The organism is Enterococcus sp. LJL51 (genome assembly GCF_049894025.1).
GTDB lineage: Bacteria > Bacillota > Bacilli > Lactobacillales > Enterococcaceae > Enterococcus_L.
The window spans coordinates 1-57,671 of the sequence record NZ_JBNEQE010000020.1 but is presented as its reverse complement, the minus strand read 5'-3'; the positions used below and the strand labels follow the sequence as shown (position 1 = coordinate 57,671).

Here is a 57,671-nt window from a genome sequence, read left to right as displayed (position 1 = left end):
AGAGCTGCAACTTATGAGTTCAGGCTAAACCGCAGCCTTTTATTTAATCTGCGCTTAAATATTCATTGTAGATTGCCAAACCAAATTGGTTCATCGCCGGAAACTGTTCCCCTTCATTACCATCCTGCGATAGGATAACCAGTATATATGCCTTGCCATTCTTCTCAAAAATACAGGCATCGCTTTGTACACCATATTCGGAGTATTCACCGGTTTTGTTATAGACCGTTACCTCAGCACCGATTTGCGCCGGTAGTTTTGTCCGGTTTTGACCGCCTGCAAGTACCATAAGCATTTGCTGATCGTAGACAGGGGAAACCGCCTGCTTATGATAGATTGCCGTTAATAATCTTCCCACATCCCCAGCCGAAGTGTAATTATCTAAACCGCTAGCTAATGCTGCTGTATCTAAAAAGCGCCGTTCAAATCGAGTATTCAGATAGCCTTGCTGCTGAATGAATTGATTAACCGTCCCTGTACCACCTAATATGTCTAACAAGATATTACTGGCTGTATTATCGCTCACCGTAATCATATAATTAACTAGCTCTTCATACGTAAACAAGCTGCCTTCCGCCATTTGTTGAATCACTCCAGAGCCGCCAACCTTATCAGATGCTTTTAACGCATAGCTTGTATCTAGTTGAAGCAGCCCTGCCTGAACCTGATAATAAAACATATCCATCAGGAACAGCTTGATAATACTAGCTGCTCGAATCGGGCTGTCGCTATTTTCCAGATAGATATCCGCTACTTGATTGACATCTGCGACATAAATTCCTTTTTTGCCAGTTAAATGACTAACTGATTCATTGGCAATTTGACTGACCCTTGTATGGAATACTGCCTCCGGTTCCGCCTGATTACTGGAAGACTCCGTACTGCTTTCAATAGTTTCTGAAGAAGCTTCTATTGCTTTGGTTGTCGATACTTCCGTACTTTGCACGGACGACACTTGAGGCTCTCTGCTGCTTTCAGTTGTAGAAATCGTTGCGGTCTTGTCAGGCAGCTGAAGCCGCCAATACATCGCACCTGCCAATAGTATACCTAAACCCAACAGGCCCAATAGCAGACGCACCCCTTTTATTTTTTTCACTCGCTCAGCTCCCTTTTAGCTTTTCTATTTCTCTTTTTCTCTACTGCTAGTATACGAATTGGATTATGTATTTATCTATAAAAATGGTGAATAGATTTACTCGATACACACAAATTATCTTCCTCTCTACTTCTTACTACAGGCAGCAGTTACTTTTCGGAGGATTGCACAGTAAAATGCCCCTTCAATTCTCCTGCATTATTAGGAGATTCCCATTTGTACTGTCTCCTAAATTCACTAAAACAAGTGTTTTCCCAGCTCTCGTAGTCAGCATTTTCACATAACGAACATCCTCTGTTCCTGGAATTTCAATCTGTTCTTTGAGAACTTTCCCTTCCTCTTCACGAAGCCGAATCAAGCGTCGGTCGCCATCTTCCGGCGTAATCATAATAAAATTATCCGTCATCTTGACGACTTCTCGATTGTCCAAACTCAGATAAGCGACTCTCAGTCTCTCTTTCGTTCGATAATTATAGATATAGTATTGCCCTTGATACACAGACTCACTTTCTTCATCATCCGGGATTCCCGGTTCTCTTTCCAGCTTTTGTGGAATATATAGTAAGTATGAGTCTTTCCAAAGATATCCTTCAATCCGATCCCACTCTTCTTTATCTAATTCACTTATATCCATATATGAATTTCCCAGCTTTACTTCAAAAGAATTTTCGAAAATCTCATTTTCTTTTTCTTTCTCCAATTCAATTTGCGCCTGTTCTTCTTTACTAATAACTAGGTCCAAAGAAATATAGTCCATCTCATCTATGTACGCCTCCCCATAACGAATCCCTAAGATACCTTCTTTAATCTGAAATCCGATACTTCTAAAAAGCGGAGCCTCATGTAGAGTCGCAATCTCTCTGGTCTCAACATGCTTGGTTTTACTGTTAATAGTCATAAGTAAATAATTAAAAACACCATATCCTGTACTCGATTTTCTAATTTCCTTAGCAACAATCAAATACAAATAATCGCCAATACGTAAATCCGCTTGGATTTCATTTGAGGCCAAGGACAAATCAGTAATGTGTGTAAATTCTCTACTTGCTGTATTGTACTCGTAAATTTCATCGCGGTAGTTTTTAGTCAGCCGCAATATAAACGAATCGTCAGCCCATCCATAAGTCTTCCTGAAGGTCAGCCCTTCAAACTGGTAATTTGAAAATGTCTGATTACTGGTTTCCAATTCTTTATTTACGTCCTCTTCTCCTATAGTGAAGACTTCTGTATTTTTTATATTGATTGCTTTCACACGGTCTTCTGTACAACCGCTCAATAAAAGCAATACCAACAACCCGAGAATCGTTATTCTCCATTTCCTTTTGTGTTTCTCTCCCAACAGTCCTTCTCCTTTTTGTTCATTTTAAGAAAGTATAGCATGTAAGAAAGCCAGCTTCCAGATGATACTCAAGGAGGAATTTATCAAATCCTATATACAAATAACACTCAAAATGGGAAAAACGTCAAGCTAAATAGTAAGAAGCTAAGCTCTAAGAGGTATAGGAACATAGTAATGAATCTGGAACCTAACTAAATTCTCAAACTTTTAATATGTTTAAAACCGAATAAACAGTGAGACAGTCACACATACGGGCACTGAACTGCGACGAGTAACCGCAGGAGCACTCACAAAGCACTGAATTGCGACGAGTAACCGCAGGAGCAGCTGCTTCGGCAATACGTCAGAATTTAGCAAACATTTGTGGCGCACCAGGTAGGAAGCCGTCAACATCGAATGGTTTACCTTCATGTTGACTGTCATTTTCGTAATTTCCTGCTTATTGCTTTGAACCACTGTGATTACTTACTACGTAAGTAGAACAGATGCTGAAAAGTACCTACCTGGTGCTTTGAACCACTGTGATTACTTACTGCGTAAGTAGAACAGATGCTGAAAAGTACTTACCTGGTGCTTTGAACCACTGTGATTACTTACTGCGTAAGTAGAGCAGATGCTGAAAAGTACCTACCTGGTGCTTGAAGCTAACGATTTCTGTTGCAACCTCGTAATATATTTCAAAAAGAAAAGAGATATCCTTTAAGAAAGCAACAAAAAAGCTAGGCAAAAGTGAAGCAACCCCCAAAGGTTAGATTTTTGGTCTAACTTTTGAAGATTGCTACAAAGTGCCTAACTGTTTTTCATTTCTTATTGAAACAAAATCTGACAACTAACTTTTTTACTGCCAACACTAATCTGCAAAAACGTTGCCCCATTCTGCACGCTGGTCCAGAAATTCTTGCGCTAGTGCTTGGGCGCCTTCTAGCGTATGACTATCTGCCCAGCCGCATTGAACCGGATTACTTGCCGGAACTTCAGTTGCCTGTAGGACATCCTTCATCGTTTTTTCTAAAACCTCCATAACTTCATCAATGTTGTCATGGTTTAATACAGTTAAGTAAAAGCCGGTTTGACAGCCCATTGGCGACCAGTCCACAATATAATCTGCGTGATTGCGGATTAATTCTGCGGTTAAGTGTTCCAATGAATGCAGCGCCGCCATTTCCATGTGCTCTTTATTCGGCTGCTTCAGGCGAACATCATATTTTACAATCAAATCTCCATTAGCCCCTGTTTTTTTATCCGCTACACGGATATAAGGTGCCTTAACCTTCGTATGATCCAAGTTAAAGCTTTCAACATTCATTCTCATATTGTTCTTCCTCCGCTCATTTTTTTGCGATGACCAGCCAAACAAAGCGATTCATTTGCCGATACATCGTCCGAAAGCCGTTCCTAGTGAAGCTCTCTTCCAGGTCTGATAGTAACGGATAATACTCCCGCTCCAAATCTGCTGCAAGCTGGTGCTCCCCCAAGGCCTTTTTCTCTTCCAATATTTTAGCATAAGTGTCCTGAGATAGAAACATCGTATCACCGAATATGATTTTCCCATCATTCGGCAGCAGCTGACTGTAACGCTCAAGTGCCCTTGTTTTTTCAGCAGCAGTCAAATGATGAAACACTAAATTTGAAACAATCGTATCCACCGCTTCCGGTAGTTCAGGAAAGTTTTCCATATCCCCTGCTAAGAAATTCAACTTTTGAAGGCTTGCCTTTCTTTTAGCAAGCTTGCGCATTTCCACAGAAGGTTCTACTGGATACACAGTCTTTCCAGCAGCGACTAATTTTTCCGTCAAATTGCCAGTACCGCTTCCAAACTCTAGCACAACATCTCCAGCAGCTGCGGTGATTTCATCCAATATTTTCCAATAGTCGGCAAACACTTCCTGATACTCTGGATTACCGCCATTGACCTCATCATCATAATCTGCTGCCCACTCTTCAAAAATCGGCATAAACTCCAAACCCATACCTAAACACCAGCCTTTGCAAGTCCTAGTTTCAGATCAGTTAGCAAATCCTCTACATATTCAAGCCCTACCGATAAACGGATTAAACCATCCCTAATTCCTGCTGCTTCCCTTTTTTCTTTTGGAATAGACGCATGGGTCATAACAGATGGAACCTCTACCAGACTTTCCACACCGCCCAAGCTCTCGGCTAAAGTGAATAGCTGCAGGGCCTCTACAAATGGTACCGCAGCGCGCTCGTTCTTTAGTTCAAAAGAGACCATGCCGCTAAAACCACTCATTTGTTTTTCTGCCAATTCATGTCCTTTATGGCTGGTTAATCCAGGATAATAAACTTTAACGACAGCAGGATGGCTTTCCAAGAATTCCGCCACAGCTAATGCATTACGCTGATGTTCTTCCATCCGTACACCCAACGTTTTAATTCCCCGCTGCATCAGCCAACTATCCTGCGGACCTAGAACAGCTCCAATCGCATTCTGTAAAAAAGCAAGCTCTTGTGCAAGCTGAGAATCATTCGTTGTCACTAACCCAGAGACAACATCACTGTGTCCGCCAAGATATTTTGTTCCACTGTGAATCACAATGTCTGCCCCTAATGCCAAAGGCTGCTGGAAATAAGGAGTTGCAAAGGTATTATCCACCATGACTAATAAATTCTGCTTTTTAGCAAGAGCCGCAGCAGCCTTAATATCAGTAATCTTTAACAGCGGATTGCTTGGGGATTCCAAGTAGAGCCCCTTAGTGTTTGGCTGTATCTTCTCTTCAATAGCTGCTAAGTCACTGGTATCGATAATTGTATATTCTAACCCATTTTTAACGAACACTTTCTCAAAAATACGGAAAGTGCCGCCATAAACATCATCGCCCATAAGCAGATGATCTCCTGGAGAAAACAGGGACAAGACTGCATGGATTCCTGCTAAACCAGAGCTAAAAGCAAAGCCCTGCACACCACCCTCCAAATCTGCGATTAATTCCTCCAAGGCATGACGGGTTGGATTGCCCGAGCGGGAATACTCATATTCCTTCGGTTGTCCAACCCCATTTTGCTTGTAGGTGGAGGTCTGATAGATAGGTACGCTAACAGCTCCAGTCGTTTTATCTTCTGAAATTCCGCCATGAATCAGCTTCGTATTGATATGCATATTAATAATCCTCCCGTGAATAAATATTTTTAGATAAATAACGTTCGCCCCCATCAGGAAAAATCGTCACAACCTGACTACCGGCCGGCAGCTGTGCTACTTCTGCTAACGCTGCCTGCATTGCGGCTCCTGAAGAGCTTCCCACTAAAAGTCCGTGTTCTTTTGCTAGTCTTTTTGTCATAGCAAATCCTTCTGAATCACTGATAGTTGCATATTTGGTAATGGGCAGTCCTTCCAGAAAAGTCGGCATGAACTCTACGCCAATACCTTCAATTTCATGGCTATGACTAGATCCACCATTCAAAATAGAACCTTCTGGCTCTACACCAATTAAACGAACGGCTGTATTTCTTTCCAAAAGGTAACTGGCAACCCCGCTAAACGTCCCTCCGCTGCCGATTCCCGCTACAAAACTGGTGATTTCCGCTCCGACATCAGCGGTTATTTCTGGAGCAAGTGATTGATAATAGGCTTGAGGATTGGCAGGATTTTCAAACTGCAGCGGTAAATAGCTGTCTGGCAGTTCCTCCTGAAGCTCTCTTGCTTTGGCAATCGCACCTGTAATCCCTGCTTCAGTAGGTGTATGAATAATTTTGGCTCCCAAAGCCTGCATTAAGGCTTGTTTCTCTAGACTAAACTTCTCTGGTACGACAAAAATTGTTGGCAACCCAACAGCTAAAGCTGCCAAAGCAATTCCGATACCTGTGTTGCCGGCGGTAGGTTCGATAATCGTTGTCTCTCTAGTTATCCTGCCGCTGGTCAATCCTTCATTGATTAGATAAACACCTAACCGGTCTTTAATACTGCCGCCGGGATTCAAATATTCCAGCTTAGCATAAACCGCAGACCCTTCAGGGATTTCAGGAAAATCGTGATGTGTGAAGCGCAATAACGGCGTATGACCAATAGCCGCTTGGATAGAATTAATAATCATTGTAGGCTCCTTTGACAAATTTTTGAAAAACAAAAAAAGGCGCTGACTATTAATCAGCACCTTGAAATTCCGTTAGACTGACACCAGAAGAGGCTAAACTCCTACTCCGAGTATCAAAAATAAGCGAAAATTGGGCAGTTAACAGGCATGACAAAGCGGTATGCTGCTTTTTAGCACCATACAACAACAGCAAGATTTAACTGCAAAATTTTTGCTGAATGTCATGTCGATTCCCTCCAATTTTTTTGTTCTTATGATGTTGAACAGATTAACATGGGAAAATAACTCTGTCAATAAATAACCTCTGTTAAATATCTGAGGTTCTGGTAATCTCATTAAGCACTTAGACTATTCAGCACTAAAAAAAGCCTCGGTCCGTACTTCCTTCCACTTCATCATAGCTGGATAAAACCTGTTTACCTTTTTCTTGCCCTCTTTCTTGCCCTCCATTACTTAGCTTTCGTACATTGACGCCATCTCATGTATTCTGCGCTTGATTTCTTTGCGAATAGACACCGGCTCTAAACATTCGCATTTATTCCCTAAGCTAAGAAGGATACTGTAGTAGTAGTTATTTTCTATGAAAGGAAAGCGGACAAGATAATGCTCATCACCGTCTGGTAAAAACTGTTCATATGTACAATAATCAAGGACACTATCCATGATGGACTTATGGATTCGAATAGTGATTTCTGTCTGCATGGTCGCCAGAATATCTGTAAAATCCAACTGTGCACTTTGATATTCCCGCGGTGAGAAAATTGCTTCCTGCATGTTCAAGCTTGACATACGGGATAACCTGAATAAGCGAAAATCCTTTCTTTGATAGCAGTATCCCTGCCAATACCAATGACTATTTTTCAATACCAACTGATAGGGCTCAGCGGTTCGAGTCGTCTCATTTCCGTAGCGATCTGCATAGTCAAAAGAAAGCAGTCTGTTTTCTTTTAAAGCTGCTTTGATTATTTCTAAATATGACTGTATGTTCTTGTTGCCCATCCATGGGCTTAAATCTATAGATAACTGATTGGACTTTAACTCAATATCTTTTGCTTTATCAGCCGGGATAAAACTTTTGACCTTTGCAAGGGCATGTACCAGTTCATCCCCCCACATCATATTGGACAGACTGGAAAGCCCCATCATGAGAGCAGAAAGCTCATCCGTTGAAAAGACCTTTTTATCCAGCTTGTAATTCTCCATGATTTCAAAGCCGCCGCATACTCCCGATGTTGAACGAACAGGAACTCCTGCCATGTTGATGGAGTCTATATCACGGTAAATCGTACGGGTTGAAACCTCAAACCTGTCAGCCAGCTCTTTTGCACCTATACGCTTTTTATCTAGCAGTATCATAATAATACTAACGAGCCTGTCTACCTTCATTGGATGGCCGCCTTTCAAAATTTCTTTTTAGTCAGTATAGATTGTTGCCATACTGATGTCAACAATCTCCTCGTATAATAAAGGAGTAAACAAATCAAACATTATATACCCTACAAAATTTTATGTGGAAGTTATAGACAATTAGGAGGAGACATTATGAAAAACAAAGCATTAGTAATTATCGATATTCAAAATGATATAACAAAAAATTACAAGGATATCATCGATAACATTAATACAGCGATTGATTGGGCCGTTGACAGTAATATGCATGTCATCTATATCAGGCATGAAAATTTATCAGCAGGGACAAGAACCTTTAAAACCAATACTCAGGGTGCTGAATTAGCTCCAGACTTGAAAATTGTATCGGAAAATGTTTTTACCAAATATAAAGGCAACGCATTGACTAGCGAAGAATTTGCAGACTTTATTAATGCTAATGAAATCAACGAATTCTACCTGACAGGAGCAGATGCTGTCGCTTGTGTTAAATCGACCTGTTATAACCTGCGCAAAGCAGACTATGGCGTCACGATTTTGTCAGACTGCATTACCAGCTACGATAGAAGGAAAATTGACGAAATGATACGTTATTATGAAAGTAAAGGCAGTACTATTTCTTGCCTGGATGAGTTATTGGTTTGAGTAAATTCTATAGCAGCTGTATCATAAAGCGATGGCCGTCTCTCTGTTTGTTTATCGATAATTTTTTATAAAAAAAATCAGTTATTTTAGAGTAGCGTAACTCTAAAGTAACTGATCTTTTTGATTGGAAAACACAATTGATTCCAAACAATTCAATCTTTCATTTTTTGCTCCGTATAATTGCTAATACCAATCTAAAATGTTGTTAATTTTTCACTATTGCGTGTTAAGCTTTCCTTCGCTTGAGTTCCCCATGAACCTTTTAGCGAACTAGATAAATCACTCCCTACACCATCCAAACTTCCTTTAGTCACAGTCAAGGTATCTTTAGTACTTTGTTTTAACTTTTCTTTTTTCGTTTTCACTTTTGCATGTGCTGTACTTGCGATAGAAGATTGAATAATCATTTTTTCTATTTGCTTCATCATCTTTTTCGCCAGTGCTTCTATATCAACTGTTTCTTTTGTCATTTTTCCTCTCTTCCTATTTCCAATAATTGCTCTTCTAATTTCTCCCGTTTTCTCTGATATATTTGCTGATTTTTTTCAAAGTCGGATGCCATTTCATCTAACTCACTTGTCAAATTTCGTTTCACTTGTTCCTCTGTCATAAAATGCCCACTTGCTCAGCTAATTCTTTGTCCGTTGCTAATTGCTGTGCCACGCTTGATTTAATCTGATTCACTAATGAAACAAAGTCTGCACCAATTGCTGCAATTTCTGCAAAGGTACTTTCCAGCTCTGCAATTGGTTGAACAACCAGTGTCTCTTTTGTACATCCTCCTGACATTAAAGCAGAAAGAATTTCATTCTCTTCTAAATGTGCTCCTACGTCACGGGCAGCCGCAAGCGTCTCTTCCCATAGCTTTTCAATTTCTCCTATTTCTTTTTTGTACTCTACAGACAAATCTTGAATCGCTTGTTCCACTAACTGATAAACCCCATTCACAACTGCCAATACACGCTGACTGTCTAAATAAGCTTCTTCAGAGGCCGATAATCCACCGCCGCTTGTTTTTAATTTCTTTGCCAATATATCTAACGTATTCAGCTGACCTTGAATAAATATCTTGGTCTGAGCAGTCCTTATGCCGATCATTTTTCCTTGCGGCACACGTAGATTTCCATGGTCGTCATAATCATAACCACCCCACATATGACGGTCAACTAATCCCACATCTTCTTTGGAATCTACAGGGATAATGATTCCTATACCTTTGAGATCGTACCCGATAGGAACATAATCTTTCATATCGACATAATTAAAAATACGCTCCCTCAGCTTATCTGCCTGCTTTTTCTGTTTATCTGACAACAAGCCATAAATATTTGGTCCTTGGTACAGATAGGCACTACGAATACGTTCAGGATAATTACTTGCAGAAACTGCATATTGACCATTCATAGACCCTAATGAGTGTCCGTAAATATCAAAATAGGCATTCTTATACAAAGCCATTTGTTCATTCAGTGTTTCCGCAGCCGAAATCAATTGAGGTGTTGGACCTGTAAAATTATTCGTTGCGATTTGTTTAGCAATAGCGGCATCATTATCTAACCAATCCTTTCGGACATCTGAGAAATCATTATTCCAAGGATTCACAATATTGCCCGCAGAAGGAGCGGTAGATCCTCGATATAAGACTGTTACGTTACCCACACTCGCTAAATCTTCTGAGGTTGGATTTTTAGGTAGCTTCTTATCAGTAACAATATAGGCTTGTTCACCGGTTTCCTTGTTATTTACTACTTTTGAGACGTAGCCCATTTTGCCTTTGTCAGGTATATTGACAATTGCCCCTTCTTTATAATTCGAATACTGCTTCCAAGCGATATTATTTCTATCTTCATCAGTTAAATAATTATCATTCATCGGAATCACCACTTGTTAAATAATCATCTAATTCTTTAGAAAAATCTACTCCAGTAGATTCTAAGTCACTATACTCTTCATCTTCCGCTCTAATATACTTTCTAAAACCAGCAGAAAATGAGAGTTTTTCATTCCCATTAACGAACCCCTCAAACATAATTCCTCCCATTGGATTATGTTTTACGGTAGAATAATCAATGTCAATCGTCTCTATCTTTCTAAATGAATCATCTTTTTTTATTTCTTCTTCTACCAATGATTTATTCTCTCTTACAACCTTCATCATTTCATCATTAAACTTTTTTTCATCCATATATACTTTCACTCCAATTCCTACAATAATCACCAAAATTAGCCCGACAATTTTATAAAAAACACTCTTTCTTATCCTTTTTATTTCTGAGCTAACTGTATTGTTTTTTTCAGTTTTATTATGATTATCCATAGATATCATTTCTCCTAGTTTATTTCTACTTCTTTATAAAATAATTAATTATCACTTAGGTTCATAATGCTTAATAAATCGTCTAATTTTGAAGAAGCACCTCCTGAGCTGTTATCCAAACTGCCCTCATAATCTTTACTCAAAGTTACATGAATATAGAGATTCTCGTTATTATTAATAATTAGAATGAGCATAATCCCTCCCATCGGATTATGTTTGACAGAATTGTAGTCGATTTTATAACTTTGAATAACTCCATTAGGCGTAAAGGCACTAGGATCATTATTAATTATAGTTTCTTCATATATTTTCTTAGCTTCATCACTATTCACAACCTTCATCATCTCATCATTAAAATTCTTTTCATTCATATATACCTTCATTCCGATTCCTGCAATGATTACGACAATTAATCCAACAATTTTATAAACAACACTTTTCCTTATCCTTTTTATTTCTAAATCAGTTGTGTTTTCTTTTTCATTTTTCGTTTGATTAACCATAAATAGCCTTTCTCCTAATTAATCATTCATTTTTAACTATCTTGCTTAATAGCTCCTCTATAATATAGATATACAAAATTTTGTTGCTTTTCATTATTAATTTCATAAGATTAAATAACTTTTTCAAATATATGTTATTTTTTGTGAAAATTAATACTCACACAGAGTATCACGTAATCTGCTAACTTTCAACCTAAAGTGGTAGACCACATTCTCTGCCTATTAATGACAAAAAGACCAATCACCGATTCATGATGATTGATCTTCTTGGTTCTTAAGTAGACTGCGTTTTCTCAACTTTCTATACCTATCATGTTGCTAAACAGCTTACTTATTTATGCTAGGATTTACGATAACGTAAGCCTAAGCCTTTCAAAAAATTACGCGCATATTTATCTCCGCAAGGCTTAAAATTGCGATGCCCTTCTTTTCTCAAAATAGCACTCATTTCTCCTTTTGAAGGATAGACACCAGCTTCAGCTAAAATATCCAACAGGTCGTCGCTGGTCAAGGCTAAGGCAATCTTCACTTTTTTCAAAAGAATATTATTAATGTGGCGAATTTCATTGCTTTTTAATTGTGGGGTATCAGCTTTTCCATTCTTAGGCTCACCACGTTTTAAAGTAATAAATCCATTCAAAAACGTATCCAGTACTTGATTATTAATCGTTTTGACATAGATATTCTTTTCAAAATCATCGTGTTCTTCATGCTGCTGGCTGTTTTCTTTAGTCAGCATTTCTTTCACTTCTTCTTTAGAAACAACTAATCCACCTAGTTCAAAAGCTTTTACTATATCTGCATCCTTCATGTCCAATGCATATCTCAGACGCAGTAATCTATCATTATTATTCATTCGCTTCCTCCATCGTTTTCCAGATACACTTACTATATCATAAAAATAGCTGTTCGTTTCTTTGACAGTAGTAGTGACCCAATGGCTGATTACAGAATTCAATTCATTGACTCACAGTATTAATACCTTATGAATCGAATATAAAAAGGGATCTTAGCTACTCCAATTATTAATCGAAGTGACTAAGGTCCCTTTTTGACTTAAAAAAATTATATTGAAAACCGTTATAAAGTTTTTTCCTGCTTCATCTTCTAATTAATCAAGCGTAGAAAAATAGTCATGGCAAATATCTTTTGTTGCGTTATATACCATTTGATAGCGTGCATACACTTTTTTGTATGCTGCTGCTTGTTCTCTTTGAGGCTGAACTACTTCTTTATACGTGACAAATTGACTCGCACATTCATTCAAATCTGAATACCATTGACAGCCAACTGCTGCCAACATAGCCGCCCCTAAGCCAGGTCCCTGCTCTGTCGTTAAAGTAACGATGGGTGTATTAAAAATATCAGCCTGCATTTGCAGCCAATTCTCATTTTTTGCACCCCCGCCTACGGAGACGATTCTCTCCAGCCTTTCGGTAGTTACTTCCTCCATCATTTGCTGGGAGTCTTTTAGCGAAAACGTAATCCCCTCTAAAACACTTCGACTAAAGTGCTTCAGTTGGTGATGCGTATCCATACCAATAAAGCTTCCGCGAATTTGACTGTCACTATATGGGGTACGCTCTCCAACAATGTAAGGTGAAAAGAGCAGCCCGTCACTTCCAGCTGGTACCGTATCAATCTCTGCTAACAGCGTGTCAAAGGACTGATTCTGCGCAAACGTCTTCTTGAACCAATCCAAACTGTTTCCCGCTGCTAAAGTAACCCCCATTGAATAGGCAGCATCTTTTATCGCATGATGGAATACATGTAATTTCCCCTGATAATCCTTGTCTACTCCATCCTCATATTTAAGGAACACACCACTTGTACCGATGGAGCATAGACCAATTTTTTCATTGACAATACCAGCGCCTACCGCCGCACAAGCATTATCTGCTCCTCCAGCAATAATCTTGATGTCCTTAGTAAATCCATAACGTTCTTTTAAATCTTGTTTTAGAAGACCTACAACCTCTGCAGACTCAACAAGTGCTGGAAGAATCGAAATAGGAATGTTCCATTGCTCTAAGATCTCTGTATCCCACTGTTGACTTTCTTGATTCAATAATAATGTTCCAGCCGCATCAGAATAGTCCATATTGTAGTCACCTGTAAGCCAAAAACGCAAATAATCCTTGGGTAGCTGAATTTGTTTCGTCTGTGCCCAAATCTCCGGTTCATTTTCCTGCACCCACAAAATTTTAGGTAGAGTAAAGCCTTCCAAAGCAATATTTTTTGTATGGGCGAGGATAACATCTCCCATTGTTTCTGTAATTTCTTTGCATTGCTTTGTCGTGCGGACATCATTCCATAAAATTGCCGGACGCAACGGCTCATTTTCCTCATCAAGCAGCACTAAACTATGCATTTGTCCTGAAAAGCTAATCCCTTCTAATAAATCTTTCATGTCAGGAATTACTGTCAGCAGTTCTTTTATAACCTTATCAGCTGCTTCAGTCCAGTGAATAGGGTTTTGCTCGCTATATCCGATTTGCGGAGTAGCTAATGGATAAGACGCTGTTGCTTCAGCTACTACTCGTCCATGTTTATCAACTACTAATCCTTTAAGCGCACTTGTTCCTAAATCAAGCCCTAAAACATAAGCCATCTTTTCACCTCTTCTTAAGATAGCTGATGGGAGATAAGCAACTTGTTCATCCCCAAAAGCTAAGCTATAATTTTTTATTTTTCAGATTCATCGGTACTTTCTTTTGCTAAATCCTCTACTAAATCGGTTTTCACCTTACTTTTTCATTTACCTAACTCTGCAGGTCTACTGCCTGAACATATTTCACATCAATTGGAATGGTTGATCAAGTTTTTCTCCCATCAATCGATTTAACTAAATTTTAAATTACTTGATAACCAAATTGGTAGGCCTCTTAATCAACAATAGCAGTGATTCGACCATTATCAACGCCCTTTAGCCATGTATCGGTATAATCAAATCCATAATGAAGAATCTTTCCAGATTTTCCTTGCGACTCAATTACACTCATCACACCTACATCAGGACCTTCAGAGCCTAATGAAAAGACTGTTACGTCCTCTTTATTGGCAGCCCCCCCTGTGTTAATAGGATTTTGCATTTTCATCGGCAGCTCCATTCCTATCATTTTTAGTTACTTCACAAAAGAAAAACTCTCTACAATCCAAACAATTTAATATTCCTATCAAAAACTAACTCAAGCTCCCTTTATAACTTTGCAGCCAATTGTAGAGAACTTTTATCTTTTACACTAAATAATCATTCAGACAAGATTTCACGTACTCAATATGGCTTGATTCCAGTTTAATTTCCTTTAGTTTCAACGCATATTCCGTCAAGCTTTCTAAGTTTTCCTTATCAGCAACAATCGATGCCCCAATTCCTTCTTTAAAGGTCGCATATCGTTTTTCCTTCAAGTCATCAAAGAAACGATCTTCTTTTAATTTCGCTGCAGCCTTCAAGCCTCGTGCAAAAGTATCCATACCTGCAATATGAGCCAAGAATAAATCTTCCATTTCAAAACTTGAACGGCGTACTTTTGAATCAAAATTAATTCCGCCTGGAGCAATTCCGCCATTTTCCAAAACACCGTACATAGCTAATGTCACATCATACACATTTGTTGGAAATTCATCTGTATCCCAGCCTAGTAGAACATCTCCTTGGTTGGCATCTAGCGAACCTAACGCGTTGTTGGTTCGGGCAACTTCAATTTCATGCTCAAATGTATGACCAGCTAACGTTGCATGATTGGCTTCCAGATTTAGCTTGAATTCACCTTCCAATCCATACTTTTGGATGAATTGCAGGGCAGTTGCTGCATCAAAATCATATTGATGTTTGCTAGGCTCTTTTGGCTTTGGTTCAATTAAGAACTGCGGCTTATGCCCAATTTTTTCGCCATACGCAATGGCCATTTTGAATAAACGTGCAATATTGTCTTGCTCAAATGCCATATCTGTATTCAATAAGGTTTCATAGCCTTCACGTCCGCCCCAGAATACATAGTTCTCGCCATTTAGTTTTTTCGAAATATCCAGCCCTTTTTTCACTTGTGCAGCGGCATAAGCGAATACATCTGCATGGTTAGCTGATGCAGCTCCATTGACATACCTTGGATGACTGAACATATTTGCGGTGTTCCATAACAGTTTGATTCCTGTCCGATCCATTTGTTCCTTAATCAAATCCGTAATTTCATCTAAGTTCTTATAGAATTCTTCTAAGCTGTCTCCTTCTGGAGCAATATCAACATCATGAAAACAAAAATACTCTACACCCAATTTTTCTAAAATTTCAAAAAATGCAGTTACTCGATTTCGTGAAGTTTCCATTTCAGTAGAAGCAATCCATGTTCGCTGATTTGTTGGTAATCCAAAAGGATCACTGCCATCTTGTGTCATCGTATGCCAGTATGCAACAGCAAAACGTAAATGCTCTTTCATTGATTTACCAGCAACTATTTCCTCTGGATTGTAGTGACGAAAAGCAAATGGATTCGTTGTTTTGGGACCTTCATATTTAATTTTTTCTACGCGTGGAAAATAGCTCATTATTTCTTCCTCCTAAAAATAAAATGACATTCACGTTAGTTTGTTCTTTTTACAAACTAATTCAACGCCATCATGTTAACCGTTTATCCTATATTAGTCAAGTCTCTTTTTACATTTAAAAAAGATTTATTTAGTGAAATTATAGTTTTTATATTTTAATTCTCAATATAGTATGTTCATTTTACAAACAAACTAGGAAATACAAAAAAACTAGTAAGCTGCACGAATTATATGTATACTGTATTAAGTATATATAACAAACAAATTAATAGGAGGTGTTTTTTCGATGGAAAATTTACATTACACCCGACGTACACCTAATGAATCCTTGTGTCTCGAGCTTATTATGAACAACCGAAATCTTTCTCGAGCAGATTTAGCCACAATGACAGGCCTTACAAAGGCAACTGTTTCTGTCATTGTAAAAAAATTGATTGAGGATTATTTAGTGCTGGAAACAGGAATCGGTTCATCCAGCAACGCGGGAGGCCGTAAACCAATCATCTTGAAGTACAACGGTAAAGCTGGTCTGTCAATTTCGATTGATGTTGGCTATAATTATATTAATGCGCTACTAACCTATCTTGACGGAGAAGAAGTCAGCATTTTTCAAAAGAAACCAATTACCTTGGATGAAGAGACCATAAAAAAATATTTTGCGGAAATCTTCACTTCATTTAACGAAATATTACCCAAGACCAATTACGGGGTTATCGGCGTCGTCCTTGCCATTCACGGACCAGTTTACAATGGCGATATCATTTTTACCCCTCATCATAATTTAGAACAAATTTCTTTTCGGCAAATTGCGGAAGAGCTAAGTGATTATCCCGTTTATCTAGAAAACGAAGCGAATTTATCTGCTTTGGGCGAATACACCTTTACTTCCGATTCTTCCAGTCTAATCAGCATAAACATGCATAGTGGGATTGGTGCCGGGATTGTTCAAAACGGCGAACTACAAGTGGGCTCTCATGGGTTTGCCGGTGAAATAGGTCACCAAATTGTAGTTATGAATGGGGAGAAATGCCCTTGCGGAAATCATGGCTGTCTAGAAATGTATGCAGCCAATAAAGTTTGTTTTGAAAAATTTGCACAAATTAAATCAATGGACTACGTCAATTCCGTCATTCTTCGGGAATATTACCAGAATAACGACCCTGATGCTGTTCAGGTTGTTAAAGAAAACTGCCAGTATTTAAGCATAGGCATTAATAACTTAATTGCCCACTATGACCCTGAAGTTATCGTGCTGAACAGCTCCCTTTATCGTGAAATCCCTGATATGATTCAGCAATTAAAAGGCAGCTTGAAAAACCGTTTTTCAAATAAAGTCATTGTCAGAAATTCCTCTTTAAATGACAAAGCAACTCTTTTGGGCGGGCTTGTACTAAACTTGCAGCATTTTTTAGACGTAGAACGAGTGAAACTCATTGGTTAGTTTTTTTCAACTCATTAATTTTAATTTAGATGTACAGAAATAATTGAAGCACGCTTTTCAACAGTTGGCTTTTCTTCAAAATCTGATTAGTCAAATGGCGACAGGGGATAAGCAAAGATAAATAACAAAAAATCCTAACAGGAAAATTTCCTGCTAGGATTTTTTTGAAGACAACAAGCTTTTAGTTAAGCGCCCAGACACAAAAGAATAGCCTCCAGTAATGGTTCGTTCTAAATAGAGTCTTATTATTGGCCTAACTGCAAATAAAGCTCCGTTAGTTTCGTTGATTTCGTCAACATGTTTGTATAAATAGCCATCGCAGATGAGGAGGAAAAATCATCCCCTGCATTTGTTATTGTTTCTCCAAGTTTAGCATATTCCGCCATCAACTCTGTATAGTCTACTACAGTCAGCTTTTGTTTATCAGAAAAATGTTGGCGTTTACGTTTCATCAAGGCGGCTTTTCCTTGAACTTCAACCAATCTTATCCATCCTTTAATGGGTGTTGGTGAAGGAATCCCATATTTTTAAGTTAATTCTTCATAAGATAGTTTTTCTTTTTGGTATTCTGTTACGACTTCCAATTTGAATTCACTTGACTATTTTGACATAAAAATACCCCATAATCATTAGATTTTCTTGTCTAACATTTGTAGGGCACCTCAGTTTATGTCCCAGACTCTTTCCCTTTCATGTTGCCTTTTTGCATTTATTTTGAAGATTTCCCACGATTGAAGAAGCTCAGCTAAAACAATGGCTTAGTTCGATGATAAGCGTACCTACTGTCAAGTCTCAAGACAAAACCCTTCTGTTCCTGCGATTCCTCTTCCCATGGAGGAGCTCCGTCACACTCTCTTATGATATAGTATATTTAACGAATAAAAAAATGATTTCAGGTGATAAGTATGCAGATCAACAGGCTATTCGAAATAGTTTATATCCTTTTGGATAGGAAAAGTGTCTCAGCAAGAGAATTGACTGAATACTTCGGTGTTTCAAGACGAACTATTTGCCGTGACATAGACGCTTTGAGCACAGCAGGAATTCCTGTCTATACGAAAAGAGGAAAGGGAGGCGGTATCAGTCTTTTGCCTAATTTTGTACTGAACAAATCATTATTAAACGAAGGCGAGCAAACAGAGATTTTATCTGCATTATATGGTTTATCAAGTATTAAAACAGAAGATACTAACCAAGTACTGCAAAAATTATCTACACTATTCAACAAAACCATAACAAACTGGATGGAAGTGGATTTTTCAGGCTGGAGCCATGAAAATGATTTTTTCAATGACTTTAAAACAGCAATCGTCCAACGACGAATTATTGAATTTGATTACTACAATCAAGAAGGAAAGAAAACCTTTCGCCGTGTAGAGCCTATACAAGTTTGGTTTAAATCTAAAGCCTGGTATCTAAAGGGATTCTCTCTAACGAAGCAGGACATACGGTTATTCAAAATAGGCCGAATCAAAAACCTGGTTGTCACTGACCAAAGCTTTACTGCGCGGGATTCCCTGCTACTATCAACTAAAGCTGGTTCTCTCAACCAGAAAGAACCGAATCTGGTCAGAATCAAGCTTCGGATAGAACCAGAAAGAGCCTTCCGAGTGTTTGATGATTTTCATGAGAGCATGATTGAAAAACAGTCGGATGGCGGCTTCATTGTAACAGTCTTCTGGCCAGAGAATAACTGGCTGTATGGGTTTATTTTATCTTTTGGCCGTTATGCGGAAGTATTGGAGCCAGAGCATATTCGTGTCAGCATAAAAAATGAAGCAAAAATGATTTCACAAAAATATTTATAATGTGACACACTGCTGTCACATTTCCCTTGATATACTCAAATAGCAAAACAAAATAAAATTTAGAAATGAGGAATTTTACCATGTCTAAGGCTATTTGGTTTATCACGTACACGCTTAAAGAAAATGTATCAGTAGAAGATTTTCTACTTGCTTCAAAAAGCTGCAACGACGAAGTGTTGTCGAAGCAAAAAGGATTTATTTCCTGGAAAGTACTTCGAGATGAGGAAACTTGGGTTGATTTGGTTGAATGGGAAACTGCGGAAGATGCAAAAAATGGCGAAACTGCTGGTGGAAACAGCTCTGCTGCCCGCGAATTTTATTCTTTCATAAATATGAAAAGCTGTAAGCTGCAGCTATTTTCTGTTGAGGAAAGTCACTGATTTATTTCAGAAGGTTTCTTTATTAAATTGGTTGGTTCTCACGATTCTCAGTCAAACTAAAATCCGGTCGTTCCTGTTTATGAGGTAAGAGTGGCTTTGATATTGTTTTTGCCAATTATCCAGCCCGTTGTCCTGATAATTGACGAAATCCTCTCATACTACCAGAAAAGCTTGGAACAAAATCAGGATGCCTCTGATTTTGTTCCAAGCTTTACGACGTTATTTAGCTTTTATCCTAGCACCAGAATTTGACATAAAAACGCCTTTTTCCAGCTTCATTGCTTTTTTGGAAAATCAAGGTCTAAAATACAATCTATTTCTTAGCTGCAAATTGAGCCGATTGTGTTCCAGCTTGTCTACCAAAAACAATAATGTCAGCAACTGCGTTTCCACCAATACGGTTTTGTCCATGTATTCCGCCAGTAACCTCTCCAGCCGCATATAAGCCTGTAACTGCAGAACCATCTTTATCTAAAACCTCTGTTTTAGTATTGATTTTAACACCACCCATTGTATGATGGATACCTGGTGCAATTTTAATCGCATAGTATGGACCAGTTGTTAAGTCATAATCCATTGCGGTTGTACGTTTGAATGCTTCGTCTGATTGGTCTTTTACTGCTTTGTTCCATGTATCAACTGTTTCTTTTAATGTCTCAGGAGTCATATCGATTTCTTTAGCCAAATCTTCGATTGTCTCACCTTCAATGACAACACCTTGATCTTTGTAGAAATCTACTTGTTTAGCACGTTCAGCTAATGCACCATCAAAAATAAGGTAAGCATAGCTTTCTGGAAGAGCTGTAATGGCTTTAGATACATTGTCGCGAGTTTCCAACTCATTATAGAAACGTTCACCTTGTTGATTAACCAAGATTCCGCCTTCACCACGGACAGTTTCACTAATCAACATACCAGAATCCTGTACAACTGTCGGATGCACTTGAATCTGTTTCATGTCAACCACTGCACCGCCGACTTCTTCGACCATGCGTATACCGTCACCTGTACTACCTTCCGATGTTGTGCTTACATAATCTTTCAGCTCAGGACGATATTCCTCAATCATTTCCTTATTGGAACCAAATCCACCAGTCGTAATAACAACCGCATCTCCAGAAATAGTCTTGGTTTCTCCATCTATTTTTACCTCTACCCCTGTTACCTGCTCCTTATCTTTAATAATTTTGGTAACTTCTGTATTAACAAACAAAGGAATGTCTTTTTCGTAGATATTTCTTACAAGCCCATCTACCAGATAAGCGCCAACTGCAGACCCATCATTCGGACGATGAATTCTTTTCACACTTGCTCCACCACTATAACTGATATTATCCAGTGTAATATCCATTGAATCCAGCCAATCAATCGCAGGTGAAGAATTATCCACTAAATAGCGCAGTAATTCTTTATCGTTCGTCTCTTTTCCGCCCTTTAGAGTATCTTCAAAAAATAAATCATTACTATCTTCAATTCCTTGTGCTTCCTGAAATTTCGTCTCAGAGGCGTTCATTCCTCCTGAAGATTTCATCGTATTTCCGCCGGCAACTGGAAGCTTTTCTAAAATCACCGGATTCATACCTTCCTCTTTGGCTGATAAAGCAGCTGCCATTCCGGCACCACCACCACCAACGATAATAATATCATAGCTGTCTTTTAGCTCAGAAGGATCTGTATATTCTGTTGCAGAAGCCCCTGATGCTACTTCAGCAGAGCTGGAGCTTTCTTTACTTTTCTCTGTGGCACCTTTTCCAGCAGAGTCAGCGCCGCAAGCCCCTAGTAAAAACAACGTTGTTAGTCCGATGAATCCTTTTTTTAGCACACTTTTCTTCACTTATTATTCCCCCAATAATTAAAATACAATAGAAGTAACTTAAATGTGATTAAATGAGCAAGAAAACTCAATAAATAATTACCCAATGTTCTTCCTGACATTTTGAGCAAAAAAGTTTTTTCTACCATAATCAAGTATAGCTGATATCATTTCTTCCCGCAATAACAGATTTTGGACAATAATCAGAAGAAAAATCTGATTATTGCCCTATTCTCGATATATTAGAGCATGACTAAAAAGTAGCTTGGCAGCTGAAACTTTCAGGAACGATTGTGGACAACAAAAAGCAAACACGGCTTATGTAACGTATAAGCGAGTAGTTCTGCCGACAACTTCCCAGCAGGTTTGAAACTATTCGCCATTAACTTGTTCCGACACGCTCTAGTCAATAAACAATACTGTTTTTTATGCTTCTAAAGCTGAATACTTTGTCCTTATTCAGCGACATGTATGATACGCTGACACACTGCGAAATTTCAAGATGATGGTAGTGAGCTGACAGTTAATTATAGAATACCCATTGACCGACTTAGCTTTGATAGATAGTTATAAATAAAGCTTGGAATAAGTTCCACGTTTTACATTGTACCTAGGAAAATAGGAAAGCAGCTTTTCTTTCAATTATATTCCATTGACTTTCGATTCATACCTTCCCTCGATAGCAAGCTTTACACTCTATCTCTCTTCAATCTTCTGACAACCTAGCATACCGTGTTCTTTTTTCAGAAAATCTTTGAACCAATAGAAGCTTTTTTTAGGTACTCGCTTCATATCCCGCAACTCATGATTTCCTCTGTTGACATAAACCATCCCATATCTCTTTTCCATATCGCCCTTAGAGCTCGGCAAATCAATTAGTCCCCACCCAAGATATCCTAGCACATCACATCCATCAATAATCATTGCATCCTTCATCGCTTTGATATGCTGCTCATGGTAGTAAATTCGGTAATCATCCTGAATTGCTGTCTTCCCATCCCATTCTTCCTTTACGCCTATTCCGTTTTCTACAGGAAAAATCGGTATATTGTATTTTTGGTACATCTTATTGATTATATCCCTAAAACCAAGAGGATCTATCCCAAGATTCCACTGATTATTTGAGACAAAAGGGTTCTCAACATCGCCAAAAGATAAATAATAATTTGGTGCTGCATCTGACGGAATGTTTTTATGACTGATGGAACCAGTACAATAGTAGCTAAATGCTAAAAAGTCACTCGTTACTTTTTCGATTTCTGCAAGTTCTTCTTCTGATATATCTAAATCTAACTGCTGTTTTTCAAACGTTCGAACTTGTTTGGAATACCCGCGTCCACAAAAAGCATTTAAAAGGTTTTGATTGATAAACTCGTCCCATTCTCTTGCTATGCGTATATCCTTAGGATCATTTGACGCAGGATACATATTCGAATAGGCCAGCATCCCGCCAATTTCACCATCTGTCGTTTCATGGATGTAGTTAGCAATCTTTGCATGTGCCACCATGATATTATGTGCAATTTGATGGATATTTTCTGTTGTATCTTCTGTAGTTAACGTACCGCCATATAGTAGTGCCAACGGGGTTGAATACAAGTTTTGCTCATTAAAGGTAACCCAGTATTTCACCTTATTTTTGTAGCGGTCTACTACTTTTTTTCCATATTCTACAAAGGCCTCTACAACATGTTTACTCATGAACCCCTCGTAATTTTGTGCTAAGTGAAGAGGCATGTCAAAGTGATAAAGGCATAGCATCGGCTCAATATTTCGTTCCAACATCGCATCGATATAGCGGTCATAAAACAAGAGTCCTGCTTCATTAAATGCTCCATCACCTGTAGGATTAACCCGCGACCAAGATGTTTGGAATCGATAAAAGTTCATCCCCATCTCCTGCATCAAATCGAGATCTTCCTCGTATCGGTTATATCGGTCGATGCCGTCTTTCCAATCTGATGTAGTTTCCGTTGCTTCACGAATATCATAAACGGAATGGCCTTTTCCATCTTCATTCCAAGCACCTTCGGTTTGCATACTTGATGAGGAATCTCCCCAAAAAAATGTTTTCTTTTTCATCATCTCATTCCAATCATCATTCTTCTTTATCAATCGTTCTTTCAACTTTTTAACAGACTAAGAAATTGTCATCTCAGCACTTGCACGAGCAACCCGTTCACTGACCTTCAAAAATGGCAGATAGAAAAATACCAGTGCAACGATAATGATTGCTTGAACAATAACAGCTCGCCAATCTCCCGCTGTTGCTAAAAAGCCGCTTAAAAATGGCGGTGTCGTCCAAGGAATTGTGACAACGCATGGATTTACCAGCCCTACCGCTGTTGCAAAATATCCAATACCTGTACCGATAATAGGAGATAAAACGAAAGGAATAATCATCGGTAAATTAAATACAATAGGCAAACCAAAGATGACAGGCTCATTAATATTAAAAAGATTAGGTCCTAAAGCCAGCTTGGACAAATCTCTATACGCTCGATAGCGGCTAAAAATCAAGATTGCCAGGATTAACGCAATCGTTGAACCCGTTCCGCCCATCAAAGCACCATATACTTGATGAAACGCTGAGTTGATAATATGAGGAGCATCCTGCCCTGCTGCCGCTGCATCCATATTTTCATTCATATTTACCATCAATAGCGGATCCAGAATCGGTCCTGTGATTACAGATTGATGAATACCAAAAGAAAACAGCAAGTTTCCCAGACAAACTAAGAATAAATAGCCAAACAACGATGTTCCAACACCACGTAAAGGTTCTTGAATGAAGCGCTCAATGATTGACATAAAATCATTTCCAGTTAGCTGAATTAGAAATGAAGCTAAGGCAAATAGTGAAACGACAATAATCAAAGGAATCATTGTGTTAAAGGACTTCCCAACTGCTGGTGGTACACTGTCGCCTAAATTGATTTTCAATCTTTTAGATCGAGTGAGACGAATATACATTTCAGTTGCTAACAGACCTGTAATGATTGCGGCAAAAACCCCTTTTGAGCCGATGTTTCCATAGCTGATAACACCATTGATTGTTACAGCTGCTTCTGCATCGATTGGCGTCGTCTCAATCATCAGCGGAAGCAACGTCAGAAATGCCGGAACAACAGCGATGACTACCCCTATTGGGTTGTCATAATCCCTATTTTTTGCCAGAAAATATCCAATGGCAATCACAAGGATGATACCTGTGATATTTAACGTTGCGTTGGCAATAATATTTCCCCAATTTTGCCAAGTCGACATTGTATCCGCACTAATAATATCCTTGAACCACCCAGTAGAATCTAATACTACCGAGTTAATCAGAATGGCAATACCAGCTAAAATGAATAAAGGCATGATAGTCGCAAACGAATCACGTAACGTTCTTAAATAAATCTGATTTCCAATTTTTTGAGCTGTCTGAACAAATTTCCCCATCAAAACTTCTCTTTTTTGATTTTTATTCTCATCCACCATTTGTACCTCCCAAATTATTTATAGCTGCGCGCTAACCTTTAACACATGATAACACTTACAAATATTTTTGTAAATACATAATTAAAATAAGTGTATACTAATTTTATGGAATAAAAAAAGACTCTACTCGACATTTACAAGTAAAGTCCTTTCTTTAACATACCTAGCTAGTTTATATCAGCAACTATTTTTCCTGAAGTGTAGGGATATCTTGTTTCAGATAAATCAAACGGGGTCCCATCATCAAAGAAGACCACCTGATTCGTCTCCAGAATTGGGTCCCCTACTTCGATATTAAACTCTTTACTATCCAAATCATTTGCCTTAGAAGCAATAATCACACGCTGCGCAGCACTAATTATATAACCTAGCTCATCCCGTATATAATTATATATAGAGCCCATCAAAATCTTCTCATCCAAATCTTTGATGTACTTTAGCGGCATAATTGATGTTTCTATACTTCTTGCCTCGTTATTTACATATCTCACACGCTTAATATCATAGACCGGGTCGGTCGTTTTTATCTTCAGTTCCTCAGACTCATACGGAGTCGGAAAGCGAACGTCAAAACGGATGATTTTACTGGTAACCGCCACACCCTCTTGGACAGATGTACCAAATACGCTATTGATTTGCGTGACATTCTTATTGTTCTTTTTGATATTATTTCTGACATACGTCCCTGATCCCCGTCTCGTATACAATAGACCTTCATCGATTAGCAATTGTATTGCTTTTCTGACGGTTACTCGACTTGTATTATAGGATTTAGCCAATGTTTCTTGATCAGGCAACAGTTCGCTTTCCTTGAAATCACCCTCAACAATTTTTTTCTTTAAGGCAATCGCAATTTCTTTGTATTTAGGCATTCTTATCCTCCTCGAAATTTGTATATACTTATATAGTAATAGAATATCTTTAATTTGTAAACAAACTATACAACTATAAAGAATTTGGAAGAGGAAAACTTCTACTTTGCCATTTTAGTTATCAATTCCCGAATTTTAAGCTGCTTTGATGAAGAAAGCCTTATTTACAATAGGATTATCCTTGTTGTAAAAGGCTAATATTTGTAGAATCTCATAACAACCATCAGCAGATTACATAAAATTAAATGAATTGTAGAAAAACCAATAATCACTTCTCCAGTGTTCATACCTAAAAAGCAACTTTACTAAAACTGGCATTCTCATCCTAGAATGCAGTCCCTATTTAGAGATTGAAAGGGCAATTGTTAATCTTTAGAAGACCAATTGATTGCTGCCTTTTTCGCCTGGGAAAACAGCTGGCGATAATTCAGCCGGTAAGTGATGCCATCTTTAATAAAATGTGTACTGCATTGGCGGAACTCAAACGATACATTCTGCTCGATACATTGCTGACGGATGTCAAGGACCCATTGATAGTCCATGAGACGTCCCTCTTTGTGATATTCTCCTCCAGCCATAACCAGTTCAATTCCTGTTAAATACTCAGAAAGATCAATTGGTCCCAGCAGCGGCTGACAAATAATATTTTTATGGCGAATGGGCAGCGACTGTAATATCGGAAGACGTTTATCAGCAATCTGCTGATTTTCAACAGAGACACCGATAGTCACATTTTCATATCCGGAACCCCAGTCACTAGGCAGACACTCCTGCAGCCGTTCGATTCTTTTAGTCAGGAAAATAAACCGGCAATCGGAACGCTCCCGGATCATAGCCCAGCATTCAGCTCGCCATTCATCAGCCTCTTCAAGCAGGAAATCACTTTTAAAACACGTATAAATGGTTGAACCGGATTCGATGACGTAAGTCCCCTTGCTTTTTTTTATTGGCGCATCGAAGCTCTGTGCCTTTACTATTTTATCGGCTTCACGCTGTCTTTTCTTAGCTCCTTCATGAATAAAACAATAGCGGCAGCCTTCGCTGACTCGCTTGCAGCCGCTCCACGGATTCCAAAATGCCATGATAGTTGCTCCTTCCCTTGTTCAATCTTTAACATAGCTCTATTCTATTAATAATATCATAATTTTCTTGACCCAAGTTCTGTAAAATAAAAACAGAGACAGGTTCTTTGACTGAATGAACTGCTCCTTGAAAGAGAATAGTTTCCCATCAAACCAGTAAAAGACCAATCACAGACAGAATCATTGACGGACTGGAGTATCAGTTATTCAAGTCAAAAGAGCTATGGCATACTACAGTCACAGCTCTTTACAGTTTACTTGTATTCTTTTTGAGAACTTGGTCTATACACTCTTATACTCTTTTGCTTGTTCAGTACCGCTTAGTACACGTACCACTCCTTGGTACAATGCGTCCATTTCCATTTCTCCAGCCAACACCTCAACTGGTGCAATCCAGCCAATCCCCTGTTCGATTGCTTCAACAATATAAGTAGAATAACTAATTCCGCCAGTGAGAATGATTAAATCCACCTGTCCATTCAGTACAGCGGCCATCGCAGCAATCTCTTTATTTATCTGATAGCTCATACCATCTAAATAAATTTTAATATTTTCCTCCCCAGCGGCTATCCGCTGTTCAATTGCCCGAATATCGATTTCATTTAAATAGGATTTTAAGCCGCCAATTCCAGCAAGCATCCGTTTAATTTCTGGTAATGTTAATTTTTCCTGTACTACCTTTTCCGCAAAACTGACCAAAGGCAAACTGCCGGTTCGTTCTGGTGTATATGGTCCTTCTCCATCAAGTCCATTGGATAGATCAATGATACGCCCCAGTTTATGAGCCCCGATACTCACTCCTCCGCCTAGATGAGCGACAACGACCTGACTTTCTTCATATTTTTTACCGTGCTTTGCCAGCACTGTCCGAGCCACCGCTTTTTGGTTTAGAATGTGTCCCACTGATCGCCGCTCAATGCCGTTAAGTCCGGAAATCCGAGCAACCGGCTGCAGCTCATCAGTGACCACAGGATCAACAATGTATGCAGCGACACCATATTGTTTGGCAAAATCAGCTGCTAAAATAGCCCCTAAGTTGGAGGCATGCGTATTATATTTTTCTGTTTCCAAATCATTCAGCATATCTTGATTAACTACATAGGTTCCGCCGGGAATCGGCTTCAGCAGCCCTCCTCGTCCGACAACCGCCTTCATAATAAAGGGCTGCTCCAATTTTGTGCTGATAAAGGTTTGAATTGCCTGTCTCCTAAAATCCTTTTGAAGGATAACTCCGGGGAATTCAGATAGCTCTGTACTAGAATGATCGATTTTTTGTTCCGCAAGCACCTGTCCATCAGCAAAAAGAGCCACTTTTGTTGAAGTGGACCCGGGATTAATAACTAACACTACCTCCAGCATATTTTTCACTCCTTTAATTGCTCTAGTGCAAATTCTAATGAGTAAAGCTTATTTTCTACAGAATCACTTCTTGACGTTAAAACAATAGGTATTTTGACTCCAGCGATAAGTCCCCCCGTTGAGGCATTTCCAAATAGAAGTAACGATTTATAAAAGACATTGCCCACATCAATCGAAGGAACAACTAAAATATCAGCATCCCCTTCGATTGGGCCAGTAAATTTTTTATGAGCGACCGCTTCTTTAGACAAGGCCAAGTCTAAGGACAAAGGACCATAAACAATAAACTCCTCTTGATTACGGAAATACTCGGTGACTTCCTGAGCCAAAATGGAGGAAGGCATTTTAGGATTGTAGGTTTCCGCAGAGCTGAGCAAGGCAACCTTCGGTTTTGCAAGCCCCATTTTCTCAGCAACTGAAACGGCATTTTCAATAATTTGAATCTGCTGATCTTTAGTGGGTGCGATATTCATCCCAGCATCAGTTAGTAATAGAGGACGGCCTAATTTGGGAATATCAATGATTGAAACGTGGGAAAGCAAAGACTGGCTTTTTAATGCATGCTCCTTTTTCAACACCTCTTTGAGCATGTCATGGGTTTGAACGATTCCTTTTAAAAGAATCTGCGTCTGCCCGTCCGTTAAACTCTGGACTGCTTTTTGAATCATTGTTCCTTTTTCACAGGAAATGTACGTCCACAAATTATCCTGGTCAATATTTTCAGCTTCATCAAAAATATAAAAATTTACCGCTGAACCATACTTCCTTTTAGCAGCTTTTACCAGTTCCAGTATTTCTGGCTGAGATCCGCCCGGTACTGCAACATTCGTCATCTTCAACTCACCTCTGCACTTTTCTCTACCATACCACAAAGAAAGCGCTTACGCACATAGATATTTATATCCTCTTTTAGTTATGCGTCTCATTTATCGGATATATGCTGTAAGCTAAAAGTGAGGACTTCAAGGCGGTACGCTCACCTGCTATTCCTACTCTGATTAAACCATTAATAGTCAAAGAGGTAACCTTCATTACAAAAGGGAATAGGTCCTATAAGGGATAATTTTGCATGTTTTATGTAGCAAAGTAGTTATATTACAATCTCGAAAAAAACGTTCTACAGTATTCTCGAAAAGTATCCCCTTTTCGTCTTGTCCCTCCAACTTAACTTCTACATTCTTATAATCAGATAATATCTTATCTATTGCTCGTCCAAAAGAAACATATTCCAAGTTGACATCAAATAATAGACAGAACCAGAACGAATTAAAGGTTTGTAATTTAATAGCGTACTGTTTTCATCACCTTTAATATCGAATGATAACAATCTCACTAGCTCTATTTCTGTATACTTTAGTCCTAACATCCTAATCAATCCCCGTTCACCAACTGCTTTAATAGAACCTATATCTCCATTACACTTAAAATTATCCATCCACAGATCGTTATTTTTATAATTATATCTTTTTAGCGCTTTATAAACATTTAGCAAATCAATAATTTTATATTCTATATTCTTATATACAAATGAATTGTTTGTACTTCCATACATTGGAGAAATAAGCTTGTATTCTCGAAGGACATCCTTCTCTACAAGCCACTCTATTCCATTTTCAATGTCAACCTTTATCATATCTCCATTAATAAACGAGTTCATATAACCTGTTTCTTCAGCCAAAGAAGTTTGAATACTCGATTCTAATTCGCTATAGTAAATAAAATTTAAGTCCCGATGTATTTCTAAAACAGGCCAATATGTCGGCCTAGATGACATAAAATAAACAGTTCCAAAGTCTCTGTCCCCGTGTACATATTTTTCAATTTTCCTCGGTTTTTCAAGTCCCATCATTACTGAATTCATGAAGCTCCTTATCGAGTTCCGGCGTGCTTCCAACTGATAAAGTTTCTTGCAAGCTGCATTAAGTTTTCTTACTTCTTTATTTGCATTTTGTATATCATACTTTCGTATGTATTCAACAATTCCAGGAAAGCTGTCCAATAGATGGTCGTATTGAGAGTTAGCTATAGATGAAATATATTTTTCTCCATCTATGCTAATCCCATTTACTATAAAATTGAATTTTACATACTCTAAATAACTGAGAGTATCTTCAATGCGGATAGATTTTAGATTTTCTTCTACATACTGTCTGTTTCTTTTGCATACATAAATTCTTTTTCTAACAAATACTGCAAAAATAATAGATCCTCTTTCATTTCCTCAGAAGTATCCAGTTTCAAAGTGTTAACAAAATCTACTAATTCATCGATTTCCATCAAGCTCAAATTGTATATTATACCACTATGTAAAAGGATTTTATGAAATAAATTCCCTTCAGCCTCATATCGTTCTTTCAAAAATTCAATCTTATTTAAAGAGCCTTGCTTTTTTAGAAATAATTTCCGAAAACGTTTAATTTCCTTTTGATCAATAAGCTCCATGATTTCTCCTTTTTCTATATTTAGGTACAATAAAAAATGAATATTCTTCCAAAAATCAGATTATTCATGACATTCTAAATTCTCCTTTGTAATATTTGATTTCACGCCACTGAATTATAATTTTCGATATACAATAGACATCATCAAAATTGGCATAAATCAGTTGTCATGAAAAATGATATTTTCACAAGTACAAGGTAAAGATATTCGCAAATTACACACTTGACAGTTCAAATCCCTCTTATTGGTTCAGAAGTTCAAATACTAAATCTACAATACCAGCTTTCAAATCGTCTGTATCAAGCTTATCTAGTGCATCTTCTAAGTATTTTCTAGAAAGAGTAACAGACTTATGATGTTTTAATTCTTCAATAAACAATTCATAGTCACTATTTATATCGTATATTTTTGAAAAAGAAGCAATTAGAGGTGTGATTTCCTCTGCGATTATATCAGCCAATCTATCTTTTAGACTTAATTTATTAATGTAATCTTCATATACAGCAGGGGAGATTTTTTCCATCTCAGTATTGAGACCACTATTATCAACCTTTAGATTCTTGACCTGCAAAAAATCATACAGTGGTTTTTCATTATATGGATAATAAACCATAATTTCAGATACAAAAGTATTTTTTTTACCATTGCAATAAGAACAGCTACGGACTAAGTTGCTTGGGATTATGGAAAAGGTATAGTAAGTTTCCTTTGGAAAAATATGATCAAGTGTGCCTGCATGTAATACACCACAATAAGCACATTTACTCTCATGAAGAGGATAAAAGTATTTTTTAAAGTTTCCCCATGCGCCTCCCCTAAGCCGATTATAGAGTGTATGCATCTTATCTTTCTTGACAGTCACACGCTTTTTATTGCCAAGTGCAACACTAAACGGTTTGCTTTTCTTTGGATATAGTGGATTTTTAGAGGATAGATCCCTTTGGCAAAAAAAATCATTCAATTCCCTTTCAGACTTTTTAACAACTCTTTTAAACCCATTCGTTTCTATAATTTTTTTATTTTCGACATTACTGATATAAAGATTTTCTATAACATCTTCAACCGTAATTTTAGGAGGAAGAATTTTCATCATTATCTACGACCTCTCTTATCCTACGCTTAATATATATTTTTGCTTCTATACCAATATCATTATTTTCATATATCTCTTCTAGTTCCTCAATCTTTTTACTTGCAAGTTCTCTGTAAAAACCTGCCTCAAACTTTTTGATATTAAAAATTCTATCATTGATAATACTTAAATTTTCACCAAAACAAGGAAAATCTATTTTTTCTATAGCTCTCTTTTCTTCAATATCATCAAAAGTAATTTTATACACACAATTACTTGGAATCTGTTGAATTATTAAAGGTGAGTGTGTAGAAATAAACGCAATAGCATTACGACGTTCAAAAATATAATTCAATAAATTAATGTATCCCATAACGTATAAAGGATGTAAATACAATTCGGGTTCATCGATAACGGCAAACATGTCCTCCTCTACCACCGCTATTAAACTGAAAGTCATATATAGTAAATTAGCTTGTCCAGAGCTCAACTCTTGAAATTTATTTTTTAATGATTTTTGAAATTTATTTTTTGTGTTTCTATTTTCTTGTCTTTCATCATCTATTTCATAACTAAGGATGGAATCTTCTATGAAATCTCTTAAAAATGAATCAAAAGTAGCAATCTGTTGATTAAGTATATACTCTAGTTCTTTATACTTATTTTCATCAGATTTTATACTTTTCAAAAATTCATACAGCTCCAATAAAAGTAACTCGGTCGACTTTAATGCATCAATACTGTTATAATCCTTAATTCCTATATACTCTATATTATCATCATCGTTAATATAATTTTCATGATCGTCAAAAGAACTCATTGTCAATAATAATATTCTATTGATATCAAAATACTCATCTTCTGATTTGACCTCATAATTGTTCTTCTTTAATTTTTTTATTATTCGTTTTAGTAATTTCGTTTTTCCTACCCCATTATTTCCAATAACTGCATAAATATTGTTTGAAAGCAAATTATTTACCTTTGTATCAATTTCAACATACCCTTTAAATTTTCTTGATTTAAATTTAAATTTTAAATAGTAATCTTTTTTTTCGTTACCAATACTGACAATTCTTGGATACACTTTTTGAATCATATGAAGTGAAAAAGCTCTAGTAAAGGAGAGCTTAAAAAAATCATAATCTTTATATCTATCAACCGTTTCATTAAGAACAATATCATTCAACTTCTCTTTGATAAGTTTTATCAATCCAGGATATTCTTTATCATAGGAATAAAGTTTAGAATAGTACTCTTTAGAATATCCTAAACTTATATAATTCGTTCCAATACTATCCACATCTCCTTCTATATCCTTGCTATTGTGGTAAGGTTCTTCCTCTTTTTTCAACTTCGCAAGTTCTGGATTAACTATTAATATTCTCCCTAACGAAACATTTCTTTCACTTCTAGATTTTTTTACTTTATAAGAAAAAAATAATTTATAATGAGTATAGAAGCCATAGTCATTCCAAGGAATATATGTCAATTTCAATTCAATCATTTCAAATCCTCCTAATTAAATTTTCTTAATCTATTTTAATAACTATAGATGTTACTTCTTCAAAAGATGTAGAGTTTGCAATTATTTTTTTCTGAATCTAATTCAAAAATCTTACACGTTTATGGATAGTTTAGCTAATCAATAGTTTCCCTATCAATTCAAAGGTACATCTATATTATACTTCTAAAACAAATCTTTATCTTAACACTCTTCAATATTTTTTGATCTTTAATCATCGCATTTCCAGGCAGTTTTATGACCTCTAAACAATCCTTATTTCCTACAATTAAGTTTTCAGACTACCTCCTTTACCTAAATTTCCATCATTTTCTAATTACATTATGCCTTTATTGTCTAAATTATGATACATTTATATTATAAAGTAAAATAATGATTGAGCAGGTGAAAGTATGCGCATGAATGAAGGTAAAGAGACTTGGCATCGACTATTAAACTGGGATAGAGGACAAACTCCTGCTGAAAGATTAGCAGCCATCATTTTGTCAAATGAAGGATTTCATAATGTTGATCCATCTCATCCTTTAGGAGGCCCTGACGGCCTCAAGGATATAGCATTTACGTATGAAGGGAAGAAATGGATAGGTGCCGTCTATTTTCCTCGCGGTCAAAAAACATATAATGAAGTCCGAGTAAAATTCCAACATGATCTCTGTGGAGTTAAATCTAACGACTCTAAAGGCCTTGCTTTTTTCACTAACCAAGAGTTAACTCTTTCAGAAAGGGAAAAATTAACACAAATTGATTCTACTATAGATGTGCAATTATATCATTTGGAAAAAATCACTTCACTACTTAATACCCCCTCTTATTATGGTATACGTATGGAGTTTTTAGATATCGAAATGGAGAGGGAAGAACAATTAGCCTTTTTTGCTTCTCAAAACCGACGTATGTCTCATATTGAATCTGCATTAAAAGACCTGACAGTTGGCTTAGAGGAATACAAAGTTGCTCATCATCAGAATACTGATGATTTGGAAAACGATGATGGACGTACATTAGATGAAATCATCAAGGCTTCTGAAGAATTCTATGAAAAAGTATGGTTCGATAGGCATTTGTTATTAAAGAGCCGAGTTGAAAATGGACAAACCACTATCAATTCAGATATTTGGGAAGGTGCACTGAAAGCTGCGCAAAGGATGATTGACAAATATGGGGAAGATGCGCTTGGACCATATAGCGATTTTGAATGGGGTATGCTGAATGGAAAACTTTCAGCATTACGTTGGGTTTTAGGCAGCGATTGGGATATGATGGACACATAAAGACACATATTTCACATAAATTATTTTACAAATTTCCAAATGAATAATAGTAAATACTCAATAATTTATATCTGTATCTCACATCATTCCTATTTTTGATTTCTATTAAAACGATAGCTATATAAAGTTATAAAGTAAACGTACAGTTGAGTGTTACTTAATTCAACTCAAAAAGAAGTATGGGATTTTTCCATACTTCCTTCCAATCTCCTTTCTTTGTGCACAAAAATAGCCCCATCACCGATATAGATGATAGGGCTTCATAGTTATAATATATAGTTATTTTATAAGTTGTTACAACTTAGTGACACAAACTAAACTGTCTTTTTTGCACTCTATTCAAACTTTCAATACGATGTGATGTATAGATAAAAACACTATAAAAAAGCTTCCCGCATTCTTCATCTACCCTCATTATTCTTCTAGTGACATCATAGAACTAATATCGAAGCGTTTAGAATGTTTACTATAATAATTATCTTTTGTGAGCAAAACTATTTCAGGAAGAAATGATTCTTCACCATGTGGATGTTCCTTAGTATAGAAATATTTATTGTTGAATGCCCATAGTACAAAATCAACTTCCGACTTTATAAATAATTTCATAAAGTTTTTATCAAAAAATGGAAGACTGAAAACTGCTTCACGTGTTGAAATCCTATTTGTTTCTTTTTTCCTTACATAATATGTTGAATCATCTACTATTAAAAACCCAAGTTGTTTATTTGGGTAGTTCTTTTTATAAGCATCTACACTGTCCAAGTGTTTTTGGCATATTCTCTTAAAATTATTTAAGTATGCCCCATAGTTATGATGACTTATTGAATCATCAGGAGTAAAGCTATCTGTTTCAGGGTTGTACCTTGTATCTCCATTGCCAATAATCACTGGATTAGGATGAAATGTTCCTTCAGGAAACTCACTCATCCAATTCTCAACAGTTCTCAAGGCTCTTGCATTTGCTTTTCGTTGTGGATTATTCTTTCCTTTTTTTGTTGTAACAATATCGTCTATCTCAAACATTTCAATCATCAAATCATTCGCAATAAAATCTGGCCTTGTGCTTGTGTTATCATTCCATTCAGATTCTTTTATTTTTTTTAATAGCAGTTTTTCTTTTTTGGATTTAACAAAAACTGGTTTATTAGATTGTATAACGTTTTGAAATATCTCCCACTCTGTTTCATTATTAAACATTTTAAACACTATGCTAACAACTCCATTCCTAGAAAATATAATCTTAGCGATTTACTAAAAAATCAGTTATTTTTAATCTTTTTCTGTTTAATGTTTGAAAAGGCCAAAACATCAATGTAGTATCTTATAAATTCATTTTCTTCCTTTAAATATTTCCAGATTACCACCAACACCCACATCATTCTACCCTGTATTTACTTAAACCCAATAAATCAACGGTCTTCAAAAAAACATACAGTCATGTTACTAACTTAATAAGGAAGAAGAAATAAGTTCTCCATATACTTCTTCTATAAAAGGTCTGTCAAAAGTTTTTTAAACAATTACTGAAGCACAAAATTTATCCTTTACTAGCAATGTCTCTTATCAATGGCCTCGAATATCACTTTCAAGGATTGAGCCAGACTTAGCTGAACGATAAAAATAGATTGTATAATAATTTGAAAATTCAGTCTGGTCTCTTAATTTTTGATATACTAATTCACCATGCTCCAAAGGGTTCCCATTAAACCTATCACTTTTTTGATTCATGATAGCCACTCCTTGTTTGTGTGATTTATAATATGCTTGTAGTTCTTCTAAACTCTGTTTACTCTCTACAACTAAAGTAGCTAAATAGTCCATCCCATTTCCGTTTCCGTTCAGCTTACCTACAATACTCTTATGTTGAATTTGTTTCGTTTCCTTCGGTACTGGAATATTTTTCAATTCACTTTCCATTCTCCACGCAACAATATTATTTATCAATGGAATTCCCATAACTGGACTTGTTATCACTAGTAAAATAGTCGCCAGAAATAAATACATAAACACTTTGATTGTTTTCTTCAACGAATCATCTCCTCATCAACAACTCTAGACTGATATCTTCTGCTTTAAAAAATACATTTCCACATAAAACACTTCCTGCTGATAACTAATGAGAACGAGAGTCTTTTCTATCAATATTAAAAGAAAGCAAAAATCATTTTTATATGTATTTCTTATCCCATATCCATTTGTTTTTTTCAGATCAACAAGGACTCCCGTATCACTTTCCCTGTGATTCTCATCATCGAACCGCCGATATTATGCCATCTTTCCAAAAAAATACCCCTACTTATGATACGGTTCCCCGTATCGTAAGTGAATGATATTTGGAGAATTCTATAACGGACATCATTTTATCGATTTTTGTTCTGAATTCCTACCACTCAAAAAAACTTCATTATTTGTGACACTTATGTCCGTATTACATGTAATTGGAAAGCCCACAACTATCATCCGAAAAATTTCTTTAGGAATCTTAACGATTCTTTTCTAAATATTATCTCTTATTTCATTCAACTTCTTAGTAAATTCAAAAACATTATCACCATATTTGAAAAACCTTGGACTTGAGTCTAAATTAAAATGCTTTGCCATGAAAACCATATCTTCAGCTAATGAGTTTACGCTCCATATTGAAACATTTATTAGCATTTTCCAATATTCATCTGGCAACTGTTGTTCAAAATTCTCAGGATTCAAATTTTCTTGCAACCGCTGTGGATGTAACCAATTTGAAAGTTCATCATAACTCGAAAAAAATTCTACTCCAGAATACATTTCATCACTTAACTCTTTGAATGATTTTCCACTAGCTATTTCATACCACAATTTGAAGACCGAAAGCTTTTTATCAGAATCAACTTCAATCTTTTTTTTGAATTCCTGTTTAAAACTTGATACCATGTCACGATCAATATCTGTAAACAAAATAGAATCTTTACCCGTTAAAAGCTTATCCCACTTTACGGCAGACTCGAACCCTTTTTTGTTCAAATATATCCGAATAAACCTCTCCTTCTCCTCAGCAGTAGCACTTGAATATACTTGAAAAGCCAGTTGAAGTTCATAGACAGTCCTTTGTAACGGCAGCACACCATCTGTAATACCATTCTCCAACAGAAAGAAAATGGTTTTTAAACGAAGATTAATATTTCCCACTATAAAAAACAGAAAAATGTCCACACGATTTAAAGGATTTGATTTCTTTTCACCCAAAGCCCTTAGATTATCTAATCTTCTTATAGTCGATTCAAATATTTTTTCATAAGTAGGTGTTTTCATCATCTCATAAACCTCTTCCATTCAATTCATTATATTAAAATACACTTCTTTTCAATTTTATTTCTATCTATAAGAAAAAAATTAGCTAAACAAAGGATAGAACGCAGAGACTAAGCTTTTTCTCGCGTTTAATTAAATTTTATATTCACTTTATATTTTTTATTTTTTGTAAGCAAACAACCTCTGGATTTCTTCCGTACCTAATTCAGTAATATAGATATAAACATTCGTTTTTGTCCAATAAGAATCCTTATCTATCGATTGATTAAAATCAATAAAATTTAATAGTTTTAGTTGAGTAATCAGTCGATCCAATTCTGGAATTTTAAAATCGGAGTTGTAGCCTTCTTTTTCATTAAAGTATTCTTTAGACTCACGAATACCAGCCTTAGAAAATATTAATTCCTCCAATATATTATCAAATTCTCTCTTAATTAAACCTTTTTCTCCATATTGAATCAGCACAGGTAGCAAAGCTCGTGTCATTTCATTTACAGAAACATCTATTTTTGTAACATCAGAACTAGAATATTCATACCTAACATATGAGTTACCATTTTTATTTATTTTTGTCGTTTTATTATAAATGTCAAAATGAATTTCCACTACAATAATATCATCATCTTGTTTCAAATTTTCAGTTTGTTTTTTTAGTGCTATTTTACTTTTCTGAAGTTGATCTTTCAAATCTTGATTTTCTTTAACCAGTTGATAAAATTTTCCTTCGTCAACCTTATCAGAATATCTAATCCAGCCTTTTAAATCAGGATTTCTTCTATTTGTGTTATTAAGAGAGCCCAGAACAGCACCTTTAATTGCCTGTTTATGATCAATATACTCGACCATATGAGATTCGACTTTAAGTCTAAAATTTTTAAATGGTGCTATATTCCTCTCTATGTCACTAATGTTTAATATCTCTTTTTTAACTTTTTCATTTATATAATCATCTGTTAATACTAGGCTAAATCTAGGGATACCCAATTCACCAGCTAAATCATATTCCCATTCTGTATAACTGATATTCAGCTCGGAATCCACTGAACCATATCTAGCACCTAATATTAATAAATATACATCTGATTCTTCTATCCACTCTCTTATGATGTCTTTCTGAGTTTGGTCCCCTGCTTTGAACAACTCCATTCCTGCTGGGATGTGCCCAGCATTTAACACAGCTTCAACAGCAGCCTGCCTCTCATCTATTAAATCTTTATACGTAGAAGAAATAAATACTTGTAACTTTTTCTCGCTATTCATAATAAAATATGCCTCCAGATATTCTTGTATTCTTTTACTAGCAATAAAACTGATATTTCAAAAAATCTAGAATTTCATCTAGTTTATTCACTACTTGATAGTAATACGCTTTCATCGTCTTATGCTAAATCCACTGCTCCAACAAAAAAAAGAATTTCATTAAAATAATTATAGCATCATTATTTATTTTGAGAATAGTTTTCCATATAAATAGTATTCAATTTGTCGTTACGCACCTCCGTAACGATCACCTCAGCTATTTGCAATATGAGAAAAATCGTAACGGACTATATCATATACAATACTATTAATCCGTTGATTCTTCTCTCCTAATAAAAAAGAATCGTACCTGATAAGACACAAGTACGATTCCTTTTATTATCATTTATATCCCTATTTATGATACGGTTCCCCCTTCTGTATCCGAAAGGCCCGATAAATCTGCTCCACCAGAATCAGCCGCATTAGCTGGTGTGGATAAGTCATTTTGCCGAAAGAGATTTTTTGATTGCTTCTATTTAATACCTTGTCGCTAAGTCCTAGTGAGCCGCCGATGACGAAGGCCAGCTGTGACTTGCCGGAGATGCCCAGCTGCTCGATGTCTTTGGCAAAGTCTTCGCTGCTGGGCTGTTTGCCGTCTATGGCTAGGGCAAACAGGTAGTCGCTGTCTGAGAGCTTGGCAAGAATGCGTTCGCCTTCTTTTTCCTTCACTTGAAGCATTTCGGCTTCGCTAAGCTTTTCCGGCGCCTTTTCGTCGGGTACTTCAATGACTTCTACTTTACTATAGCTCTGCAGACGTTTCAGGTATTCATTAATTCCCTGAACCAGATATTTTTCTTTTAGCTTTCCCACAGTAATGATTTTTATACGCATTTCTTCACATCTTTTCTTCTTTTTCTCATGTTTTCCACTAATTTTATCATGAAGGAGATTTGTATTCCACAGAATTTCCACAAAGTTATGCACATATACACAGACTTATCCACAGTTTAGACATCGTTTCAGCACTATTTTTACAACTTTTTCAATACAAACATGTATTCCCCTGCTGATTTATACACATTATCCACAATTCTGTGGATAACTTTTTTTAGATGTTTTCCACATCTTTCTTCTTTATTTTTTCATAATTAGGGTTATTTTTTTCTCACTTAAATGAATTTTTACCAAAGTTTTTCATAAAAAGTTCAAAGCTATCCTGTAGACTAATGTTGTCTAGGAAAGCTATACTATTAATTAGATAAATGAATAATAAATCGGAGGATGTTTATAATGGATAGAAGAGATGTTACACCTAATTCAAATAAAAATGGTTTATTTAAAAAATTTGGTATTGGACTTGCAAGCGGTCTGCTCGGTGGTGCGTTGGCCTTCGGCGGTCTATATGCAGTAACCGATATGTCCAATAACAATACACCTAGCTCATCTGAGCAGCTGACGCCTGAAAGTAATGACGGGGATACAAAAGTCAGCAACGTAAATGTGAATGTCAACAGCGACATCACAAAAGCTGTGGATAAGGTTCAGAACGCAGTTGTTTCAGTTATCAATATGCAGAGTGTCAGCAATCAACAATCTGGACTCTACGGCGGTTTGTTTGATGAAGGCAACCGCGGCGGCAGCGACAGCAATTCTGATGCTGCTGATGGGGCGGATTTAGAGGCGGCCAGTGAAGGCAGCGGGGTTATCTATAAGAAAGACGGAAAAACAGCTTATATTGTTACCAACAACCACGTAGTTAGCGGTGCTGAAGGTTTGGAAATCGTTCTGCATGATGGTACTAAAGTAAAGGGCGAGCTTGTGGGAACAGATTCTTATACTGACCTTGCAGTGATTAAGATTACTTCTGACAATATTGATGCGGTTGCAGAATTCGGTAATTCCGACAGTCTGAAAATCGGCGAGCCTGCAATTGCGATTGGTTCTCCTTTGGGCTCTGACTATGCAAACTCTGTGACACAAGGGATTGTTTCTTCTTTAAACAGAAATATCACAAATACTAATGATGATGGTGAAACAATTAGTATCAATGCGATTCAAACAGATGCAGCTATCAACCCAGGAAATTCCGGTGGTCCGCTAGTCAATATCGAAGGTCAGATTATCGGGATTAACTCTGTGAAGATTGTCCAATCCAACGACTCTGTCAGTGTTGAAGGTATGGGCTTTGCGATTCCAAGTAATGATGTAGTCAACATTATTAACCAGCTGGAAAAAGAAGGTAAAGTTACTCGTCCGGCATTGGGTGTATCTATGGTTGATATGACTAACATTTCTACTCAGCAAAGAGAGCAGATTCTGAAGACGCCTGAGGAATTAACGACTGGCGTAGTCGTTCGTTCTGTACAATCAGCAACTCCAGCAGACAAGGCGGGTCTTGAAAAATATGATGTTATCACTAAAATTGACGGCGAAGACGTAGAGTCTTCAACGGATGTTCAAAGTGCTCTTTATAAGAAAAAAGTTGGTGATACGATGGAAGTTACCTTCTACCGCGGTTCTAAAGAACAGACCGTAAAAATCGAACTAACTATTGATCAAACAGCATTACAATCACAAGAATAAAACAGGAAAAAGCCGCCTTCGTCGACCATCGACGGAGGCGGCTTTTTTTATTTAATGCACACTGAGCAAAATAGGTCAGCAATTATTACTCTTCTCAATAATCCTCAGCTGAAAATGGAGTTCCAACTACTGCATCAAACGGCAGTTCCATAATTCCCTTCTTTTCTGGAGCATTGGGTACATTCAGTTCTCTAGCAGAACAAATCATACCCAAACTCTCTACTCCCCGCAGCTTTCCTGGCCAAATCATCATACCATCCGGCATCATTGCTCCCGGTTTCGCTACAACAACCTTTTGTCCGGCTTTGATGTTCGGCGCGCCGCAGACAATCTGCAGAACTTCGCCATTATCCACTTCTGTTTGAGTAACAGATAAATGGTCCGAGTCCGGGTGTTTTTTACAGGATCTAACAAATCCAACAACAATTTTAGGTGTTTCATCCAGTATCAGCTCTTCAGAAAATCCATTTGCTTTTAATTCTTCATTCAGGCGATTTAGTTGTTCTTCTGTTAATTCTACCTGTCCACTGCCCTCAATAGAAATAATCGAAGAAACATTAAAAATGTTCCAGGCAACCACTTGATTAGAACCCGCAGTTACTTTTGCAACATTTCCCTTGCGCTCTACACTGTTTTCCTGTCCCAGATCATCTGCGACAATCACCAGTAAGGTGTCGCCTACATGTTCTTTATTATATGAAAAAATCATTTATTCTCCTCCTTGACTGTTTTCCTGTCTAATCTTATCAAAAAAAGCATTTGGGTGCACGCAATTTTTAGGCAACATCTCGATTTGCTAATAAACCTAACCGACAGCTGCTAGGCAAAAAAGGGTGGGAATCCCTGTTATTACTATTTTTCAATACAATAAAAGGGTGAGAATCATCCGCTCCCACCCTCTCTGTTTCTCACAAGCTCCGAAGAAAATCAGTAATTTCTTTTTTTGTTTTGCGGTCTTTATTTACCAGACGACCTAATTCTTTGCCTTCATCTAAAACAACAAAGCTTGGTATCCCAAAAATATTCCATTTCGCCGCAACATCGATAAATTCATCCCGATCCACCTGAATAAACTGATATTCCGGAAATTCATTTTCAATTTCCGGCAGAACAGGCTTGATAAACCGGCAGTCGCCACACCAGTCAGCCGTGAAAAAGAAAACATTCTTGCCATTCTCTACGTATTCAGCTAATTCCTCTAAACTCGTTGGTATAATCATTGATTTCCTCTACTTTCCGTAAATAATCGTGTTAACAGTAGATTTATCCAGCCCTTTCAACACTTGAATCAGCATTTCTCTCGCTGCTTCAAAGTCTTTGATACTGAACATTGTTTGATGGGTATGAATGTAGCGTCCACAGACACCAATCACAGAGCTTGGTACACCAGCATTTGTAGTATGGGCAGCACCAGCATCCGTGCCGCCTTTTGAAACAAAATACTGATAAGGAATTTTATTGGTTTCAGCTGTGTCCAATAAAAATTCACGCATACGCGGTAGTGTAATCATTCCCGGATCAAAAATACGCAGTAGCGTTCCTTCACCTAAATGACCATAAGTGTCCTTCTTAGTATTGATATCATCTGCAGCCGAACAGTCTACTGCAAAAAACAAGTCTGGTTTAAATTTATGCACAGATGGTTTAGCTCCGCGTAACCCAACCTCTTCCTGAACATTAGCGCCGGCAATTAGTGTATGCCCCAGTGTTTCGTTCTGCAAAGCTTCCAGCGCTTCAAGAACTAAGGTACAGCCGTAGCGGTTATCCCATGATTTGGCGATAATATTCTTGCCATTCGCTGTTTTTATTGTTTCAGTTTGAGGAACAATCGTATCTCCTGGGCGAACACCGTAGCTTTCTGCTTCTTCTTTTGATTCAAAGCCGGCATCAAACAAAACATCTGTTACTTCCAGCTGTTTTTGACCATTAGTACCTCTCAGCAAGTGAGGGGGAATAGAAGAAGAAATACATGGATAATCTCCCTTCGCTGTTTTCAGCGTAAAGCGCTGTGCAGAAACCACATAGGGATTCCAGCCGCCTAAAGGAACTACTCGGAACAATCCGTTATCCTTGATTTGGGTCAGCATAAATCCGACTTCGTCCATGTGTGCAGCAACCATTACCCGCGGTCCGTCAGCTTCTTTCCCACGCTTAATACCAAATATGCCGCCTAGTCCGTCATATTGAACCTCATCCACTAGCGGTGTAATGTGCTGCTTCATATACGCTCGGATATCGTCCTCTGCTCCGCTGGTTCCCTGTAATTCTGTCAGTTCTTTGATTCGTTGGAATGTTTTTTCTTCCATTTTCTAATCCCTGCCTTATCTTGTTCATTTAATTAACTTGAACTGTCGACTTTCAGCCATTTTAAGCCGCCAAAAACGACTTATTCTCTCAGTTTCAAGAATCGTTTCCATTATAACGCAAAAATATTTCAATGAACATTTTTTCGTTTTTTTATTTTCGGTAGACTGTGTTATCATAGTATTATGATAACATTGATTTATCAATATTTGGGAATAGATGGAGGGGGTTCCTGATGGGTGAAGAAAACGAAATAAGCTATTTCAAGAGCGGACTGGCTTTAGGAGCTGGTTTAGGGGTCATCAGCGGTGTCCTGTCTACCTTATGGTATCAAAAGCAACGCACGCTGGATGCAGATCTTGTACTGGAAAATGTAAAGGACGCTTTTTTGAAAGAGGGACCAATTGAAGGCTCCTGGATTGAGTTTGAGAAAAAACCACTGAGAAAGTTTGCGATTCATTCCAAAACATACAACGGCGGTGTTTCCCGTGTAGAAGACGGCACACTTGTTCAGTATGCTTTTGTTGCGGATGCACAAACTGGTACAGTAATCGAGGTTACTCGTTTATAAAAACAAAAAAAGATGAGGTGGTATGCTGCTGCACACTTCATCTTTTTGTTTTAGCCAAAAAAGCAGCAATTCCAAGGAGGCGTACTTGATGAAAAAGCTTTATATTAAACAGAAAGTGTTTAGTTTAGGCGGACATTACACCGTAAAAGACAGCCGTGAGCAGGATCAGTATATCGTAGAGGGGAGCTTTCTTTCTGTTCCCAAAACCTTCACTATTTTGGATATGAACGGACAGACTGTGGGTACGATTACTAAGAAGGTCTTTAGCCTGCTGCCAAAATTCTTTGTAGAAATCGACGGAGAAGAGGCTCTAGTTATTGAAAAAGAGTTTACACTCTTTAAATCCCGCTACCATATCTCCGCAAAAGATTTGGAAATTCAAGGTGACTGGTGGAATAAAAATTTTGAGATTTTAAAAAACGGCAGCCGCATCGGCAGTGTTTCTGAAAAATGGTTCAGCTGGGGGGACTCCTTTGAAATAGATATTTTCGATGACGAATTAGAACACACAATTATTTCCTTAGTCATCGCCATTGACTTCGTCAAACAGCAGGAAAGTGCAGCATCCAGCTCTAACAATACCTCAAATTAAGCGTAGAAACCGCTACCTCTCCGCTACTTGTAGTTTTTTCTAAGGAAGCAGCAAAGCTCTTCAGACGCATTTTTCCATTAGAGTGTGTATACTAAAAATCAGAGTTTGACTTACCACACAGTACAGATGATTTTTAGTCAGGAGGATACGATGAATATTTTAGTTGTAGGAGGAGCTGGTTATGTAGGCTCTCATATTGTTAAACAGCTTATAGAAGCTGATCATAAAGTAGTTGCTCTGGACAATCTGCAGACTGGACATCAAGCCGCTGTCCATAAGGCTGCTGCTTTTATCAAGGGAGATGTCCGTGACAAAGCACTACTTAAAATGATTTTTTCCGACACGTCCTTTGATATGGTTTTCCATACAGCTGCTAGTGCTTCTGTCAGTGAATCTATAGAAAAACCGTTAGTATATTTTGATAATAACGTCGGCGGTCTGCTCGCTCTTCTAGAGACAATGAATCAGTTCTCTGTAAAGAATTTGATTTTTTCTTCTACTGCCGCTGTTTATGGGGACGTTTCTGAAGGACCAATCACTGAAGAAACTGAGGTTAGACCTAAAAATCCATACGGTGAAAGCAAGCATATGATGGAAACTATTCTTCAATGGTGCCATTCAGCTTATGATTTAAACTACGTGATTTTACGTTACTTTAACGTAGCCGGCGCTGATTTAGCAGGTGAAATCGGAGAAGACCATCGCCCGGAAACACATTTAATTCCAGTAGTTCTTGAAGTACCACTAGGAACGCGGGAAGGAATTACTATTCTTGGTTCAGACTATCCGACAAAAGATGGAACGACAGTACGAGATTATATCCATGTTACAGATTTGTCTAATGCACACTTAGCCGCTATGCAGTACTTACTTGAGGGTAATGAAAGTACTCTATTCAATGTTGGCAGTGCTACTGGATTTTCCACCTTGGAAATTATTCGTAAAGTGGAGGAATATACGGGAACAACTATTCCGATTACTTATGGAGAGCGGCGATCAGGGGACGCACATTCACTTGTTGCCTCCAGTAAAAAAATTCAAGATTTGTTAGGCTGGCAGCCTAAATATACAGATTTGGACACTATCATCCGCACTGCCTGGAATTGGCATAAAAATCATCCAAATGGCTACGAGGACTGACTGAGGATAAATAGGAAAAATGTTCTCAAGAGAATGGCTGTTGCGTTTGAACGCTTTAGCTGGCTAACATTCTACCCGCAGAAATAAATAGGGACGATGACAGAAGCTTGCACCTCTTGTCATCATCCCTGAAAACTGGGCTAACCAACGTTGCTTGATTCCTTGGTCTAATTTGTGCTGAAACGCTGTCAGTGACTGCGGTGTTTTTTATTCAGCAAGTTAAGCAGCTAAGTATTCCGGCATAGGTCTATTTACTACTTGTTTTTCGAAACCCGCCAACCATTTGACTGATTGTCTCATAAACCTTTTGATCGTACGCTTCGGCCTTATTCGTTGAATAGTTCAAAGCCAGCTCATTTAATGCACCTGAAATTGCATATGTCATTAGTTTTGTCTCTGTATTTTCCTTCAGGTATCCTTCTTCCTTAAGCTCATCAAGATGCTTTTGCAGAACGCCCATCGAGTTTTCCTGATCTGCCTTTCTCCAAGCCTCCCAGCCAACTACGACTGGTGCATCCGTCAGTAAAATGCGACGGCTTTCCTTTGTGTTCGCTCCTTTAACAAAGCCCACACTTCCCAAAATCAACTGTTCCCAGAGATCAGTGCTGTTCATGGCTTCTTCTTCGATTTGGCGAGCCACATCTGCCTGAACCTTATCCAAAACTGCCAGAAAAAGCCCCTTTTTATTCTTAAAATGATGATAGACTGCGCCTCTAGTTACATTGCCTTCTTCAGCAATCTCTTCAAGAGATGCATCATAGTATCCCTGATCTGTAAAATGCTTTCGCGCAATCTTCAGCAGACTGGCAATTGTTTTCTGCTTTGCTTCTTCTTTTTTCATCTATTCAGCCCTCTCAACTAGCTCGTTATTACTTTACTGAGTCTGGGACATAAACAAAATCCCAGACTTTTGACATCCCTAAAACCGAATAAACGGCATTCCAAAAGCAGCTTTTCTCGGAAATAAGCCGAATAATCTCAAAAATATGAGAAGCTCCAGGTAGGTATCAATCAACAGTCACTCGGTTCCCTCGTAGTGTTTCTTGACAATTTTCGGATTATTCTTCTTATTGCTGTGAAACACAGTGAGGGACGAGCTGATGTTAAACAGTACCTACTTGGTTCTCGGAGTTGAACACTTTTGTCACAACCTCAGTCAAACCGCTTATTTATTTTTGATTTCTCATCCCATGCTTAATAATCCAGTCCTGAGCTTTACTGCCCGGCGTCTTCTTCCACTCCTCGATAATGTATTCGGCTTTTTCGGGTGCTTCCCGGTATAAATCATTTAAATTATTACCTACACTCTTTTGTACAAACTTTTCGTCATCATCCTTTAGATTGGTAAGCAGCACAACATACTGGTTAAATTCCTCCAGTGCAGTATACAGCTTGGGCGACCACGGCAGACGAATTCTAACGCCCTCGCTTGCCAGTCTCCGCACATGAACATTGTCTTCTTTCGTCCAGATAATCAGCTCCTCCAGCACCTCTGCCGGGTGCTCCTGCAATAGAGGACGAATCGCATACTCGCCGGTAAACCGTTTGGTTAATTCCTTCAAAAAAGCTAAAGAGACCTGCCAATCCTGATTGCCGTTGCGCTCAACATACCTGCCCACCGGCCATAACCACCAGCCAAAAGTAAACATGCCCTCTGACTTAGTTAGCTCAGGTCCCAGCATACCATAGAACGCTGAAATATTTTTTGTATAGTCGTTTCCTAAATGTCTTTCCATCCCATCCACAATGGCATCAAACCGTTCAAACAGCGTTTTGTCCTCCAACTGTCCAAGCAGCTCGTTAGAAAAGGCAGTCCCATCAAAATCTTGAATAACAGAAGATAGCTTTGATGAAAAATCTAAAATATACTGATCATTATAATGGTCTTTGTGCTTCATCTTTCTTTTCACCTCCACTTATTTATGTCTGTACTTATTACATTCATAATAACATACATCCTGTATGTACGTCTATAAAGCTATAGCTATTACAATAAACGCCTGATAACTTAATCGATTCCTGCCAGCTGCTTTTATTGGCTAGACTATTTTCCCCATTTCCACGCAAAAAACAGAAGCTCTTTAGCATTTTGCTACTTCACTTCTGTTAAGTATTTCATTTTAATCCATCTGTTCTACGCACCTGATAAACCCGTAGCAACGGTTACTTTTCACTTTGAAAACGGGCCTCAACCCGATAAATCGGCTGTCCTTTAGCAGAAAATTTTTCTTCATATTCTGTCATGATATTTCCTTCATAGGAGCTGTCATGTAAATCCAGCCAAACCTGTTCAAGCACCATACCGTATTTAGAGAAGCTGCTCAAAGAATACTCAAACAATCCGCGGTTATCTGTTTTGAAATGAATTTCTCCATTCGGCTTCAAGATTGTTTCATCCACCGTGAGAAAGCTTTTAGATGTTAAACGGCGCTTTTCATGACGGGATTTCGGCCATGGATCAGAAAAATTCAGGTAAATCTGATCTACTTCATTTTCAGCAAAATACTGCGTCAGCTCCTCACCGTTTACATGAAGCAGCTGTAGATTGGGAAGTTCCTCCTCTAATGCCTTTTCCAACGCAATAGAAAGCACGCTAACCTGCATTTCAATCCCTATATAATTAATTTCCGGATGGGCTTTTGCCATTCCCATGACAAACTGACCTTTGCCTGTGCCTATTTCTATATGAATGGGGTGATTATTTCCAAATCGTTTCTGCCATTTCCCTTGCCATTGTTCTGGTCCCGCAACTACATATTCTGGATGAGCAGCCAGCAGTTCCGCTGCCCCTGGTCTTTTTCTTACACGCATTCGTTTTTTCCTCGCTTATTTTATCTTTTTCTCATTAAAAGAGACTGAGGTATTTCACCCAGCCTCACAGTTCTATTCATTTATACTTGCTTTTTATAAGAATGTCAACCCGGGAAAAATAGGAACTATCTGAAGACAGCCGCCGTAGACAGTCCTGCTTTTCAAGGTTATTCTCTAGCGATTTGTTCCTTGTTCGACAGCTTCCAGATATTTCTTATGAAGCTGCTTCGTGATTTCTCCCGGCTTGCCGCTGCCGATAAGCTGATCTTCAATTTTTACCACTGGAACCACTTCAATAAGCGATCCGGAGATAAAGCATTCGTCCGCTGCCAATAGCTCTGTTTCGTTAAAAGCTTCTTCCTTTACAGGAATTTTCAGCTCTTGCGCCACGTTTAACAGCTTCATTTTCGTAATGCCAGGCAAAATCAATGCCCCATCCGGATGTGTGTAGACAGTCCCATCCTTAATCATCCAGAAATTAGCAGCTGAAGCTTCTGTAACCTTGCCGTCACGGATTTGTACCGCGTCATCGAAGCCTCTGCTCCGTGCTTCATCCAGCGCCAGAACATTGCCCAACAGACTGAGTGATTTAATGTCACAATGCAGCCAGCGGGTGTCCTGAACGATACCACAGCTAATGCCCTTACTTTGTTTTTCAATCGGGCGTGCAAATGGAATGATATTAGCAGTCAACACACCCTGTACTTTTTTAGGATCAGGTAGAGCATGGTTGCGGGGCGAATCAATGCCGCGGGTAACCTGCAGATACAGCTTTCCCTCTTGTATTTTTTCAACTTCTGTCAGTTTCTTTAGACGATCGGTTAGTTCGTCTCTTGAAAAAGGCAAAACTAGCTTGATTTTTTCTGCCCCGGCCCAAAGACGGTCCAAATGTTCAGTCAGCATGTAGAGCTGGCCATTGTACACACGAATAACTTCATACAGACCATCGCCATACTGATAGCCGCGGTCCTCCATATCAATTTGAACCTCTTCCCGTTCGACAATCTGATCCTTCCATAAAACCTTCATACAGTTATCCCTCCATTTTCTTCAAACGCTGTGGTGCATAGAGTTTTGTAAAAATAACTATTTCAGCTATTAAGACGCCCACTACAATTAGTGCCTCTTGCTTATTCGGCAGAACCACTAAAACAAGAATACTAAAAACAACGGCTGCTACTGATAAAATGACTGTTAGTAAAAAGCTAACTGCCTGTTTCTTCTGCTTTATAGAAACCGGATAAAGATGGGTCATGACCATATAGTCAAACTGTGAATAGATGGGGATTAGCTGAAAACCCATTAAATAGATAAAAATCGCTGCAATTCCCAAGGACATCAAGAATTCATTGGAGAAGTACAGGATAATCCCGCCCACGCCCAGCAGTCTGAGAAATAACCCGCTATATTCCGAACCTCTTACGAAGCTGCGGGTATATAAATAGAGATAGGTATTTTTAGTGGTCTGCTTAATTTGTTTCAATAGAGGATCAAGCAGCTTCCTACGCTTGATGCTCCCGGTAATTTCCGGTACATCTGTAAACAGATGAATAAATCGGTAAATCCGGTGAAGCCGGTTGTTTTCTTTTCGAATCATTTTTTCCCAATCCAGAGATACACCCTGCAGCTTCTGAGCAAGCAGCACTGAAAAGAGCCCAAATATTCCGGCTGCAGCGCCTAATCCGATAAGCGGCTGGATATATAAGCTGGCCACAATCGCTCCCGCACTGGCGCCTAGCCAGATTAACAGCCAAAGGCGGCTTTCATTGGTACCCACTTGATACAAATCATATTCCTGCCATTTCAGATGACTAAGCTTCAAAAGCAACAGCATAATCAGATAAAAAATAAAAGAACTGAAGGGCTGACCCGTCGCCACAACTACAAAAGGCATCGTTATTCCACCCAGCAATAGACAACATGCAGCAGGAAGAATAAAGGAATGCCGCAGCGCCCGTTGCAGATAGCCTTTCATTTCAGCTTCCTTCGGCAGGATAAACACCTTATCTGCTTCCTGAGTCAAGGTTGCCAGTTGACCAATCCACAACACAGCTAGCCACATTAGTAAAATCAGTGGTTTGCCCCAGCTGAATTCCTCCGGTAAATTTTTCAAAATTTCTGAATAATAGAAGCCTAAACCGCCAAGCAGAAAAATACAGACTAAAACAAAGTGATCGTTAAAAACGTATTGCATATACTTCATCATTTTTTTCAAATGACGGGATAATCGCATCCGATATAAATCTGCCATGTTACCCCACCTTTTCTTCCTTAGTTAATGCAAGATAGATGTCATCTAAAGAAGAGTCCGGTAAATTAAATTCTGCTCTCAGTTCATCCATTGAGCCGATTGCCCGCACTTCTCCCTCGTGAAGCACAACAAAACGGTCGCAATATTTTTCAGCAGTCGCCAGAATATGCGTAGACATCAGAATAGCCGATCCTTGATTGCGCATTGTATCCATCAGCTCCAACAGTGCATGAATCGCCAGCGGATCCAGACCTAAAAACGGCTCATCAATGATATACAAGCTTGGCTCAATCAGAAAGGCACAGAGAACCATAACCTTCTGCTTCATGCCTTTGGAAAAATGAGCTGGAAACCATTCCAGTTTATTTTCCAGTCGGAACGTCTTCAATAGTACTTCTGCACGTCTGAAAGCCTCTTCTACAGGTATATCGTAAGCCATCGCAGTAATTTCAATGTGTTCCTTCAATGTCAGCTCTTCATATAATGAAGGCGTTTCGGGAATATAGCCGATTTTCTTTCGGTAGCTTTCCGGACTTTGACTAAGCGTTTGGTCGTCGATGGAAATTTTCCCTTTCTGCGGAGTCAGCAGACCGATGATATTTTTGATTGTCGTACTTTTCCCAGCACCATTCAGTCCAATTAGTCCAACCATTTCACCCGCTTTAACTTCGAAATTTATATCTTTTAGGACGGGAACGTGACCGTAACCGCCAGTTAAATGCTCAATTTTCAAGCTCATTTCATTGCCTCCAAATTTTTTAATGCTTTCATTATAACATCTTCCATAAAACAACAAAACCCAAGAGAGCAATAGAATACTCTATCAGGCTTTTGCTGCGAACTCACTTTAATCACTTGTTGTTGAAGCAGCTGCATAGAAAGAATCAAAAAATGAAAACCGAGCAACGAGGGCTCTTTGCAGTAAATGAAACAGAAGGGGCTGAATCGGTCATTCTCCTCTAGTATTATTAGAAAAATACTGCTTACACTAACTAAAGCTACTATATTATAGTAGGCTGCTTTATTCCAATATGGCTTCTGCCGACGCTTGCGATAGCTTATATATCGTACTTTCAGAATTAAAATAAGCGTCTACCAATTCTTTCAGTTCAATCACTGCCTTATCGGCACGTTTGCTCTGTTCCTCATTGATGGATTCAATCACCAGAACCGCAGCTTTGGTTTCTTCTGTTAACATGGTTCTCTGCGCTTCACGCCAGTTCAGACAGCGGCAGATAGCTCCTTCATCATCATAATAAATAATCTCTTCTGGTAAAGCAGGCGCATCTTTCTCAGCACCAAGAGGCAGAAAGCTTTCGCCGCCCTTCGCTTTGCCTAAATACAGGCTGCCTTCTATTTTATCTATATCTTCACCACCGCTGGGAACTCCATATTTTAAAGAGATGCTGTTATAGATGTCCACAAGCGGATTGATGGGCTGAAATTCTCTCTGCTGACTCACTCTTTTTAACAGAGCCTCAATCGATGAGCGCGCACCCTTTTTCGTTTTAAATTGACTAAACCCGTCGCGCCATTGGGCAACGACTTGGTTACTGCTAAAGTTCTCATCCCCTAAAAACTGCTCCGCTTCCTTTGCGGCCTGCTTTAACAACTTAGTAAAATAGGGAGTATTTTTTTCGTACACATGATTATCAATGTTTTTCACAACTAAAATATTGATTTGAGCTTCTGGAAAAATTTCCCAAAATGCATCTTCTACACTCACTTTTTTCATCATAAAATCCCTCCTTCCATTCATTGTATACCCTCATGATAAGCAATGCAAAACTTTGTAAAAGCCAGCTATCTTTATCTTTTCTCTTTATAGCGATAAAATTCGCTACAGTTGTTTTTACTGATTTAAAAATACTCTCTGCTAATTGTTGTACTTATTTTTTCATTATACTTGCCAGTCATCTGGATGAAGGGGCTCGGGCAGCTTGACATACCCTCGGGGATCTTTATCAAAGCCCAGTTTGCTATAATAATTCTCTGCCAGCTTTGATGCCAGCAGAACAATATGAATATCTGTTCCTACATAAGCAACTATTGCCTCCATTAATTTCCGGCCAATCCCCTGCTTCCAGTAATCTTTATGAACTCCTAACTCTGCCACATAAACGATAGAGCCAAAATCACAAAAGCCTCGGGCAAAACCAACCAGCTTTTCATCCTCCCAGGCAGTCATCAGAAAATCAACATTTTTCAACATGTTTATCAATTTTTTGCGATCATCTAGTCTTCTCTTTAGCCCTGTCTGCTGAATAATTTCCTTAAACTGTTCTACTGTTATTGGTTCATTGATTTTATATTTAACCATTGTCTTCACTCCACTTCCTTTGTTGTACCAACTAGCTTATCAATAGAGTGACTTTTAAAAAATAGACAATTTTTTTCTTTTATAGAGGACAGTTACGACAAATTTTGAACAACTTGCTTTAAGAGCTTTAATCCATGGGTCAGTTCTTCTAAAGAAAGACCACCGTATCCTAAAAGGAAAAACTGATCTCTACATACTGAAAAAGAGTATTTCGACAAAGGATAAAGACGTAAGCTGTGCTGCTGCAGCTGCTGTAAAAACACATCTGTTTCCTGCAAATTCAGTACTTCCATGACAACATGTAATCCGCCATCCGATGGTATCCAATCAATCCTACCCTCTGCCTTTAGCAAGTTCAGCTGATCTTCCAATAGATGATACTTTGCTTTGTTCGTTCCAACTGCCTTACTAATATGCCGATAATAGCTGCCGGAAGAAAGAAACTCCGCCATACCTTCTTGAATCATGTACGCCGCTCGTTCATGATCAAACTGATACAAAGTCCGGTATTCTCCTACTAGATGTCTGGGAAGCACCATATACCCGAGACGCAGAGTAGGGCTAATCGTTTTTGAAAAACTCCCCAGATAAATAACACAATCCTGTCGGTCCAAAGACTGGAGAGAGGGCAGCGGCTGTGTCGTGTAGCGAAACTCACTATCGTAATCATCTTCAATAATGTAGCCTTGACGCTCACGAATCAGCTGTAAAAGCTGCTGCCGTCTGGCTACAGACATTCGATAGCCCATAGGAAACTGATGGGAAGGCGTAACATAAACTAAATCAGCTGCCGAAAGGGCTAGTTTGCTTATTGATATTCCTTCAGATTCAACAGGGATATTCTGCAGAGGGAAGCCATTTCTGGTAAAAATATGTCCAGCTGCATAGTAGCCAGGATCTTCAATAGCTGCTTGAAAATGCCGACTTTTCCTTTTTAGCAGATTTAAAACAATATCTAGTGAATCCAAGCTGCCGCTTGTAATAACTATCTGCTCTTTGCGGCAGCGGACACCTCTCGTTCGTCCCAGCATTTTAACCAGCTCAGACCGTAGTCTGTCGTTTCCCTGCACATCCTGATAAGCTGATCGCTCATCCAGAAATTCCTGTTCCATTGCTTTTTTGACGCAACGTTTCCAGCTATTCCACGAAGCGGTATAAAAAAATGTTGTCCCATATCGAAAATCGAAATCCACTTGCTGTCTTCGTTCCAGTACTTCATTGTCTATTTCCTGTTCCCATTTTGAATCCGGCTCTGCAGGTAAAAAATAGAAACCTGATTGAGGAATATTTAGCAGCAGTCCTTCTGCAACCAGCTGATTATAGGCCTGCTCAACAGTTGTTTTAGAAATATTCAACTCTTTTGCCAGTTCACGAATAGAAGGCAGCTTTACTTGTTTTGCTTCCACCTGATATTCCTTTTTTATCTGTTCATATAATTGCTGATACATCGGTTTTGAAATCATCCGATCTAAATGATACATTTTGGGCTACCTGCTTTCCTATATTCTATGTTTCCTATTGGTTCATTCTCTGTACGAGGAGACAAGAACAGTTTAGCAGAAAAACCAGCAAAGACCAGCTTTTGCCTGCTCCTTTCCTGAAACAAACTTTACACATTCTATTCTATCTATGGTAAAGTAGGAGAAGAAAAACAATCAGGAAAGAAGGCTTATGATGGAAAATTGTATTTTTTGTAAAATTATTAATCAGGAAATTCCCAGCTATAAAATATACGAAGATGATGTAGTATATGCCTTTTTAGATATCAGCCAGGCAACGAAAGGACATACCCTAGTCGTTCCTAAAACCCACGTAACAGATATCTTTGACTACGATGCTGCTTTAGCTTCTGATATTTTTGCCCGCATCCCCAAAATTGCTAAAGCGCTTGAACAGGCTTTTCCCGAAATGGAAGGCTTGAATATCATTAACAATAATAAAGAGCTGGCCTATCAGTCTGTCTTCCATTCCCATATCCATCTAATCCCAAGATACAGCAAACAGGACGGCTTCTCTATGCATTTTGAAAATAACCAAGAGAAATACACTGCTGAAGAGATGCAGAATACAGCAGCACAAATTGCAAAGCAGGTGACTAACGGATGAAGGGTTTTCTAAAAGGACTAATTTTCGGCTCTGTAGTCGGAGGAATCGGCGGCCTATTGCTTGCCCCAAGAAGCGGAAAAGAAACGCAGGAAAAAATTATTGATGAGCTGGATGATTGGAAATACTTAACAGAGGATTTCAATCATAAACTGGAAGGATTCAAATCAGCCTTGACTGACTTTCAGGTAACAACCGAAACAGTTATTCCTCCCTTTGTAGAGGGATTAAACAGGGACATCGAAAATTTCAAATTTCAGGCAGAACCACGGATTGAACAGTTGCAGGAGCAGCTGGAGAAAATTCAAAGCGAGCTTCCTGAAATGCCGGAAACCGAACTAAAACAAAACGTGAAATAGTTCTGGAGAAGAGCGAAACTAAACGGCCAAACGGTTTTGTTTCGCTCTTTAATTCTGAAAAACTAACAGATAGCCGCAAACGCAGCCTAGTTCTCAAAACTAAGCTCTCTTATTTCGTTCTTACCTTATACTCTGAATAGCAGCACTTCAAATAGCTCCTCCCTTATTCAAAAAAATCAGTGCAGGACATTCTAAGGACTTCAAATAAATTCTCCTTCTACACATTCAATCTGCCGCAAAAAAACTTCTAAAAACGAATATCTTCCAACAACGTCTTTCTCTTCTTTTAGATATTTATAATCGCTCAAAAGGATGATAAATATTACTAAAAAATCAAAAATTTCATAACAATTCACATCTTTCTTAAATTGTGTCCAAAATTTGAAAATTGTTCGAAAGTATCAAATCACTATTTCTTTTATAGGAAAGATTGTGGTATAGTAGTAAACGTGAGAAATTCTTTTCTACATAATAAAAAATACAAATCAACTATTAGGAGTGCTAAATTAATGAAGAAAAAACTAATTCTAGCTGCTGCAGGTATGTTTTCTGTCTTTGCATTAGCTGCTTGTTCAAACAGTTCTGAAAAAATCGCAACAATGAAAGGTTCTACAATCACTGTAGAAGATTTCTATGACCGTATCAAGAGTGACAGTACAAGTCAACAAACAGTTGCTGAAATGATTATCTTTAAAGTCTTTGAAGATAAATACGGCGATAAGGTTAAAAGCAAGGATGTTGATGAAAAATACAACGAAGCAAAAGAGTCTGCTGAATCTCAAGGAACCAATCTTGAAGATTACTTGAAACAAAACGGCTTTACTGTAGAATCTTATAAAGCACGTATCAAACAAAGTCTTGCTTACCAAAAAGGGATTGAAGCAAACATCGATATCACAGATGAAGATGTGAAAACAGCTTGGGAAAGCTTCCACCCTGAAGTAGAAGCACAAATTATTCAAGTTGCTACTGAAGATGAAGCAAAAGAAATCAAAAAACAATTAGATGACGGCGGCGACTTCACAAAGATTGCTAAAGAAAAATCTACTGATACAACAACAAAAGAAGATGGCGGAAAAGTTAAATTTGATTCAACATCAACAACTGTTCCAGTTGCTGTTCAAACTGAAGCCTTCACTCTGAAAAACGGTGAAGTCAGCGAGCCAATCCCAGCAACTGACAGTACTGGCTATCAAACAACTTACTATTTAGTAAAAATGACAAAAACTTCTGCTAAAGGCAACGATATGAAGCCTTATGAGAAACAGCTGAAAGAAATTGCTGAAACAGCAAAAGCTTCTGATCAGACATTTACTGCTAAAGTAATCAGTGATGAACTGAAAGCTGCTAACGTGAAAATTAAAGATGACGCCTTCAAAGACGTCTTAGCTCAATATATCCAAACAGAAGAAAGCTCAACTGACAGCACATCTGCTGACGATAAGACTGAAAGCTCTTCAAGTAAAAAAGAATCTGCTTCAACTGATTCTTCTGAAACAGAAGAAAGCTCAACAGAGGACTCTTCTAAATAATGACATAAAAAAATGGGAGTGGGACAATAGTCAGAAGAAAATCTGATTATTGTCCTACTTTTTTGATTTTAGGGTACACAAAAAGCACGCAACCGTGTAAGATTAAAGTGACTAAACCAAATCAAAAGGAGCGTGCTTTTA

The 57,671-nt window shown here is 37.9% G+C and carries 57 protein-coding genes; 12 read left to right on the top strand and 45 right to left on the bottom strand.

Annotated elements, in window-relative coordinates; genetic code table 11:
• Nucleotides 1–43 precede the first annotated feature (43 nt).
• The 7 genes from ACPWSO_RS15605 to ACPWSO_RS15575 all read right to left on the bottom strand — a co-directional run bounded on the left by ACPWSO_RS15605 (nt 44) and on the right by ACPWSO_RS15575 (nt 7,873).
• On the bottom strand, nt 44–1,096 hold the full coding sequence (locus tag ACPWSO_RS15605; protein ID WP_426084511.1) for a serine hydrolase: 1,053 nt from the start codon (nt 1,094–1,096) through the stop codon (nt 44–46).
• A 184-nt stretch (nt 1,097–1,280) separates the two neighbouring features.
• On the bottom strand, nt 1,281–2,435 hold the full coding sequence (locus tag ACPWSO_RS15600; RefSeq protein ID WP_426084510.1) for a hypothetical protein: 1,155 nt from the start codon (nt 2,433–2,435) through the stop codon (nt 1,281–1,283).
• 850 nt (nt 2,436–3,285) lie between these two features.
• Entirely contained in the window at nt 3,286–3,747 is a 462-nt protein-coding gene (locus ACPWSO_RS15595) for an S-ribosylhomocysteine lyase (RefSeq protein ID WP_426084509.1), read from the bottom strand.
• 16 nt (nt 3,748–3,763) lie between these two features.
• Nucleotides 3,764–4,405, bottom strand: a complete 642-nt coding sequence (locus ACPWSO_RS15590) for a class I SAM-dependent methyltransferase (protein WP_426084508.1) — start codon at nt 4,403–4,405, stop codon at nt 3,764–3,766.
• Nucleotides 4,406–4,407: 2 nt separating this feature from the next.
• Complete coding sequence (locus tag ACPWSO_RS15585) at nt 4,408–5,553, bottom strand: cystathionine gamma-synthase (protein ID WP_426084507.1); 1,146 nt, start codon at nt 5,551–5,553, stop codon at nt 4,408–4,410.
• A 1-nt stretch (nt 5,554) separates the two neighbouring features.
• Nucleotides 5,555–6,487, bottom strand: a complete 933-nt coding sequence (locus tag ACPWSO_RS15580) for a PLP-dependent cysteine synthase family protein (RefSeq protein ID WP_426084506.1) — start codon at nt 6,485–6,487, stop codon at nt 5,555–5,557.
• 453 nt (nt 6,488–6,940) lie between these two features.
• The gene (locus tag ACPWSO_RS15575) at nt 6,941–7,873 is read right to left on the bottom strand and encodes a helix-turn-helix transcriptional regulator (RefSeq protein ID WP_426084505.1); all 933 of its coding nucleotides are present in this window, start codon (nt 7,871–7,873) and stop codon (nt 6,941–6,943) included.
• A 156-nt stretch (nt 7,874–8,029) separates the two neighbouring features.
• Here ACPWSO_RS15575 and ACPWSO_RS15570 point away from each other — a divergent pair, with 156 nt between their 5' ends.
• On the top strand, nt 8,030–8,521 hold the full coding sequence (locus ACPWSO_RS15570) for a cysteine hydrolase family protein (protein ID WP_426084504.1): 492 nt from the start codon (nt 8,030–8,032) through the stop codon (nt 8,519–8,521).
• A gap of 194 nt (nt 8,522–8,715) precedes the next feature.
• On the opposite strand, the gene ACPWSO_RS15565 is transcribed toward ACPWSO_RS15570, so the two are convergent.
• The 9 genes from ACPWSO_RS15565 to xylA all read right to left on the bottom strand — a co-directional run bounded on the left by ACPWSO_RS15565 (nt 8,716) and on the right by xylA (nt 15,886).
• Nucleotides 8,716–8,991 carry a hypothetical protein gene (locus ACPWSO_RS15565; protein WP_426084503.1) on the bottom strand — a complete coding sequence of 92 codons (276 nt, stop codon included), beginning with the start codon at nt 8,989–8,991 and terminating at the stop codon, nt 8,716–8,718.
• Nucleotides 8,988–9,131, bottom strand: coding sequence for a hypothetical protein (locus ACPWSO_RS15560; RefSeq protein ID WP_426084502.1), 144 nt, complete (start codon nt 9,129–9,131; stop codon nt 8,988–8,990). The genes ACPWSO_RS15565 and ACPWSO_RS15560 overlap by 4 nt, the downstream gene beginning before the upstream one ends.
• A complete protein-coding gene (locus ACPWSO_RS15555; protein ID WP_426084501.1) occupies nt 9,128–10,393 on the bottom strand; it encodes a hypothetical protein in 1,266 nt (421 codons plus the stop codon). The genes ACPWSO_RS15560 and ACPWSO_RS15555 overlap by 4 nt, the downstream gene beginning before the upstream one ends.
• Nucleotides 10,386–10,838 (bottom strand): DUF1310 family protein, encoded by a 453-nt coding sequence (locus tag ACPWSO_RS15550; protein WP_426084500.1) that lies wholly within the window; start codon nt 10,836–10,838, stop codon nt 10,386–10,388. The genes ACPWSO_RS15555 and ACPWSO_RS15550 overlap by 8 nt, the downstream gene beginning before the upstream one ends.
• Nucleotides 10,839–10,882: 44 nt before the next feature.
• A complete protein-coding gene (locus ACPWSO_RS15545; RefSeq protein WP_426084499.1) occupies nt 10,883–11,341 on the bottom strand; it encodes a DUF1310 family protein in 459 nt (152 codons plus the stop codon).
• A 340-nt stretch (nt 11,342–11,681) separates the two neighbouring features.
• Entirely contained in the window at nt 11,682–12,197 is a 516-nt protein-coding gene (locus ACPWSO_RS15540; RefSeq protein ID WP_426084498.1) for a DUF1456 family protein, read from the bottom strand.
• Between the two features lie 255 nt (nt 12,198–12,452).
• Entirely contained in the window at nt 12,453–13,952 is a 1,500-nt protein-coding gene (gene xylB, locus ACPWSO_RS15535) for a xylulokinase (protein WP_426084497.1), read from the bottom strand.
• A gap of 274 nt (nt 13,953–14,226) precedes the next feature.
• On the bottom strand, nt 14,227–14,460 hold the full coding sequence (locus ACPWSO_RS15530) for a hypothetical protein (RefSeq protein ID WP_426084496.1): 234 nt from the start codon (nt 14,458–14,460) through the stop codon (nt 14,227–14,229).
• 118 nt (nt 14,461–14,578) lie between these two features.
• On the bottom strand, nt 14,579–15,886 hold the full coding sequence (gene xylA, locus ACPWSO_RS15525) for a xylose isomerase (RefSeq protein WP_426084495.1): 1,308 nt from the start codon (nt 15,884–15,886) through the stop codon (nt 14,579–14,581).
• Between the two features lie 286 nt (nt 15,887–16,172).
• On the opposite strand from xylA, the gene ACPWSO_RS15520 reads away from it, so the two are divergent.
• Nucleotides 16,173–17,327 (top strand): ROK family protein, encoded by a 1,155-nt coding sequence (locus tag ACPWSO_RS15520; protein WP_426084494.1) that lies wholly within the window; start codon nt 16,173–16,175, stop codon nt 17,325–17,327.
• A gap of 245 nt (nt 17,328–17,572) precedes the next feature.
• On the opposite strand, the gene ACPWSO_RS15515 is transcribed toward ACPWSO_RS15520, so the two are convergent.
• Nucleotides 17,573–17,809 (bottom strand): hypothetical protein, encoded by a 237-nt coding sequence (locus ACPWSO_RS15515; protein ID WP_426084493.1) that lies wholly within the window; start codon nt 17,807–17,809, stop codon nt 17,573–17,575.
• A gap of 423 nt (nt 17,810–18,232) precedes the next feature.
• Between ACPWSO_RS15515 and ACPWSO_RS15510 the strand changes: the two genes are divergently transcribed.
• Nucleotides 18,233–19,135: a helix-turn-helix transcriptional regulator gene (locus tag ACPWSO_RS15510; RefSeq protein WP_426084492.1), complete on the top strand. Its 903-nt coding sequence runs from the start codon at nt 18,233–18,235 to the stop codon at nt 19,133–19,135.
• A gap of 80 nt (nt 19,136–19,215) precedes the next feature.
• The gene (locus tag ACPWSO_RS15505; protein WP_426084491.1) at nt 19,216–19,515 is read left to right on the top strand and encodes a hypothetical protein; all 300 of its coding nucleotides are present in this window, start codon (nt 19,216–19,218) and stop codon (nt 19,513–19,515) included.
• A 313-nt stretch (nt 19,516–19,828) separates the two neighbouring features.
• Here the strand turns inward: ACPWSO_RS15505 and ACPWSO_RS15500 are convergent, their stop codons facing one another.
• The 11 genes from ACPWSO_RS15500 to ACPWSO_RS15450 all read right to left on the bottom strand — a co-directional run bounded on the left by ACPWSO_RS15500 (nt 19,829) and on the right by ACPWSO_RS15450 (nt 33,145).
• On the bottom strand, nt 19,829–21,349 hold the full coding sequence (locus ACPWSO_RS15500; RefSeq protein ID WP_426084490.1) for a flavocytochrome c: 1,521 nt from the start codon (nt 21,347–21,349) through the stop codon (nt 19,829–19,831).
• Between the two features lie 675 nt (nt 21,350–22,024).
• Entirely contained in the window at nt 22,025–23,410 is a 1,386-nt protein-coding gene (locus tag ACPWSO_RS15495; protein WP_426084489.1) for a glycoside hydrolase family 1 protein, read from the bottom strand.
• A 57-nt stretch (nt 23,411–23,467) separates the two neighbouring features.
• Nucleotides 23,468–24,772, bottom strand: a complete 1,305-nt coding sequence (locus ACPWSO_RS15490; RefSeq protein ID WP_426084523.1) for a PTS sugar transporter subunit IIC — start codon at nt 24,770–24,772, stop codon at nt 23,468–23,470.
• A 206-nt stretch (nt 24,773–24,978) separates the two neighbouring features.
• Nucleotides 24,979–25,683, bottom strand: a complete 705-nt coding sequence (locus ACPWSO_RS15485; protein ID WP_426084488.1) for a GntR family transcriptional regulator — start codon at nt 25,681–25,683, stop codon at nt 24,979–24,981.
• A gap of 365 nt (nt 25,684–26,048) precedes the next feature.
• A complete protein-coding gene (locus ACPWSO_RS15480) occupies nt 26,049–26,765 on the bottom strand; it encodes a DUF5131 family protein (RefSeq protein WP_426084487.1) in 717 nt (238 codons plus the stop codon).
• A 282-nt stretch (nt 26,766–27,047) separates the two neighbouring features.
• A complete protein-coding gene (gene buk / locus ACPWSO_RS15475; RefSeq protein WP_426084486.1) occupies nt 27,048–28,124 on the bottom strand; it encodes a butyrate kinase in 1,077 nt (358 codons plus the stop codon).
• Between the two features lie 5 nt (nt 28,125–28,129).
• Nucleotides 28,130–28,957: a phosphate acyltransferase gene (locus ACPWSO_RS15470; RefSeq protein WP_426084485.1), complete on the bottom strand. Its 828-nt coding sequence runs from the start codon at nt 28,955–28,957 to the stop codon at nt 28,130–28,132.
• Nucleotides 28,958–29,325: 368 nt separating this feature from the next.
• A complete protein-coding gene (locus ACPWSO_RS15465; RefSeq protein ID WP_426084484.1) occupies nt 29,326–29,985 on the bottom strand; it encodes a hypothetical protein in 660 nt (219 codons plus the stop codon).
• Nucleotides 29,986–30,263: 278 nt separating this feature from the next.
• Nucleotides 30,264–30,566 (bottom strand): hypothetical protein, encoded by a 303-nt coding sequence (locus ACPWSO_RS15460; protein ID WP_426084483.1) that lies wholly within the window; start codon nt 30,564–30,566, stop codon nt 30,264–30,266.
• A 241-nt stretch (nt 30,567–30,807) separates the two neighbouring features.
• The gene (locus ACPWSO_RS15455) at nt 30,808–31,659 is read right to left on the bottom strand and encodes an HNH endonuclease (protein WP_426084482.1); all 852 of its coding nucleotides are present in this window, start codon (nt 31,657–31,659) and stop codon (nt 30,808–30,810) included.
• On the bottom strand, nt 31,637–33,145 hold the full coding sequence (locus ACPWSO_RS15450) for an AAA family ATPase (protein WP_426084481.1): 1,509 nt from the start codon (nt 33,143–33,145) through the stop codon (nt 31,637–31,639). Before ACPWSO_RS15450 ends, ACPWSO_RS15455 begins: the two co-directional genes overlap by 23 nt.
• Nucleotides 33,146–33,555: 410 nt before the next feature.
• On the opposite strand from ACPWSO_RS15450, the gene ACPWSO_RS15445 reads away from it, so the two are divergent.
• Entirely contained in the window at nt 33,556–34,434 is an 879-nt protein-coding gene (locus ACPWSO_RS15445) for a hypothetical protein (protein ID WP_426084480.1), read from the top strand.
• Between the two features lie 414 nt (nt 34,435–34,848).
• On the opposite strand, the gene ACPWSO_RS15440 is transcribed toward ACPWSO_RS15445, so the two are convergent.
• From ACPWSO_RS15440 to rlmH, 5 genes are all read right to left on the bottom strand, one after another.
• Nucleotides 34,849–35,640, bottom strand: coding sequence for a hypothetical protein (locus ACPWSO_RS15440; RefSeq protein ID WP_426084479.1), 792 nt, complete (start codon nt 35,638–35,640; stop codon nt 34,849–34,851).
• Nucleotides 35,641–35,997: 357 nt separating this feature from the next.
• Entirely contained in the window at nt 35,998–36,462 is a 465-nt protein-coding gene (locus ACPWSO_RS15435) for a hypothetical protein (protein WP_426084478.1), read from the bottom strand.
• A gap of 468 nt (nt 36,463–36,930) precedes the next feature.
• Entirely contained in the window at nt 36,931–37,725 is a 795-nt protein-coding gene (locus ACPWSO_RS15430; protein ID WP_426084477.1) for a DUF5677 domain-containing protein, read from the bottom strand.
• Nucleotides 37,726–37,881: 156 nt separating this feature from the next.
• Nucleotides 37,882–38,982 (bottom strand): DUF4062 domain-containing protein, encoded by a 1,101-nt coding sequence (locus ACPWSO_RS15425; RefSeq protein WP_426084476.1) that lies wholly within the window; start codon nt 38,980–38,982, stop codon nt 37,882–37,884.
• 393 nt (nt 38,983–39,375) lie between these two features.
• On the bottom strand, nt 39,376–39,855 hold the full coding sequence (gene rlmH, locus ACPWSO_RS15420) for a 23S rRNA (pseudouridine(1915)-N(3))-methyltransferase RlmH (protein ID WP_426084475.1): 480 nt from the start codon (nt 39,853–39,855) through the stop codon (nt 39,376–39,378).
• Nucleotides 39,856–40,254: 399 nt separating this feature from the next.
• On the opposite strand from rlmH, the gene ACPWSO_RS15415 reads away from it, so the two are divergent.
• Nucleotides 40,255–41,547: a S1C family serine protease gene (locus ACPWSO_RS15415; RefSeq protein WP_426084474.1), complete on the top strand. Its 1,293-nt coding sequence runs from the start codon at nt 40,255–40,257 to the stop codon at nt 41,545–41,547.
• Between the two features lie 94 nt (nt 41,548–41,641).
• Here the strand turns inward: ACPWSO_RS15415 and ytpR are convergent, their stop codons facing one another.
• From ytpR to pepA, 3 genes are all read right to left on the bottom strand, one after another.
• The gene (ytpR, locus tag ACPWSO_RS15410) at nt 41,642–42,256 is read right to left on the bottom strand and encodes a YtpR family tRNA-binding protein (protein ID WP_426084473.1); all 615 of its coding nucleotides are present in this window, start codon (nt 42,254–42,256) and stop codon (nt 41,642–41,644) included.
• Nucleotides 42,257–42,455: 199 nt separating this feature from the next.
• On the bottom strand, nt 42,456–42,767 hold the full coding sequence (locus ACPWSO_RS15405) for a thioredoxin family protein (protein WP_426084472.1): 312 nt from the start codon (nt 42,765–42,767) through the stop codon (nt 42,456–42,458).
• Between the two features lie 9 nt (nt 42,768–42,776).
• The gene (gene pepA, locus ACPWSO_RS15400; RefSeq protein WP_426084471.1) at nt 42,777–43,853 is read right to left on the bottom strand and encodes a glutamyl aminopeptidase; all 1,077 of its coding nucleotides are present in this window, start codon (nt 43,851–43,853) and stop codon (nt 42,777–42,779) included.
• A gap of 233 nt (nt 43,854–44,086) precedes the next feature.
• Here pepA and ACPWSO_RS15395 point away from each other — a divergent pair, with 233 nt between their 5' ends.
• The 3 genes from ACPWSO_RS15395 (at nt 44,087) to galE (ending at nt 46,154) form a co-directional block, all read left to right on the top strand.
• Nucleotides 44,087–44,422 (top strand): peptidase, encoded by a 336-nt coding sequence (locus ACPWSO_RS15395; RefSeq protein ID WP_426084470.1) that lies wholly within the window; start codon nt 44,087–44,089, stop codon nt 44,420–44,422.
• Between the two features lie 88 nt (nt 44,423–44,510).
• Complete coding sequence (locus ACPWSO_RS15390) at nt 44,511–45,014, top strand: LURP-one-related/scramblase family protein (protein ID WP_426084469.1); 504 nt, start codon at nt 44,511–44,513, stop codon at nt 45,012–45,014.
• 150 nt (nt 45,015–45,164) lie between these two features.
• The gene (gene galE / locus ACPWSO_RS15385) at nt 45,165–46,154 is read left to right on the top strand and encodes a UDP-glucose 4-epimerase GalE (RefSeq protein ID WP_426084468.1); all 990 of its coding nucleotides are present in this window, start codon (nt 45,165–45,167) and stop codon (nt 46,152–46,154) included.
• Between the two features lie 247 nt (nt 46,155–46,401).
• On the opposite strand, the gene ACPWSO_RS15380 is transcribed toward galE, so the two are convergent.
• The 9 genes from ACPWSO_RS15380 to ACPWSO_RS15340 form a co-directional block, all read right to left on the bottom strand.
• Complete coding sequence (locus ACPWSO_RS15380) at nt 46,402–46,995, bottom strand: TetR/AcrR family transcriptional regulator (protein ID WP_426084467.1); 594 nt, start codon at nt 46,993–46,995, stop codon at nt 46,402–46,404.
• A 328-nt stretch (nt 46,996–47,323) separates the two neighbouring features.
• Entirely contained in the window at nt 47,324–48,052 is a 729-nt protein-coding gene (locus ACPWSO_RS15375) for a DNA alkylation repair protein (RefSeq protein WP_426084466.1), read from the bottom strand.
• Between the two features lie 265 nt (nt 48,053–48,317).
• Nucleotides 48,318–48,965 carry a tRNA (guanosine(46)-N7)-methyltransferase TrmB gene (gene trmB / locus ACPWSO_RS15370; protein ID WP_426084465.1) on the bottom strand — a complete coding sequence of 216 codons (648 nt, stop codon included), beginning with the start codon at nt 48,963–48,965 and terminating at the stop codon, nt 48,318–48,320.
• A gap of 174 nt (nt 48,966–49,139) precedes the next feature.
• On the bottom strand, nt 49,140–49,994 hold the full coding sequence (dat, locus tag ACPWSO_RS15365; RefSeq protein ID WP_426084464.1) for a D-amino-acid transaminase: 855 nt from the start codon (nt 49,992–49,994) through the stop codon (nt 49,140–49,142).
• 4 nt (nt 49,995–49,998) lie between these two features.
• Complete coding sequence (locus ACPWSO_RS15360; protein WP_426084463.1) at nt 49,999–51,216, bottom strand: ABC transporter permease; 1,218 nt, start codon at nt 51,214–51,216, stop codon at nt 49,999–50,001.
• Between the two features lies 1 nt (nt 51,217).
• Entirely contained in the window at nt 51,218–51,955 is a 738-nt protein-coding gene (locus ACPWSO_RS15355; protein ID WP_426084462.1) for an ABC transporter ATP-binding protein, read from the bottom strand.
• 282 nt (nt 51,956–52,237) lie between these two features.
• Nucleotides 52,238–52,951, bottom strand: coding sequence for a B3/B4 domain-containing protein (locus ACPWSO_RS15350; protein WP_426084522.1), 714 nt, complete (start codon nt 52,949–52,951; stop codon nt 52,238–52,240).
• A gap of 165 nt (nt 52,952–53,116) precedes the next feature.
• Nucleotides 53,117–53,536 (bottom strand): GNAT family N-acetyltransferase, encoded by a 420-nt coding sequence (locus ACPWSO_RS15345; RefSeq protein WP_426084461.1) that lies wholly within the window; start codon nt 53,534–53,536, stop codon nt 53,117–53,119.
• A 92-nt stretch (nt 53,537–53,628) separates the two neighbouring features.
• Nucleotides 53,629–55,017, bottom strand: a complete 1,389-nt coding sequence (locus tag ACPWSO_RS15340; RefSeq protein ID WP_426084460.1) for a PLP-dependent aminotransferase family protein — start codon at nt 55,015–55,017, stop codon at nt 53,629–53,631.
• A gap of 193 nt (nt 55,018–55,210) precedes the next feature.
• Between ACPWSO_RS15340 and ACPWSO_RS15335 the strand changes: the two genes are divergently transcribed.
• The 3 genes from ACPWSO_RS15335 to ACPWSO_RS15325 all read left to right on the top strand — a co-directional run bounded on the left by ACPWSO_RS15335 (nt 55,211) and on the right by ACPWSO_RS15325 (nt 57,530).
• On the top strand, nt 55,211–55,642 hold the full coding sequence (locus tag ACPWSO_RS15335; RefSeq protein WP_426084521.1) for an HIT family protein: 432 nt from the start codon (nt 55,211–55,213) through the stop codon (nt 55,640–55,642).
• Nucleotides 55,639–55,998, top strand: a complete 360-nt coding sequence (locus ACPWSO_RS15330) for a YtxH domain-containing protein (protein ID WP_426084459.1) — start codon at nt 55,639–55,641, stop codon at nt 55,996–55,998. The genes ACPWSO_RS15335 and ACPWSO_RS15330 overlap by 4 nt, the downstream gene beginning before the upstream one ends.
• A gap of 509 nt (nt 55,999–56,507) precedes the next feature.
• Nucleotides 56,508–57,530 carry a peptidylprolyl isomerase gene (locus ACPWSO_RS15325; RefSeq protein ID WP_426084458.1) on the top strand — a complete coding sequence of 341 codons (1,023 nt, stop codon included), beginning with the start codon at nt 56,508–56,510 and terminating at the stop codon, nt 57,528–57,530.
• The last annotated feature ends 141 nt before the right edge of the window (nt 57,531–57,671 follow it).

Excerpts from the sequence above, each read along its gene's own strand:
- ACPWSO_RS15520 (WP_426084494.1), top strand. The coding sequence starts at position 16,173 with ATGGAAAATTTACATTACACCCGACGTACACCTAATGAATCCTTGTGT.
- ACPWSO_RS15540 (WP_426084498.1), bottom strand. The coding sequence starts at position 12,197 with ATGAATAATAATGATAGATTACTGCGTCTGAGATATGCATTGGACATG.
- ytpR (WP_426084473.1), bottom strand. The coding sequence starts at position 42,256 with ATGATTTTTTCATATAATAAAGAACATGTAGGCGACACCTTACTGGTG.
- ACPWSO_RS15345 (WP_426084461.1), bottom strand. The coding sequence starts at position 53,536 with ATGGTTAAATATAAAATCAATGAACCAATAACAGTAGAACAGTTTAAG.
- ACPWSO_RS15495 (WP_426084489.1), bottom strand. The coding sequence starts at position 23,410 with ATGAAAAAGAAAACATTTTTTTGGGGAGATTCCTCATCAAGTATGCAA.
- ACPWSO_RS15575 (WP_426084505.1), bottom strand. The coding sequence starts at position 7,873 with ATGAAGGTAGACAGGCTCGTTAGTATTATTATGATACTGCTAGATAAA.
- ACPWSO_RS15390 (WP_426084469.1), top strand. The coding sequence starts at position 44,511 with ATGAAAAAGCTTTATATTAAACAGAAAGTGTTTAGTTTAGGCGGACAT.
- rlmH (WP_426084475.1), bottom strand. The coding sequence starts at position 39,855 with ATGCGTATAAAAATCATTACTGTGGGAAAGCTAAAAGAAAAATATCTG.
- xylA (WP_426084495.1), bottom strand. The coding sequence starts at position 15,886 with ATGAGCTATTTTCCACGCGTAGAAAAAATTAAATATGAAGGTCCCAAA.
- buk (WP_426084486.1), bottom strand. The coding sequence starts at position 28,124 with ATGCTGGAGGTAGTGTTAGTTATTAATCCCGGGTCCACTTCAACAAAA.
- ACPWSO_RS15585 (WP_426084507.1), bottom strand. The coding sequence starts at position 5,553 with ATGCATATCAATACGAAGCTGATTCATGGCGGAATTTCAGAAGATAAA.
- ACPWSO_RS15430 (WP_426084477.1), bottom strand. The coding sequence starts at position 37,725 with ATGATGAAAACACCTACTTATGAAAAAATATTTGAATCGACTATAAGA.
- ACPWSO_RS15465 (WP_426084484.1), bottom strand. The coding sequence starts at position 29,985 with ATGAATTCAGTAATGATGGGACTTGAAAAACCGAGGAAAATTGAAAAA.
- ACPWSO_RS15565 (WP_426084503.1), bottom strand. The coding sequence starts at position 8,991 with ATGACAAAAGAAACAGTTGATATAGAAGCACTGGCGAAAAAGATGATG.
- ACPWSO_RS15445 (WP_426084480.1), top strand. The coding sequence starts at position 33,556 with ATGCGCATGAATGAAGGTAAAGAGACTTGGCATCGACTATTAAACTGG.
- ACPWSO_RS15395 (WP_426084470.1), top strand. The coding sequence starts at position 44,087 with ATGGGTGAAGAAAACGAAATAAGCTATTTCAAGAGCGGACTGGCTTTA.
- ACPWSO_RS15335 (WP_426084521.1), top strand. The coding sequence starts at position 55,211 with ATGGAAAATTGTATTTTTTGTAAAATTATTAATCAGGAAATTCCCAGC.
- ACPWSO_RS15330 (WP_426084459.1), top strand. The coding sequence starts at position 55,639 with ATGAAGGGTTTTCTAAAAGGACTAATTTTCGGCTCTGTAGTCGGAGGA.
- ACPWSO_RS15590 (WP_426084508.1), bottom strand. The coding sequence starts at position 4,405 with ATGGGTTTGGAGTTTATGCCGATTTTTGAAGAGTGGGCAGCAGATTAT.
- ACPWSO_RS15485 (WP_426084488.1), bottom strand. The coding sequence starts at position 25,683 with ATGCCTAAATACAAAGAAATTGCGATTGCCTTAAAGAAAAAAATTGTT.
- ACPWSO_RS15510 (WP_426084492.1), top strand. The coding sequence starts at position 18,233 with ATGCAGATCAACAGGCTATTCGAAATAGTTTATATCCTTTTGGATAGG.
- ACPWSO_RS15550 (WP_426084500.1), bottom strand. The coding sequence starts at position 10,838 with ATGGATAATCATAATAAAACTGAAAAAAACAATACAGTTAGCTCAGAA.
- ACPWSO_RS15460 (WP_426084483.1), bottom strand. The coding sequence starts at position 30,566 with ATGGAGCTTATTGATCAAAAGGAAATTAAACGTTTTCGGAAATTATTT.
- ACPWSO_RS15355 (WP_426084462.1), bottom strand. The coding sequence starts at position 51,955 with ATGAGCTTGAAAATTGAGCATTTAACTGGCGGTTACGGTCACGTTCCC.
- ACPWSO_RS15490 (WP_426084523.1), bottom strand. The coding sequence starts at position 24,772 with ATGGGGAAATTTGTTCAGACAGCTCAAAAAATTGGAAATCAGATTTAT.
- ACPWSO_RS15450 (WP_426084481.1), bottom strand. The coding sequence starts at position 33,145 with ATGATTGAATTGAAATTGACATATATTCCTTGGAATGACTATGGCTTC.
- ACPWSO_RS15350 (WP_426084522.1), bottom strand. The coding sequence starts at position 52,951 with ATGAAAAAAGTGAGTGTAGAAGATGCATTTTGGGAAATTTTTCCAGAA.
- ACPWSO_RS15560 (WP_426084502.1), bottom strand. The coding sequence starts at position 9,131 with ATGACAGAGGAACAAGTGAAACGAAATTTGACAAGTGAGTTAGATGAA.
- ACPWSO_RS15570 (WP_426084504.1), top strand. The coding sequence starts at position 8,030 with ATGAAAAACAAAGCATTAGTAATTATCGATATTCAAAATGATATAACA.
- ACPWSO_RS15470 (WP_426084485.1), bottom strand. The coding sequence starts at position 28,957 with ATGACGAATGTTGCAGTACCGGGCGGATCTCAGCCAGAAATACTGGAA.
- dat (WP_426084464.1), bottom strand. The coding sequence starts at position 49,994 with ATGAAGGTTTTATGGAAGGATCAGATTGTCGAACGGGAAGAGGTTCAA.
- xylB (WP_426084497.1), bottom strand. The coding sequence starts at position 13,952 with ATGGCTTATGTTTTAGGGCTTGATTTAGGAACAAGTGCGCTTAAAGGA.
- ACPWSO_RS15480 (WP_426084487.1), bottom strand. The coding sequence starts at position 26,765 with ATGGCATTTTGGAATCCGTGGAGCGGCTGCAAGCGAGTCAGCGAAGGC.
- ACPWSO_RS15375 (WP_426084466.1), bottom strand. The coding sequence starts at position 48,052 with ATGAAGCACAAAGACCATTATAATGATCAGTATATTTTAGATTTTTCA.
- ACPWSO_RS15580 (WP_426084506.1), bottom strand. The coding sequence starts at position 6,487 with ATGATTATTAATTCTATCCAAGCGGCTATTGGTCATACGCCGTTATTG.
- ACPWSO_RS15415 (WP_426084474.1), top strand. The coding sequence starts at position 40,255 with ATGGATAGAAGAGATGTTACACCTAATTCAAATAAAAATGGTTTATTT.
- ACPWSO_RS15455 (WP_426084482.1), bottom strand. The coding sequence starts at position 31,659 with ATGATGAAAATTCTTCCTCCTAAAATTACGGTTGAAGATGTTATAGAA.
- ACPWSO_RS15505 (WP_426084491.1), top strand. The coding sequence starts at position 19,216 with ATGTCTAAGGCTATTTGGTTTATCACGTACACGCTTAAAGAAAATGTA.
- ACPWSO_RS15340 (WP_426084460.1), bottom strand. The coding sequence starts at position 55,017 with ATGTATCATTTAGATCGGATGATTTCAAAACCGATGTATCAGCAATTA.
- ACPWSO_RS15360 (WP_426084463.1), bottom strand. The coding sequence starts at position 51,216 with ATGGCAGATTTATATCGGATGCGATTATCCCGTCATTTGAAAAAAATG.
- pepA (WP_426084471.1), bottom strand. The coding sequence starts at position 43,853 with ATGGAAGAAAAAACATTCCAACGAATCAAAGAACTGACAGAATTACAG.
- ACPWSO_RS15595 (WP_426084509.1), bottom strand. The coding sequence starts at position 3,747 with ATGAGAATGAATGTTGAAAGCTTTAACTTGGATCATACGAAGGTTAAG.
- trmB (WP_426084465.1), bottom strand. The coding sequence starts at position 48,965 with ATGCGTGTAAGAAAAAGACCAGGGGCAGCGGAACTGCTGGCTGCTCAT.
- ACPWSO_RS15405 (WP_426084472.1), bottom strand. The coding sequence starts at position 42,767 with ATGATTATACCAACGAGTTTAGAGGAATTAGCTGAATACGTAGAGAAT.
- ACPWSO_RS15555 (WP_426084501.1), bottom strand. The coding sequence starts at position 10,393 with ATGAATGATAATTATTTAACTGATGAAGATAGAAATAATATCGCTTGG.
- ACPWSO_RS15545 (WP_426084499.1), bottom strand. The coding sequence starts at position 11,341 with ATGGTTAATCAAACGAAAAATGAAAAAGAAAACACAACTGATTTAGAA.
- ACPWSO_RS15380 (WP_426084467.1), bottom strand. The coding sequence starts at position 46,995 with ATGAAAAAAGAAGAAGCAAAGCAGAAAACAATTGCCAGTCTGCTGAAG.
- ACPWSO_RS15325 (WP_426084458.1), top strand. The coding sequence starts at position 56,508 with ATGAAGAAAAAACTAATTCTAGCTGCTGCAGGTATGTTTTCTGTCTTT.
- ACPWSO_RS15530 (WP_426084496.1), bottom strand. The coding sequence starts at position 14,460 with ATGATAGGAATGGAGCTGCCGATGAAAATGCAAAATCCTATTAACACA.
- ACPWSO_RS15425 (WP_426084476.1), bottom strand. The coding sequence starts at position 38,982 with ATGAATAGCGAGAAAAAGTTACAAGTATTTATTTCTTCTACGTATAAA.
- galE (WP_426084468.1), top strand. The coding sequence starts at position 45,165 with ATGAATATTTTAGTTGTAGGAGGAGCTGGTTATGTAGGCTCTCATATT.